The organism is Saccharopolyspora oryzae, assembly GCF_027853915.1.
Lineage (GTDB): Bacteria > Actinomycetota > Actinomycetes > Mycobacteriales > Pseudonocardiaceae > Saccharopolyspora > Saccharopolyspora oryzae.
Map to the genome: position 1 here is coordinate 1 of NZ_JAQGLA010000038.1, position 55,951 is coordinate 55,951.

At 70.3% G+C, this 55,951-nt stretch carries 60 protein-coding genes (1 of these 60 cut by a window edge); 49 read left to right on the forward strand and 11 right to left on the reverse strand.

The features are described from left to right. Positions 1 to 358 (reverse strand): MerR family transcriptional regulator (locus tag OU415_RS21585; protein ID WP_270950744.1); only part of this gene is annotated, 358 nt, incomplete at its 3' end. Between the two features lie 61 nt (positions 359 to 419). On the opposite strand from OU415_RS21585, the gene OU415_RS21590 reads away from it, so the two are divergent. Further along, on the forward strand, positions 420 to 1,463 hold the full coding sequence (locus tag OU415_RS21590; protein ID WP_270950745.1) for an alkene reductase: 1,044 nt from the start codon (positions 420 to 422) through the stop codon (positions 1,461 to 1,463). A gap of 45 nt (positions 1,464 to 1,508) precedes the next feature. Here OU415_RS21590 and purU read toward each other — a convergent pair whose 3' ends face one another. The 4 genes from purU to OU415_RS21610 all read right to left on the reverse strand — a co-directional run bounded on the left by purU (position 1,509) and on the right by OU415_RS21610 (position 4,723). Then, positions 1,509 to 2,381 (reverse strand): formyltetrahydrofolate deformylase, encoded by an 873-nt coding sequence (gene purU, locus OU415_RS21595; protein WP_270950747.1) that lies wholly within the window; start codon positions 2,379 to 2,381, stop codon positions 1,509 to 1,511. A 121-nt stretch (positions 2,382 to 2,502) separates the two neighbouring features. Further along, a complete protein-coding gene (locus OU415_RS21600; protein WP_270950749.1) occupies positions 2,503 to 3,243 on the reverse strand; it encodes a maleylpyruvate isomerase family mycothiol-dependent enzyme in 741 nt (246 codons plus the stop codon). 113 nt (positions 3,244 to 3,356) lie between these two features. Further along, positions 3,357 to 4,232, reverse strand: a complete 876-nt coding sequence (locus OU415_RS21605) for a methyltransferase domain-containing protein (RefSeq protein WP_270950751.1) — start codon at positions 4,230 to 4,232, stop codon at positions 3,357 to 3,359. Then, on the reverse strand, positions 4,211 to 4,723 hold the full coding sequence (locus OU415_RS21610) for a DUF2505 domain-containing protein (RefSeq protein WP_270950753.1): 513 nt from the start codon (positions 4,721 to 4,723) through the stop codon (positions 4,211 to 4,213). The genes OU415_RS21605 and OU415_RS21610 overlap by 22 nt, the downstream gene beginning before the upstream one ends. On the opposite strand from OU415_RS21610, the gene OU415_RS21615 reads away from it, so the two are divergent. Continuing rightward, positions 4,710 to 5,879, forward strand: coding sequence for a UDP-N-acetylmuramate dehydrogenase (locus OU415_RS21615; RefSeq protein ID WP_408641886.1), 1,170 nt, complete (start codon positions 4,710 to 4,712; stop codon positions 5,877 to 5,879). The genes OU415_RS21610 and OU415_RS21615 overlap by 14 nt on opposite strands. Positions 5,880 to 6,025: 146 nt before the next feature. Beyond that, on the forward strand, positions 6,026 to 6,976 hold the full coding sequence (locus OU415_RS21620; protein ID WP_270950756.1) for a hypothetical protein: 951 nt from the start codon (positions 6,026 to 6,028) through the stop codon (positions 6,974 to 6,976). Positions 6,977 to 7,085: 109 nt separating this feature from the next. Here the strand turns inward: OU415_RS21620 and OU415_RS21625 are convergent, their stop codons facing one another. Beyond that, positions 7,086 to 7,832, reverse strand: a complete 747-nt coding sequence (locus OU415_RS21625; protein WP_270950758.1) for an SDR family NAD(P)-dependent oxidoreductase — start codon at positions 7,830 to 7,832, stop codon at positions 7,086 to 7,088. 220 nt (positions 7,833 to 8,052) lie between these two features. Here OU415_RS21625 and OU415_RS21630 point away from each other — a divergent pair, with 220 nt between their 5' ends. The 12 genes from OU415_RS21630 (at position 8,053) to OU415_RS21685 (ending at position 20,365) form a co-directional block, all read left to right on the forward strand. Then, positions 8,053 to 9,207, forward strand: a complete 1,155-nt coding sequence (locus OU415_RS21630) for a L,D-transpeptidase (RefSeq protein WP_270950759.1) — start codon at positions 8,053 to 8,055, stop codon at positions 9,205 to 9,207. 237 nt (positions 9,208 to 9,444) lie between these two features. After that, complete coding sequence (gene mshA / locus OU415_RS21635) at positions 9,445 to 10,740, forward strand: D-inositol-3-phosphate glycosyltransferase (RefSeq protein WP_270950760.1); 1,296 nt, start codon at positions 9,445 to 9,447, stop codon at positions 10,738 to 10,740. After that, positions 10,737 to 11,249: a type III secretion system chaperone family protein gene (locus tag OU415_RS21640; protein WP_270950761.1), complete on the forward strand. Its 513-nt coding sequence runs from the start codon at positions 10,737 to 10,739 to the stop codon at positions 11,247 to 11,249. Before mshA ends, OU415_RS21640 begins: the two co-directional genes overlap by 4 nt. 70 nt (positions 11,250 to 11,319) lie before the next feature. Next, on the forward strand, positions 11,320 to 12,144 hold the full coding sequence (locus OU415_RS21645) for a DUF4349 domain-containing protein (protein ID WP_270950762.1): 825 nt from the start codon (positions 11,320 to 11,322) through the stop codon (positions 12,142 to 12,144). A gap of 468 nt (positions 12,145 to 12,612) precedes the next feature. Beyond that, positions 12,613 to 13,044 (forward strand): OsmC family protein, encoded by a 432-nt coding sequence (locus tag OU415_RS21650; protein ID WP_270950763.1) that lies wholly within the window; start codon positions 12,613 to 12,615, stop codon positions 13,042 to 13,044. 66 nt (positions 13,045 to 13,110) lie between these two features. Further along, positions 13,111 to 13,854, forward strand: a complete 744-nt coding sequence (locus OU415_RS21655) for a phosphoglyceromutase (protein WP_270950764.1) — start codon at positions 13,111 to 13,113, stop codon at positions 13,852 to 13,854. A gap of 372 nt (positions 13,855 to 14,226) precedes the next feature. Next, positions 14,227 to 15,462, forward strand: a complete 1,236-nt coding sequence (locus OU415_RS21660) for a sensor histidine kinase (RefSeq protein ID WP_408641887.1) — start codon at positions 14,227 to 14,229, stop codon at positions 15,460 to 15,462. Further along, positions 15,459 to 16,139: a response regulator transcription factor gene (locus OU415_RS21665; protein WP_270950765.1), complete on the forward strand. Its 681-nt coding sequence runs from the start codon at positions 15,459 to 15,461 to the stop codon at positions 16,137 to 16,139. The genes OU415_RS21660 and OU415_RS21665 overlap by 4 nt, the downstream gene beginning before the upstream one ends. A gap of 131 nt (positions 16,140 to 16,270) precedes the next feature. Next, a complete protein-coding gene (locus OU415_RS21670; RefSeq protein WP_270950766.1) occupies positions 16,271 to 17,299 on the forward strand; it encodes a Ppx/GppA phosphatase family protein in 1,029 nt (342 codons plus the stop codon). Then, positions 17,296 to 18,486 (forward strand): hypothetical protein, encoded by a 1,191-nt coding sequence (locus tag OU415_RS21675; protein ID WP_270950767.1) that lies wholly within the window; start codon positions 17,296 to 17,298, stop codon positions 18,484 to 18,486. Before OU415_RS21670 ends, OU415_RS21675 begins: the two co-directional genes overlap by 4 nt. 136 nt (positions 18,487 to 18,622) lie before the next feature. Next, positions 18,623 to 19,480, forward strand: a complete 858-nt coding sequence (locus OU415_RS21680; RefSeq protein WP_270950768.1) for a sugar phosphate isomerase/epimerase family protein — start codon at positions 18,623 to 18,625, stop codon at positions 19,478 to 19,480. Positions 19,481 to 19,576: 96 nt separating this feature from the next. After that, positions 19,577 to 20,365, forward strand: coding sequence for a thioesterase family protein (locus OU415_RS21685; RefSeq protein WP_270950769.1), 789 nt, complete (start codon positions 19,577 to 19,579; stop codon positions 20,363 to 20,365). Between the two features lie 175 nt (positions 20,366 to 20,540). Here the strand turns inward: OU415_RS21685 and OU415_RS21690 are convergent, their stop codons facing one another. Then, positions 20,541 to 22,169 (reverse strand): long-chain fatty acid--CoA ligase, encoded by a 1,629-nt coding sequence (locus OU415_RS21690; protein WP_270950770.1) that lies wholly within the window; start codon positions 22,167 to 22,169, stop codon positions 20,541 to 20,543. A 154-nt stretch (positions 22,170 to 22,323) separates the two neighbouring features. Between OU415_RS21690 and proC the strand changes: the two genes are divergently transcribed. The 8 genes from proC to OU415_RS21730 all read left to right on the forward strand — a co-directional run bounded on the left by proC (position 22,324) and on the right by OU415_RS21730 (position 30,310). Next, entirely contained in the window at positions 22,324 to 23,139 is an 816-nt protein-coding gene (gene proC / locus OU415_RS21695; protein ID WP_270950771.1) for a pyrroline-5-carboxylate reductase, read from the forward strand. 137 nt (positions 23,140 to 23,276) lie between these two features. Beyond that, on the forward strand, positions 23,277 to 23,501 hold the full coding sequence (locus tag OU415_RS21700; RefSeq protein WP_150067011.1) for a helix-turn-helix domain-containing protein: 225 nt from the start codon (positions 23,277 to 23,279) through the stop codon (positions 23,499 to 23,501). A 201-nt stretch (positions 23,502 to 23,702) separates the two neighbouring features. Beyond that, positions 23,703 to 23,804, forward strand: coding sequence for a 30S ribosomal protein bS22 (locus tag OU415_RS21705; RefSeq protein ID WP_010241351.1), 102 nt, complete (start codon positions 23,703 to 23,705; stop codon positions 23,802 to 23,804). Between the two features lie 422 nt (positions 23,805 to 24,226). Further along, the gene (locus OU415_RS21710) at positions 24,227 to 25,276 is read left to right on the forward strand and encodes an NAD-dependent epimerase/dehydratase family protein (protein WP_270950772.1); all 1,050 of its coding nucleotides are present in this window, start codon (positions 24,227 to 24,229) and stop codon (positions 25,274 to 25,276) included. Beyond that, positions 25,276 to 26,184 (forward strand): lysophospholipid acyltransferase family protein, encoded by a 909-nt coding sequence (locus OU415_RS21715; protein WP_270950773.1) that lies wholly within the window; start codon positions 25,276 to 25,278, stop codon positions 26,182 to 26,184. Before OU415_RS21710 ends, OU415_RS21715 begins: the two co-directional genes overlap by 1 nt. Positions 26,185 to 26,476: 292 nt before the next feature. Further along, entirely contained in the window at positions 26,477 to 28,999 is a 2,523-nt protein-coding gene (locus OU415_RS21720) for an ATP-dependent Clp protease ATP-binding subunit (RefSeq protein WP_270950774.1), read from the forward strand. Between the two features lie 160 nt (positions 29,000 to 29,159). Beyond that, complete coding sequence (locus OU415_RS21725) at positions 29,160 to 29,741, forward strand: HdeD family acid-resistance protein (RefSeq protein ID WP_270950775.1); 582 nt, start codon at positions 29,160 to 29,162, stop codon at positions 29,739 to 29,741. Between the two features lie 161 nt (positions 29,742 to 29,902). Next, positions 29,903 to 30,310, forward strand: a complete 408-nt coding sequence (locus OU415_RS21730; RefSeq protein ID WP_270950776.1) for a VOC family protein — start codon at positions 29,903 to 29,905, stop codon at positions 30,308 to 30,310. A gap of 324 nt (positions 30,311 to 30,634) precedes the next feature. On the opposite strand, the gene OU415_RS21735 is transcribed toward OU415_RS21730, so the two are convergent. Both OU415_RS21735 and OU415_RS21740 read right to left on the reverse strand, forming a co-directional pair. Beyond that, positions 30,635 to 31,516, reverse strand: a complete 882-nt coding sequence (locus OU415_RS21735; protein WP_270950829.1) for an HAD family hydrolase — start codon at positions 31,514 to 31,516, stop codon at positions 30,635 to 30,637. Between the two features lie 188 nt (positions 31,517 to 31,704). Further along, positions 31,705 to 32,331 carry a sigma-70 family RNA polymerase sigma factor gene (locus OU415_RS21740; RefSeq protein ID WP_270950777.1) on the reverse strand — a complete coding sequence of 209 codons (627 nt, stop codon included), beginning with the start codon at positions 32,329 to 32,331 and terminating at the stop codon, positions 31,705 to 31,707. Positions 32,332 to 32,737: 406 nt separating this feature from the next. Here OU415_RS21740 and OU415_RS21745 point away from each other — a divergent pair, with 406 nt between their 5' ends. The 20 genes from OU415_RS21745 to OU415_RS21840 all read left to right on the forward strand — a co-directional run bounded on the left by OU415_RS21745 (position 32,738) and on the right by OU415_RS21840 (position 51,037). Further along, positions 32,738 to 32,974: a glutaredoxin family protein gene (locus OU415_RS21745; RefSeq protein WP_270950778.1), complete on the forward strand. Its 237-nt coding sequence runs from the start codon at positions 32,738 to 32,740 to the stop codon at positions 32,972 to 32,974. A 358-nt stretch (positions 32,975 to 33,332) separates the two neighbouring features. Continuing rightward, positions 33,333 to 34,175 carry a redox-sensing transcriptional repressor Rex gene (locus OU415_RS21750; protein ID WP_270950779.1) on the forward strand — a complete coding sequence of 281 codons (843 nt, stop codon included), beginning with the start codon at positions 33,333 to 33,335 and terminating at the stop codon, positions 34,173 to 34,175. After that, positions 34,172 to 35,554, forward strand: a complete 1,383-nt coding sequence (locus OU415_RS21755; RefSeq protein ID WP_270950780.1) for a glutamyl-tRNA reductase — start codon at positions 34,172 to 34,174, stop codon at positions 35,552 to 35,554. The genes OU415_RS21750 and OU415_RS21755 overlap by 4 nt, the downstream gene beginning before the upstream one ends. Then, positions 35,551 to 36,489, forward strand: a complete 939-nt coding sequence (hemC, locus tag OU415_RS21760) for a hydroxymethylbilane synthase (RefSeq protein ID WP_270950781.1) — start codon at positions 35,551 to 35,553, stop codon at positions 36,487 to 36,489. Before OU415_RS21755 ends, hemC begins: the two co-directional genes overlap by 4 nt. Positions 36,490 to 36,503: 14 nt before the next feature. Beyond that, on the forward strand, positions 36,504 to 38,036 hold the full coding sequence (locus OU415_RS21765; protein ID WP_270950782.1) for a bifunctional uroporphyrinogen-III C-methyltransferase/uroporphyrinogen-III synthase: 1,533 nt from the start codon (positions 36,504 to 36,506) through the stop codon (positions 38,034 to 38,036). A 237-nt stretch (positions 38,037 to 38,273) separates the two neighbouring features. After that, on the forward strand, positions 38,274 to 39,257 hold the full coding sequence (hemB, locus tag OU415_RS21770) for a porphobilinogen synthase (RefSeq protein WP_270950783.1): 984 nt from the start codon (positions 38,274 to 38,276) through the stop codon (positions 39,255 to 39,257). After that, positions 39,254 to 39,826 (forward strand): hypothetical protein, encoded by a 573-nt coding sequence (locus OU415_RS21775; RefSeq protein WP_270950784.1) that lies wholly within the window; start codon positions 39,254 to 39,256, stop codon positions 39,824 to 39,826. Before hemB ends, OU415_RS21775 begins: the two co-directional genes overlap by 4 nt. A gap of 39 nt (positions 39,827 to 39,865) precedes the next feature. Then, positions 39,866 to 40,348 carry a hypothetical protein gene (locus tag OU415_RS21780; protein WP_270950785.1) on the forward strand — a complete coding sequence of 161 codons (483 nt, stop codon included), beginning with the start codon at positions 39,866 to 39,868 and terminating at the stop codon, positions 40,346 to 40,348. A gap of 194 nt (positions 40,349 to 40,542) precedes the next feature. After that, the gene (locus OU415_RS21785; RefSeq protein ID WP_270950787.1) at positions 40,543 to 40,704 is read left to right on the forward strand and encodes a hypothetical protein; all 162 of its coding nucleotides are present in this window, start codon (positions 40,543 to 40,545) and stop codon (positions 40,702 to 40,704) included. A gap of 51 nt (positions 40,705 to 40,755) precedes the next feature. Then, positions 40,756 to 41,457, forward strand: a complete 702-nt coding sequence (locus OU415_RS21790) for a hypothetical protein (protein ID WP_270950789.1) — start codon at positions 40,756 to 40,758, stop codon at positions 41,455 to 41,457. A gap of 47 nt (positions 41,458 to 41,504) precedes the next feature. Next, entirely contained in the window at positions 41,505 to 41,873 is a 369-nt protein-coding gene (locus OU415_RS21795) for a hypothetical protein (protein WP_270950790.1), read from the forward strand. Continuing rightward, positions 41,870 to 42,304, forward strand: coding sequence for a hypothetical protein (locus tag OU415_RS21800; protein WP_270950791.1), 435 nt, complete (start codon positions 41,870 to 41,872; stop codon positions 42,302 to 42,304). Before OU415_RS21795 ends, OU415_RS21800 begins: the two co-directional genes overlap by 4 nt. Before the next feature lie 154 nt (positions 42,305 to 42,458). Next, on the forward strand, positions 42,459 to 42,797 hold the full coding sequence (locus tag OU415_RS21805) for a hypothetical protein (RefSeq protein ID WP_270950793.1): 339 nt from the start codon (positions 42,459 to 42,461) through the stop codon (positions 42,795 to 42,797). Positions 42,798 to 42,905: 108 nt separating this feature from the next. Next, a complete protein-coding gene (gene hemL / locus OU415_RS21810) occupies positions 42,906 to 44,192 on the forward strand; it encodes a glutamate-1-semialdehyde 2,1-aminomutase (RefSeq protein WP_408641888.1) in 1,287 nt (428 codons plus the stop codon). 152 nt (positions 44,193 to 44,344) lie between these two features. Then, positions 44,345 to 44,950, forward strand: a complete 606-nt coding sequence (locus tag OU415_RS21815; protein ID WP_270950797.1) for a histidine phosphatase family protein — start codon at positions 44,345 to 44,347, stop codon at positions 44,948 to 44,950. After that, complete coding sequence (locus OU415_RS21820) at positions 44,947 to 45,537, forward strand: TlpA family protein disulfide reductase (protein ID WP_270950799.1); 591 nt, start codon at positions 44,947 to 44,949, stop codon at positions 45,535 to 45,537. The genes OU415_RS21815 and OU415_RS21820 overlap by 4 nt, the downstream gene beginning before the upstream one ends. A 316-nt stretch (positions 45,538 to 45,853) precedes the next feature. Further along, positions 45,854 to 46,636 carry a cytochrome c biogenesis CcdA family protein gene (locus OU415_RS21825; protein WP_270950801.1) on the forward strand — a complete coding sequence of 261 codons (783 nt, stop codon included), beginning with the start codon at positions 45,854 to 45,856 and terminating at the stop codon, positions 46,634 to 46,636. Further along, positions 46,636 to 48,258, forward strand: coding sequence for a cytochrome c biogenesis protein ResB (gene resB, locus OU415_RS21830; RefSeq protein WP_270950803.1), 1,623 nt, complete (start codon positions 46,636 to 46,638; stop codon positions 48,256 to 48,258). Before OU415_RS21825 ends, resB begins: the two co-directional genes overlap by 1 nt. Next, positions 48,258 to 49,259 (forward strand): c-type cytochrome biogenesis protein CcsB, encoded by a 1,002-nt coding sequence (gene ccsB / locus OU415_RS21835; protein ID WP_270950805.1) that lies wholly within the window; start codon positions 48,258 to 48,260, stop codon positions 49,257 to 49,259. Before resB ends, ccsB begins: the two co-directional genes overlap by 1 nt. 236 nt (positions 49,260 to 49,495) lie before the next feature. After that, complete coding sequence (locus tag OU415_RS21840) at positions 49,496 to 51,037, forward strand: AAA family ATPase (protein ID WP_270950806.1); 1,542 nt, start codon at positions 49,496 to 49,498, stop codon at positions 51,035 to 51,037. 86 nt (positions 51,038 to 51,123) lie between these two features. On the opposite strand, the gene OU415_RS21845 is transcribed toward OU415_RS21840, so the two are convergent. Then, complete coding sequence (locus tag OU415_RS21845; protein ID WP_270950807.1) at positions 51,124 to 51,315, reverse strand: hypothetical protein; 192 nt, start codon at positions 51,313 to 51,315, stop codon at positions 51,124 to 51,126. Positions 51,316 to 51,618: 303 nt separating this feature from the next. Beyond that, positions 51,619 to 51,840 (reverse strand): BldC family transcriptional regulator, encoded by a 222-nt coding sequence (locus tag OU415_RS21850; protein WP_270950809.1) that lies wholly within the window; start codon positions 51,838 to 51,840, stop codon positions 51,619 to 51,621. A 196-nt stretch (positions 51,841 to 52,036) separates the two neighbouring features. On the opposite strand from OU415_RS21850, the gene OU415_RS21855 reads away from it, so the two are divergent. From OU415_RS21855 to OU415_RS21880, 6 genes are all read left to right on the forward strand, one after another. Continuing rightward, positions 52,037 to 52,351: a DUF4229 domain-containing protein gene (locus OU415_RS21855; protein WP_270950811.1), complete on the forward strand. Its 315-nt coding sequence runs from the start codon at positions 52,037 to 52,039 to the stop codon at positions 52,349 to 52,351. An 8-nt stretch (positions 52,352 to 52,359) separates the two neighbouring features. After that, positions 52,360 to 53,457, forward strand: a complete 1,098-nt coding sequence (gene cds1, locus OU415_RS21860) for an L-cysteine desulfhydrase Cds1 (protein ID WP_270950831.1) — start codon at positions 52,360 to 52,362, stop codon at positions 53,455 to 53,457. Between the two features lie 25 nt (positions 53,458 to 53,482). Then, positions 53,483 to 54,040: a DUF3558 family protein gene (locus tag OU415_RS21865; protein WP_270950812.1), complete on the forward strand. Its 558-nt coding sequence runs from the start codon at positions 53,483 to 53,485 to the stop codon at positions 54,038 to 54,040. Positions 54,041 to 54,258: 218 nt separating this feature from the next. Beyond that, the gene (locus tag OU415_RS21870; RefSeq protein WP_270950814.1) at positions 54,259 to 54,588 is read left to right on the forward strand and encodes a hypothetical protein; all 330 of its coding nucleotides are present in this window, start codon (positions 54,259 to 54,261) and stop codon (positions 54,586 to 54,588) included. An 11-nt stretch (positions 54,589 to 54,599) separates the two neighbouring features. Then, positions 54,600 to 55,559: a WXG100 family type VII secretion target gene (locus tag OU415_RS21875; protein ID WP_270950815.1), complete on the forward strand. Its 960-nt coding sequence runs from the start codon at positions 54,600 to 54,602 to the stop codon at positions 55,557 to 55,559. Between the two features lie 22 nt (positions 55,560 to 55,581). After that, positions 55,582 to 55,951 carry the 5' portion of a hypothetical protein gene (locus OU415_RS21880; protein WP_270950816.1) on the forward strand. It continues 59 nt past the right edge of the window, so the window shows 370 of its 429 coding nt (coding positions 1-370); the start codon lies at positions 55,582 to 55,584; the stop codon falls past the right edge of the window.

Genomic DNA, 55,951 nt, shown 5'->3' on the forward strand with positions numbered 1-55,951 from the left:
CACACCCCCCGGCCGCGACCTCGGCTTCGGCGATCATGCCCTCCAGGATCGAGCGGGAGGCGACGAGGTCGTCGATCATCCCGTTGATGCGTTCGCGTTCCTGGCGGAGGTCGGCGATGACCTCGACGGTGGGTTTGGAGTGGCCGCCGAACACGCACGGGAAGATCTCCGCCATCTTCGCGCTCGGCACGCCCGCGCCGATCAGCCGCTGCACCAGCGCCACCTTGTCCACATCGGACTCCGCGTACTCCCGGTGCCCGCCCGCGGTTCTGCCGGCGGTCAGCAGGCCCTGCTTCTCGTAGTAGCGCAGCGCTCGTTCGCTGGCCCCGGTGCGCCTGGACAGCTCGCCGATCCGCATTCGTGTGCTCCGTCACGATCGGTGGAATCTGACATGGAGGTCAGATTTTAGCGTGATCGGCATGACGAACCCGTTGCTCAAGCCGTACGAATCGCTGTCCCTGCCGAACCGGATCGTGATGGCGCCGATGACCCGGTTCCGCGGTGACGCCCAGGGCGTCCCGCAGCCGTTCGTGGCGGAGTACTACGCGCAGCGCGCCAGCGCTGGGCTGATCGTCACCGAGGGCATCTGGCCCAGCGTGCAAGGCCAGGGCGCGCTGCGCGGACCGGGGCTGGTCTCGCCGGAGCAGGTCGCGGGTTGGCGCGCGGTGACCGGCGCCGTCCACGACGCGGGCGGGCGGATCTTCGCGCAGCTCATGCACGCCGGACGGTTGACGGTTCCGGAGAACAACCTCGGTGCGCTGCACCCGATCGCGCCCTCACCGGTGGCCGCGGACATCGAGCTGCACACCGCCAGCGGCAAGGTCCCGGCGATGGTTCCGCGCGAGATGACCACCGCGGACATCGCGCAGGCGATCGACGAGCACGTGGCTTCGGCGCGGCGAGCCGTCGACGCCGGGTTCGACGGTGTCGAGCTGCACGGCGCGAACGGCTACCTGCTGCACCAGTTCCTCGCCGACAACACCAACGTCCGCGGTGACCGGTACGGCGGCAGCGAGCGCATCCGGTTCCCCGTCGAGGTGGCCGAGGCGGTGGCGGATGCGATCGGCGCGGGCCGCGTGGGAATCCGCCTGTCGCCGGGGAATCCGCTGACCGGGCTCGTCGAAGCCGATCCCGCGCCGGTCTACCGGGCGCTCGTCGACGCCCTGCGGCCGCTGGACCTCGCCTACCTGCACCTGACCGACAACAGCCGCTACCCGGCGCTGCGCGATCTCCGCCCGCGCTGGACCGGAACGCTGATCGGCAACACCGGCTTCGGGCACCCGACCACGGCGGAGTCCGGCGCGGCGTTGATCGAGCGGGACGGCGTGGACCTGGTGTCCTTCGGTCGCCTGTTCATCTCGAACCCGGACCTCCCGGACCGGTTCGCCACCGGAGCCCCGCTCGCCGGGATCGACGAGACCACCCTCTACACCCACGGCCCCGAGGGCTACGTCGACTACTGATCAAGTCTTCCGGGCGAAGGGCGCCTTCGCCCGGAAGACCTCGGATCAGAAGACGACGGTGCGGCGGTTGTGGACGAGGACCCGGTCCTCGAGGTGGGCCCGGAGGCCCCGGGCGAGGACGAGCTTCTCGATGTCGCGGCCCTTGCGGACCATGTCCGCGACGTCGTCGGTGTGGTCCACGCGGATCACGTCCTGCTCGATGATCGGGCCCGCGTCCAGCTCCGCCGTCACGTAGTGGCAGGTCGCGCCGATCAGCTTCACGCCCCGGTCGTACGCCTGGTGGTACGGGCGGGCGCCGGCGAACGACGGCAGGAAGCTGTGGTGGATGTTCAGCGCGCGGCCGGCCCAGGCCTCGCACAGCTCGGGCGGCAGGACCTGCATGAAGCGGGCCAGCACGATCGCGTTCGGGTCGTGCTCGTCGACCAGCGACCGGACCTGCTCGAACGCCTCGGCCTTCGCCGCCGGGTCCTTGCCGAAGGGCACGTGGTGGAACGGGATGCCGTGCGCCTCGGTGATCGGGCCGAGGTCCGGGTGGTTGCCGATCACCGCGCGCAGGTCCACGTCCAGCTCGCCGGAGCCGATCCGGCCGAGCAGGTCGTGCAGGCAGTGCCCGTCCTTCGACACCAGGATGACCACCCGGCGCCGCTCACCGGTGTCCGAGACGCGCCAGCTGCTCTCGCTGCCGAGCTCCTCGGCGACGGCGGCGAAGCGCTCGCGGAGCTCCTCGATGCCGAACGGCAGCGAGTCGGCGAGGACCTCCTGGCGGGTGAAGAACCAGCCGGTCTCGATGTCGGTGTGGTAGCCGGCCTCGACGATCCAACCGCCGAACTCGGCGATGAAGCTCGAGATGCCGGACACGATGCCGGTGCGGTCGGGGCAGCCGAAGCTGATGACGAAACGCCGTTCGGAAGAGCTCACGATCAGTCATTATCGCAGGTAGTGAAGGTCCTTCCGGCACAGGGAGAGCTGTGTCCGCGCCCACGACCCACGGCCGGGTGAACGCTGGATCCGCGCCGGAATCGACCGCTTCCGGGGTGGCTCAGCGGCCGTTGATGAGGGCGGTGAGGGCGGCGTTGCCGGTGAGCGCGGCGGTGCTCGGACGACCCCAGACCTTGCGGTAGACCGCGTCGGCCGTGCCGGCGATCGTCGCGTCGACCTCGAGGGCTGCGCCGGTGGCCGCTCCGGCCCGCGGTGGTTCGCCCGGGTGGAATTCGACGAGCCAGGCCCGGCCCGCGTCCGCGGCGTGGACGAGGACCTGCCCCTGCGCGGTGCTGCCGCTCCAGTCGCCGAGGGGGAGGATCACGGTCAGGAACTCGTCGATGCCGTCGGCGGCCAGTTCCGGGTCGAAGATCAGGTCGTGCACGTGATCGGGGCCCAGCCCGGCGAGGGCGTGCTCGGCGTCCAACCGGTGGATCGCGGACTCGTGCGCCATCCGGCGCGTCCAAGTGGCCGGCGTGCCGCCGGGGTGCAACGCCCGCACCGGACGAGACGGGTCCATTGTGGACAGGGTGTGGCGGAGGTCGGCCAGCCGCTCGTCCCACCAGGTCAGCACGTCGTCGAACTCGGCAGGTGGGCGCGGCACTTCGGGTCGAGGAGCGCCGGGCTCCAGGTGCAGGGAGAGCTCGGCCCTGGCGTAGGCCTGCCCCAAGTGCTGGACCAAGCGGCGGACGTCCCAGCCCGGACAGGTCGACACCTGGGCGTTCGGCCCGGCCTGCAACGCGGCGCTGCGGAAGGCCGCGGCCTGCTCCGGGAAAGCGCAGTTCAGCATCTCGCTATCCATGCCCCCACGGTAGGCCTCGTGAGCGCCGATGGGGGCTCTTACCAGCATTGCCGCTCACGACCCGGCGTCACCGCCTCGTGAGTGGCGATGGTGGTTCTAACGACCATCCGCGCTCACGCGTCGGGAGCGACGGCAGTCCACGGGACGGTCAGCTCGCCGAGGCGCCAGCGCCGGCGGCGGTCGAGGACCGGCCAGCCGCGGTCGGCGAAGAGCTGCACCGCGTGCGCCCAGCGGGCTCGCGGGCCGAACGGGGCCATCGGTGCCGCCGTCGCCCAGCAGGCGTCGAGCTCCGCGAGCATCGCGTGCACCTTCTCGCCCGGCACGTTGCGGTGGATGAGCGTCTTGGGCAGCCGCTCGGCCAGGTCGGAGGGCTTCTCCAGGTCCGAGGGGAGGCAGGCCAGGGTGAAGGTCAGCGGGCCGCTGCGGTCCAGCGCCACCCAGCAGCAGCGGCGCCCGATCTCATCGCAGGTGCCCTCCACCAGCAGCCCGTCCGGGGCCAGCCGGGCGCACAGCTCGTCCCAGTACTTCCACGCCTCCGGCTCGGAGTACTGCCGGAGCACGTTGAACGCCCGCACCAGCGTCGGACCGGCGAAACCGCGCACCCCGGCGGCCAGCCCGGCCAGCTCGAACCCGCCCCGGCGGAACTCCAGCGCGGGCGGTTCGGCGACCTCCTTGCCCGCCGCGACCCGGTCCGGGTCGATCTCCAGGCCGACCACCCGCAGCCCCGGGTGCAGCGGCCGCAGCCGACCGGCCAGTTCCACGGTGGTCACCGGCGTCGCGCCGTAGCCGAGGTCGATCACCACCGGCTCCGCGGCGTCGCGCACCGCGCCCGCGACCCACGGGGTGCCGAGGATCCAGCGGTCGATGCGGCGCAGCCGGTTCGGGTTCGTCGTGCCCCGGGTGGGCATGCCCAGCGCGCGGGCGCGACCGGCCGCGAGCCGCGGTGCCCGCTTCTTCGGGACCGAGGTCATCCGCGGCGGGCCAGCCATTCGGTGGTGAAGCGCTCTTCGGCGCTGAGGAACTTCTGCACCTGGTCGGCCACCAGGTCCTCGATCTTGCCGCCCACGAACGGCACGTTGACCCGCACGCTGCCGGACACCACGAACTCGCTGGTCGAAGCCTCGCCCGCCACGTCGCGCAGCCACATCGAGCCGGTGATGGTGCACGGCGCCCCGGCGATCTCGGCCGCGATCTCGCCCGTGTAGTGCCCGTCCTCCTCGCGCCGCCACGACTCGCTGCGGTCGATCGTCAGATCGCCGCCGACCACGGTGCGGGCCACCGAGGGGAGCGAGTCCGCGGACACGGAGTGGCGGATCTGGAACTGCGCGCCGCCGTCGCTCGCCAGGTGCTTCACCAGCTCGGCGTTGGCGCCGCCGAGCTCCTCGAGGCGGTCGTTGAGGTAGTCGATGTCGATCAGCGCCTCGTACAACCGGACCGCGGGCCACTCTGAGGTGCTTCGGTGCTCGATGCGGCGTGCCATGGAGCGGAGGTTACCTTTGGCAACCGTGAACCCCTCCACGTCCGGTGCCGAAGAAGTGCGCGGTGACACAGCGCACGTGGCCGAGCTGCCCGGCGAAACCGCTGGTGTCCCCCTGGCCGAACACACCACCCTGAGGCTGGGTGGACCGGCGACCGGCCTGGTGGTCGCGACCCGCTCCGACGAGATCACCGAAGCGGTGCGCGCGGCCGACGCGGGCGGGCACCGCCTGCTCGTCCTGGGCGGCGGCTCGAACGTGGTGGTGGCCGATGAGGGATTCGACGGCCACGTCGTGCGCATCGCCACCAAGGGGCGCCAGTACGACAGCGTCGGCGACGGATTGGTGCAGCTCACCGCGGAAGCCGGCGAGGACTGGGACGAGGTCGTCGCGGACACCGCGCGGCAGGGCCTCGGCGGGCTGGAGTGCCTGTCCGGCATCCCCGGCCTGACCGGTGCGACCCCGGTGCAGAACGTCGGCGCGTACGGCGTGGAGGTCTCGGAGCTGCTGGTCTCGGTCGACCTGCTCGACCGCGCGACCGGCACCGTGCGCACCGTCCCGGCCACCGAGCTGGGACTGACCTACCGCAACAGCGTGCTCAAGCACAGCGACGCGGCGGTGGTGCTGCGCGCCCGGTTCCTGCTACGCGACGACGACCTGTCCGCCCCGATCCGCTACGGCGAGCTGGCCCGCGCGCTCGACGTCGAGCCCGGCGGGCAGGTGGACGTGGCGAGCGCGCGCGAGGCGGTGCTGTCGCTGCGGCGCGGCAAGGGCATGGTGCTCGACGCGGGCGACCACGACACCTGGAGCGCCGGCTCGTTCTTCACGAACCCGATCGTCGACGAAGCCGAGCTGCCCGCGGTGCTCGAACGCATCACCGAGCGGGTCGGCGCCGACCAGCGGATCCCGCAGTACCCGGCCGACGGCGGGGTCAAGCTGTCCGCGGCGTGGCTCATCGAGCGCGCCGGGTTCGGCAAGGGCCACCAGGGGCCGGGCGGACGGGTGGGCCTGTCCACCAAGCACACGCTCGCGCTGACCAACCGCGGCGGCGCGACCACCCGCGACCTGCTCATTCTTGCGCGTGAAGTTCGGGATGGAGTACGCCTGGCCTTCGGCGTTTCGCTGGCACCGGAGCCCGTCTTGGTGGACTGTTCGCTGTAGCAGCCGAAGAGCCGAACGGCCGTAAGAGTGACTCTTCGTGACTGATGCGTAACCCTGAGTGTTAAATGGTGTAGGTGGAGGGGGCCACCATGCTGAGCATCAGGGAGCTGAGAGATCGGGCGGTGATACGCCCGATAAAGCGGGCAGTGGAGGACCAGTTACTCGACCTGCCCGGGGTGACCGCTGTCGACATCGGTGCCAAGCGCCGGGCCGGTCGCAGCACCGGGGAGCAGGTCATCGTGGTCTCGGTCGCGCGCAAGAGGTCGCGCGAGCAGCTGAAACCCGACGCCTGCGTGCCGCTGGACGTCTTCGGCATCCCGACCGACGTGGTCGAGGAGCAGCCGGTCCTGCAGCACATCCACTGCGCCGAGGACGAGCCGCTGACGCCGAGACCGCGCCGCGCCGAGCGGCCCGGGGTGATCAGCGGCGGCAGCGGGATCGCGCCGTGCCGGGCGGTCCACCTCGCGCCGCCGGAGGTGACGTCGGCCGGTCCGCACCGGCGGATCGGCACGCTGGGCGCGCTGGTGACCGGTGTCGCGCCGATGGCGGTCGCGATGGGTCTGACCACCTTCGACGTGGGCTGCCTGGACGACGGTTGGTCGGTGGGCGACCGGATGGCCGATCCGGAGGGCGGGCGGGTGCACGCCGAGCTCGCGCGGGCCGCGCTGTCCGGCCGGGTGGACGCGGCGGCGGTCGCGTTGGCGCCGGGCTCCGCGACGACCTGCGTGGTCGAGGGCATCGGGCCGATCACCGGGCCCGCGACGGCCTACCCGGGTGAGCGGGTGAGCAAGAACGGCTTCGGCACCGGAGTCACCGTCGGCGTCGTGACCTCGGTCGATGCGACGATCCGGCTCGACCACGGGGACGCCCTCGGGGTCCGGGTGCTGCGCGAGCAGGTCCGGATCGTGGGTTCGCCGTCGCGCTTCTGCGGGCCGGGCGACGCCGGGTCGGCGGTGCTCGGACCGGGCGGTCGCGTGATCGGCCTGCACGTCGCGGGCAGCTGCGACGGAACCGTCGGCTTCGCCAGCCCGATCGCGGACGTCCTGGCCGAGCTCGACGTGGAGCTGTGCACCGAACCGCAGCGGATCCACGCCTAGCCCGCCGGTAGTTCCGCAGCTCATGGCCCGTGAGTCTTTTGTGGTGTTATGGCGACGCAAAAGACTCACGGGCATCTACCAGGCAAAACCATCGCCTGGCTGGGGGAGCTCACTCGTGGCGGTGCATTCGGGTCGCCGAGTGCTGGTCGCGGGGCTTGATCTCCAGGAAGTCGATGTTGACGTGCGGCGGGCGGGTCACCGCGAAGGTGATGACCTCGGCGATGTCGTCGCCGGTCAGCGGGGTGATGCCGCGGTACACGGCCGCCGCGCGGTCCTTGTCGCCGCCGAAGCGCACCTCGGAGAACTCCGTCTCCACCGCGCCCGGCGCGATCTCGGTGAACCGCACCGGCTCGCCCAGGTGCTCACCGCGCAGCGTGCGGTGCAGCGCGCCCTGCGCGTGCTTGGCCGAGGTGTAGCCGCCGCCGTTGTCGTAGACCGCGGAGGCCGCCACCGAGGTCACGGTGACCACGTGGCCGTTGCCGGAGGCGACCAGCTTGGGCAGCAGGGCCCGGGTGACGCGCAGCGTGCCGAGCACGTTGGTCTCCCACATCCAGCGCCAGTCGTCCTCGTCCGCGTCGGCGATCTTGGCCAGCCCCTTCGCGCCACCGGCGTTGTTGATCAGCACGTGGCACTCGGGGACCTGCGCGACGAACGCGTCCACCGATTCCTGATCGGTGACGTCCAGCGGCAGCGCGGTGCCGCCGATCTCCTCGGCCAGCTCGGTCAGCCGGTCGAGCCGCCGCGCGCCCAGCACCACGTTGAAGCCGGCAGCGGAGAGCTGCCGCGCGGTGGCGGCGCCGATGCCGGAGCTCGCTCCGGTGACCACTGCCCAGCGACCTGCAGAACTCGTACTCACGTCCACGTCCTCCTGCCGGTGTCGGATTGCCCGCACCATCCGATCACGTCACCGGGAGGGGCTGATTGTCACCCGATCGATGTGACACGACACACTGGTAGGGGAAGACATCTTTTCGGGCTCCCGGACGTCTTATGAATGTGGGTCATTTTTCGGCGGCTGTTCGGCTGAATTTCAGCAAAAGGGACAGCGCGGTCGCAATTTCTCAGAAGGGATCGAAGTGAGTGGTTCCAAGCTGCGTCTCCTGTGGACTGCGCTCGCCGGGACGATCGCGGCGGTGCTGCTGATCTCCGGCTGCGGTTCGTCCGCGCCCGAAGCGCAGAAACCCGCCGAACCGGTCGCCGAGGTGTCCTTCGAACCCGGTGCCGATGCCGGTGACGTGAATCCGACCGCGCCGGTCAAGGCCACCGTCGAGAAGGGCAAGTTCGACTCCGTCCAGCTGACCAACGACGACGGCAAGGCGGTCGAGGGGCAGCTGGCGCCGGACGGCAAGAGCTGGCAGGCCAGCGTCGCCCTCGGCTACGGCAAGACCTACACCTGGTCCGGCCAGGCGACCGGCCAGGACGGCAAGCAGGTCCCGGTGGAGGGCAAGTTCACCACCCTCCAGCCGAAGGCGACCGTCCGCGCCACGGTCAACCCGACCGATGACGCCGAGGTCGGCATCGCGATGCCGATCAGCGTCAAGTTCGACAAGCCGGTCCAGGACAAGGCCGCCGTCCAGAAGGCGCTGAACGTGCAGACCTCGGTCCCGGTCGAGGGCGCCTGGGCGTGGCTGTCCGACCAGCAGGTCGACTGGCGGCCGAAGGACTACTGGCCCGCGCACACCCACGTCAGCGTCAGCGCGAAGCTCTACGGCGTGTCCTACGGCGACGGCGACTACGGGATGGCCGACCTGACCAGCGAGTTCAACATCGGTCGCGCGCAGATCGTCAAGGGTGCGGTGGGCACCCACCAGCTGGTCGTGGAGCGCGACGGCAAGCAGGTGGCCAGCTACGCCGCCAGCTACGGCGAGGAGTACGACCCGGGCCGGAACACGCCCAACGGGACGTACATCATCATGGAGAAGAACCCGGTGGAGATCATGGACAACCCCCGGTACGGCTACCACGACGTGCGCAAGACGTGGGCGGCCCGCTTCTCCAACCACGGCGAGTTCATCCACGAGAACCAGGAGAACGCCGCGGCCCTGGGCAAGGTCAACAACTCGCACGGCTGCATCAACCTCAGCGCGGCGGACGCCAAGTCGTACTACGACACGGCCCTGATCGGCGACCCGGTCGAGATCACCGGATCGGCCAGCAGCATGCCCCCGCAGTTCGACGTCTACGACTGGCTCTTGAGCTGGGACCAGTGGACGGCCAAGTCGGCGGTTTGACGAAATTTCACGCGAACGGCGGTGGTCTCCCCGGCCACCGCCGTTCCGCTGTTCGGGGGCGTGTGAGCAGTGCCACCAGTTGCCGGTCGAGCTGGGGGTTTCGCGGCTCGGGGGCGGTAGCGTCCACGGTTGGCCTGGTGTTGCGGGATCGCGGCGGGAATGTTTCCGCCGACCGGGATGTCGGGTTCTACGTGCGCCTCGAAACCCTCGGGGTGACCCGCTCGCGATGGACAGCAGATGACCTCCAGAACGTTACGCATGCGCCCGCGCCGCGCGGCAGTCTTCTCGTTGCACACCTCACCGCTGGAGCAGCCCGGCACCGGTGACGCCGGGGGCATGAACGTCTACATCGCGCAGACCGCGCGGCAGCTCGCCGAGTTCGGCACCGAGGTCGAGATCTTCACCCGCGCGACGTCCTCGGACGTCCCGCCGATCGCCGAGCTCGCCCCGGGCGTCCTGGTCCGCAACGTCGTCGCGGGCCCCTTCGAAGGCCTGGACAAGAACGAGCTGCCGTCGCAGCTGTGCGCCTTCGCCGCCGGAGCGCTGCGGGTGGAGGCCCACCACGAGCCCGGCTACTACGACATCGCGCACTCGCACTACTGGCTGTCCGGGCAGGTCGGCTGGCTGGCGCGGGAGCGCTGGGGCGTGCCGCTGGTGCACACCGCGCACACCCTGGCCAAGGTCAAGAACGCCAACCTGGCCGCCGGCGACACCCCGGAGCCGCGGGTGCGCGTGGTCGGCGAGGAGCAGGTCGTCGAGGCGGCGGACGTGCTGGTGGCGAACACCGAGTTCGAGGCCGCCGACCTGGTCGAGCGCTACGGCGCCGACCCGGCCTCGGTCGCGACCATCCCGCCCGGCGTCGACCTGGACGTCTTCACCCCGGGCGACCGCGCTGCCGCGCGCGCCGAGCTGGACGTGCCCGCGGACGCCAACGCGCTGGCCTTCGTCGGCCGCATCCAGCCGTTGAAGGCCCCGGACGTGCTGCTCCGCGCCACCGCGGAGCTCCTGGCGCGACGCCCCGAGCTGCGCGAACGCCTGGTCGTCCTGGTGGTCGGCGGGCCGTCCGGCAGCGGTCTGGAACGGCCGCGCGCGCTGCAGGAGCTCGCCGCGCAGCTGGAGATCACCGACGTCGTCCGGTTCTTGCCGCCGCGCGCCGGTGCGTCGCTGGCCGACGTCTACCGGGCTGCGGACGTCGTCGCGGTGCCGAGCTACAACGAGTCGTTCGGGCTGGTCGCGCTCGAGGCGCAGGCCTGCGGGACACCTGTGGTGGCCGCCGCGGTCGGCGGGCTGCCGGTGGCGGTGGACGACGGCGTGTCCGGGCTGCTCGTGGACGGGCACCGCACCGGGCAGTGGGCCGATGCGCTGGGGTCGGTCGTGCTCGATCCGCAGCTGCGGGCGCGTTTGGCCGCGGGCGCGACGGGTCATGCGGCGCAGTTCTCGTGGCGGCACACCACCGAAGCGCTACTGGATGCCTACGCGCAGGCGAAAATGGCCTTCCACGCGCAACTGCGCATCCAGGAGGTGACGGCGTGAGCCTCGACGAGGTCATCAAGTCCACATTGGACGAGAACGGGCTGGAGTTCCGGGAGGAGGGCCCGGGCCGGTTCTTCGTCACGCTGCCCGGCACGAAGAAGCTGCAGACCAACTGCTGGCTGATCGTGGCCGAGCACGCCCTGGTCGTCGAGGCCTTCGTGTGCCGGCAGCCGGACGAGGCGCACGAAGAGGTCTACCGATTCCTGTTGCGCCGCAACGCGAAGCTCTACGGCGTGCACTACACCCTCGACTCCAGCGGCGACATCTACCTGATCGGCCGGATCGGCCTGCACGCGGTGACCGGCGAGGAGCTGGACCGGGTGCTCGGCCAGGTGCTGGAAGCCGCCGACGGGGACTTCAACGCGCTGCTGGAGATCGGGTTCGCCACCGCGATCCGCCGCGAGTGGGGCTGGCGCGAGTCGCGCGGCGAGTCCCTGGCGAACCTGCAGCCGTTCCGCCAGCTCGTGGAGCGCGACGGCCCGCTGGAGCCCCTGCACGACCAGCCGTGACCCCGGGTGCAACCGGAAGATCGCACCGCTCCGTCCTCGCTGTGTCCGAAACGACGCGGAGGAGTGGATGGTGCGATTACGTTGGATCCCGGTCGTGCTGGCGGCCGGGTTGCTCGCGGGATGTTCCTCGACGTCGACCTCGGCGGTCGACAGCGGTGTCGCTTCGGTGGCCCCGGAATCCCAGCGGAGTTCGCAGTTCGCGAAGACCCCGGGACGCAGCGCTGACCCCGCCGCCGGTCAGCAGCGCGAGGTGGTCCGAACGGCGGACCTGGACCTCGAGGTGGACGACGTCGCGGCCGCGAGCGCGGAGGTCCGCCGCCGGGCCGAGGCGGTCCACGGCTACCTGGAGCAGGAGGACGGCTACCGCTCCAGCACGACGCTGACCGTCCGGATCCCGGCCGCGGAGCTGGACCGGGCCCTGGACGACCTGTCCGGCCTGGGGCGCGTGACCGCCCGCAGCCTGCGGGCCCAGGACGTCACCGACCAGCTGGTCGACACCCGGAGCCGGATCGAATCCCAGCAGGCCAGCGTCCAGCGCCTGCGCGACCTGATGGCCCGAGCGACGACGGTCGAGGACGTCGTCTCGATCGAATCGGAGCTGACGACCCGCGAAACCGACCTGGAAGCCCTGCAGCGCCAAGAGGCGTCCACGGCGAACCAGGTCCAGCTGGCCACCCTCCGGGTCGGCCTGGCGACCACCTCAACGGCGACGACCGAGGAAACGGGCTTCCTGGCAGGCCTGGCGGCGGGCTGGCGAGCTCTGACCGAAGCCGGAGCGGCGTTCCTGACCGCAGCGGGAGCGGTCCTCCCCTTCGCCGCGGTCCTCGCGGTCCCAGCCGCGGCCCTCTACGTCCTGCACCGCCGCAAGAAGGCGCTGAAGGCTTCATCGCTGTAGGTCCCGGCGGACCGCGGGGGCGGCTCGGTAGAGAGGGGGAGTCACGAGTCGAGCCGCCCCGCGCGGGGGTCCCGCCTGACGGGCCGGTGGGCGGGGGGCACCCTGGGCCCGGCGGGCGCGGTCCGATGGGGGAGATGGACCGCGTGTGCTGCTCTCGCGTGATCGGGGAGTGCGTGGGATCCGATCAAGGAGAGCGTTGTCAACTTCGCAGAGTCATGCAGCTGCCACAAGGCCGCCACATTACTCCATTAGTGTGATGTTTAGTGCAAAAAGTAACGCACAGGAGTCGAAACGTCGTCGTTTTCCCAACGGTGGTGACTGGCGCCACTTTCGTGTCACGTTGGCGAGTGGATCACATAACTGTCGAGTGAACGGCACAACCAAATGTGCGGGTCACGGCGCGTTGCGGGAGGGTTGACCGAGCGGTGCCCGGCCGCCTTCGCGAACCCCCCCACTAGGAGCGGCGAGATGATCCAGCGCAATGCCACCACGCAGTGGACCGGTGACCTCAAGTCCGGTGCCGGATCCGTCACCCTCGACTCGTCCAACGCCGGCCAGTTCCCGCTCACCTGGGCGTCGCGCTCCGAGTCCCCCGACGGTCGCACGAGCCCCGAGGAGCTGATCGCCGCAGCCCACTCCGCGTGCTTCTCGATGCAGCTGTCCGGGCTGCTGTCCGCGGCGGGCACGCCGCCGGAATCGATCGACACCAGCGCCGAGGTCTCCTTCGGGCCGCGCGGCGACGGCTTCGCCATCACCCTCATCGCGCTCACCGTGCGGGCCAAGGTGCCGGGCATCGACCCGGCGGCCTTCAACGAGACGGCGCTGAAGGCGAAGGAGATCTGCCCGGTCTCCGCCGCGCTCACCGGGACCGAGATCACGCTCGACGCGGCGCTGGACTGATCGGTTCAGCTCCGCGCGCCCGACCTCCGGGACGAGGTCCCCGGATCGGCTCTATAGCCTGGGGATATGACTTCGACCCTGGTGCTGCTGCGGCACGGTGAGAGCACGTGGAACGCCGAGAACCTGTTCACCGGCTGGGTGGACGTCCCGCTGTCGGAGAAGGGCGTGGCGGAAGCCGGGCGCGGCGGTGAGCTGCTGCGCGACGCCGGTGTGCTGCCGGACGTGCTGCACACCTCGCTGCTGCGGCGGGCGATCTCCACGGCGAACATCGCCCTGGACGCGGCCGACCGGCACTGGATCCCGGTCCGCCGCGACTGGCGCCTCAACGAGCGCCACTACGGCGCGCTGCAGGGCAAGAACAAGAAGCAGACCCTGGACGCCTACGGCGAGGAGCAGTTCATGCTCTGGCGCCGCTCCTACGACACCCCGCCGCCGGAGATCGAGCTCGGCAGCGAGTTCAGCCAGGACACCGACCCGCGCTACGCGGACCTCGGCGCCGAACTGCCGCGCACCGAGTGCCTGAAGGACGTCGTGGCGCGGCTGCTGCCGTACTGGGAGTCGGCGATCGTGCCGGACCTGGCGGCCGGTCGCACCGTGCTGGTCGCCGCGCACGGCAACTCGCTGCGCGCGATGGTCAAGCACCTCGACGGGATCTCCGACGAGGACATCGCCGGCCTGAACATCCCCACCGGCATCCCGCTGCGCTACGACCTGGACGAGAACTTCAAGCCGGTCAACCCGGGTGGCACCTACCTCGACCCGGAAGCCGCCGCCAAGGCCGCCGCCGCAGTCGCCAACCAGGGCCGCTAACCCGATCAGTCACACCCGAAGGGGGCATCCGGGCTCGGCCCGGGTGCCCCTCTTCGCGTTCCGAGGACCGCAGTTTCAATTGAAACTGCAAATCCCAGGCACGGCGGATCACAGTTTCAATGGAAACTGCGGTGGGGCCGAGGTGGTGCCGGGAGGGCGAAGGTGCCCAGCGTTCATCACTCGCATGGGTGACTGGTGGCGAGAAGTCGCCGTGGTGGCGAACGGAGCGCTACCGGCGGGCCGGTGGTAGGTGAACTGGCTGCCAGCGCGGGGTGAAGGGGAGGTGAAGAAGCCCCCGATTCGTGTCGCGGGAATCACGGAACGCCCTCGTAGACTGGCCTTTCCCCACCCCGCCGCGCTTACGATGCTGGCGTGACCGCTTTGGGCTACACCGCCCTGATCGCCGCTGTGCTCCTGGTGGGCGCTGCCGGCGGCTACGTCATCGCGCGACTCAGGTTCTACGGCCGCGGAAAACCCGAGGGCCCCACCGTCGCCGAGCTGCTGCAGCGGCTGGTGCACACCAGCGCCGGCGGCGTCGCCATCCTCAACAAGTTCGGCGACGTGGTGCTGCACAACCCCCGGGCCGACGAACTCGGCGTCATCCGCGACCACCGGGCCGACGAGCGCGCGCGCAAAGCCGCCGAGCAGGCCCTGGAGACCGGCGAAGCCGTACCCGTCGACCTCTCCCCGCTGACCGACCGCCCCGCCCTGCGCGGTCGCGGTCCCGCCGCGGTGCTCGGCGAGGTCCGCCCGCTGGGCGACGGCTTCGTCGTCGTCGACACCGCCGACGAGTCCGACTCGGTCCGCCTGGAGGCCACCCGCCGCGACTTCGTCGCCAACGTCAGCCACGAGCTCAAGACCCCGGTCGGGGCGCTCGCGCTGCTCGCGGAGGCGGTCCTGGACGCCGCCGACGATGCTGAAGAGGTGCGGCGCTTCTCCACCAAGATCCTGCACGAGTCGACCAGGCTGGGGACCCTGGTCTCCGAGCTGATCGCGCTGTCCCGGTTGCAGGGCGCCGAGCGGATGCCCGACCTGACCACCGTCGACGTGGACGCCGTGATCGAGGAGGCGCTGGGCCGCTGCCGGCTCGGCGCGGAGTCCGCCGGGATCGAGATCACCGTCGACGAGCCCACCGGCCACCTGCTGGACGGGGACCGGACGCTGCTGGTCACCGCGCTGACCAACCTGATCGACAACGCCGTGTCGTACTCGCCGCCGGACAGCCCGGTGTCGATCAGCCGCCGGCTGTCCGGGGACTTCGTGGAGATCGCGGTCACCGACCGCGGCATCGGCATCGAACCCGAGTACCACGAGCGCGTCTTCGAGCGGTTCTTCCGGGTCGATCCGGCCCGCTCCCGCGCCACCGGTGGCACCGGCCTCGGCCTGGCCATCGTCAAGCACGTCGCCGCCAACCACGGCGGCGAGGTCAAGCTCTGGAGCCGCACCGGTACCGGCTCCACCTTCACGCTCCGGGTGCCCAGGCACGGCGCTCGCACGACCGACGGCCAGCCGGCCGTCGAGCAGCCGGAACGGGCAGCGCTGCCCGCCCGGTCGACCAAGGACAGTGCCGACGGGGTCACAGCCGTCGAAACGGGAGGAGTCCGGTGACCAGGGTTCTGATCGTGGAGGACGAGGAGTCCTTCGCCGACCCGCTCGCTTTCCTGCTGCGCAAGGAGGGCTTCACGGCGGCAGTCGCGATGAACGGCGCGGAAGCGTTGGACGAGTTCGACCGCAACGGCGCGGACATCGTGCTGCTCGACCTGATGCTGCCCGGCATGAGCGGCACCGACGTGTGCAAGCAGCTGCGCCAGCGCTCCTCGGTGCCGGTGATCATGGTGACGGCGCGCGACAGCGAGATCGACAAGGTCGTGGGCCTGGAGCTGGGCGCCGACGACTACGTCACCAAGCCGTACTCGGCGCGCGAGCTGATCGCCCGGGTGCGCGCGGTGCTGCGCCGCCGCGGCGAGGCCGAGGAGCTGCAGCCGCAGGTGCTGGCCGCCGGGCCGGTGCGGATGGACGTGGAGCGGCACGTGGTGACCGTCGACGGCGCGGACGTCAACCTGCCGTTGAAGGAGTTCGACCTCCTGGAGTACCTGCTGCGCAACGTCGGCCGGGTGCTCACCCGCGCCCAGCTGATCGACCGGGTGTGGGGCGCGGACTACGTCGGCGACACGAAGACGCTGGACGTGCACGTCAAGCGGCTGCGCTCGAAGGTCGAACCGAACCCGGCCGATCCGCGCTACTTGATCACGGTGCGTGGCTTGGGCTACAAGTTCGAGGCGTGACCTCGATCGCGTGATCGGGAGCACGAGATGCGCCGGTCGAGCAGGTCCGAGGGCTGTTCGGGGTGCGCGGGTGGGCCGTTTGCGGGCCCACCCGGCCCCCGGTCGCGTGCGCAGCCGGTAATTTGTCGGTCATGCGCCTAGGGGTGCTCGACGTCGGATCCAACACCGTCCACCTGCTCGTGGTGGACGCACATCGTGGTGCCCATCCGACCCCGATGACATCGGACAAGTCCGTGCTGCGGCTGGCCGAGCGGATCGGCGCGCACGGCGGCCGCCTCAGCGAGGACGACGCCGCCGAGCTGGTCCGCACCGTCGCCGACGCCCAGGAGTCGGCGATCGCGGCCGGTTGCGAGGAGCTGATGGCCTTCGCGACCTCGGCGATACGCGACGCGGAGAACGCCGCCGAGGTGATCGACCAGGTGGCGGCCGAAACCGGCATCAAGCTGGAGGTGCTGCCGGGCGAGGACGAGGCCCGGTTCACCTTCCTCGCCGCACGCCGCTGGTTCGGCTGGTCCGCGGGCAACCTGCTGATGCTCGACATCGGCGGCGGCTCGCTGGAGCTGGCGATGGGCATCGACGAGCAACCCGACCTGGCGGTGTCGCTGCCGCTCGGCGCGGGGCGGATGGCCCGCACCATGCTGGGCGATCCGCCGCGGCAGAGCGAGGTCAAGAAGCTCCGCGAATGGCTGCAGGGCCAGCTCGCGCCCACCGCCAAGCAGTTCCGCAAGCTCAGCCGACCGGACCGGGCGGTGGCCAGCTCCAAGACCTTCCGGTCGCTGGCCAGGCTGACCGGCGCGGCCCCGGCCTCGGCCGGTCCGCGGGTGCCGCGCAGCCTCACCGACACCGGCCTGCGCCAGCTGATCTCGTTCATCACCCGCATGTCGTCGCAGGACCTGGCCGCCCTCGACGGGGTCAGCGCCGCACGGGCCCACCAGCTCGTCGGCGGTGCGCTGGTGGCGGAGGCCACCATGAAGGCCCTGGGGGTGAAGGAACTCGACATCTGCCCCTGGGCGTTGCGTGAAGGGGTGATCCTGCGGCGACTGGACCACACCAACGGAGACAGTCACACTGCCATCCAGGCCCGAGCGGCGTTGCGGCTCGCCGGGACCGAGGACGGAACTGGACGCCGGACGGAGCACGGGGCACGGTGGGAGCGATGAATCGGGACAGCGGGGCCGATCAGCCCACCCAGCGGACAGTGGCGGAGCTGCTGGCCGAGTACGGCAACAGCGGTGGCCAGAAGGGCAGCGGCAGCAGCAACCGCCGTCGGCGCAGGCGAGCCGAGGACCCGAGCGAGACCGCGCCGCAGGCGATCATCGAGCGGGTGCTGTCGGACAGCGGCCAGATGCGGGCCATCCAGCCCGACGCCGAGCCGCCGCAGCACCGCAGCCACCGGGTCACCGGTCGTCGACCGGCCACCCCGCCTCCCGCGGCCCAACCTCCGGCCGCTCAGCCCCCCGCTGCTCAACCGCCGGCCGCCCAGCCACCGGCCGGTCCGCCGCCGGCTGCCCAGCCGCCCGCGGCTCAACAGCCGCCGGCTCCGCCCGCGCCGCCTGCTCCGGAACCCGAGCAAGCCGCTCCCGGGGAAGCCGACGGCAACCAGGCCGGTGGCGCGAGCTACTGGGCCCAGCGGTTCGCCAGCGCCGCCGGCGGCAAGAAGCCCGCGCCCGCCCCGGTCGAGAAGCCCGCTCCGGCACCGGCAGCGGGCGATGCCGAGGCGACCATCCAGCAGCCCGCGTTGCGCGCTGACGCGCCGCCGGTGCCGCCCACGGTGACCAAGAAGCCCACACCGCCGCCTGAAGGCGTCACCGAGCAGCTGCCGCGCGTCGCAGCGCCCGCCGCCGCGCCGCGGCCGGACGCCGAGGGCACCGAGGTGCTGGCCGTTCCGCCGGCCCCGGTCGCCAAGCCGAAGCCGGAGCCGGTCGAGGAAGAGCCGAAGCGCGAGGACGAGGACCCGTACGACTTCGACTCCTTCGAGGAGCCGGAGGCGGAGTACGACGAGGACGACTACGACCCCGAGCTGCCCGCCGGGATGGACGCGGACGACTACCGCGACGAGGACGAGGAGGACGCCGAACCCCCGTCGCCCGCCAAGGAGTGGGGCACGCTGGCGCTGCAGGGCGTCGCCGGGCTCGTCGCCGGTGGTGCGGTCTGGTTCGGCTTCCGCTGGCTGTGGGGCTTCCACGCGCTGGCCGCGCTGGGTGCTGCGCTGCTGTTCACCGGTCTGCTGGTGCTGGTCGCGTGGAAGTTCCTGCGCAACAACGACCTGCAGACGATCCTGCTCGCGGTGCTCGTCGGCTTGTTCTGCACGGTGTCGCCGGCCGCGTTGCTGCTGATCAGCCACTAGCTCGCCCGGTCCTGGCGGACCGGGCCAGGACCGGATTTGGCAGACTCGCACCGGAAGCACCGCGGTGTGAGCTGCACGGCGTTTGCGGGCACCGCAGCGTGACCACCCAGCGATCGTCGGTCATTCTTGGCAGGACATGACAGTGCAACCGCCACCGCGCGAGGACGCCCCGGGACGCATCCCGGTCGGGTTGTCCAGCGCTTCGGTGTGGCCGCAGCCAGCCCGCGCTGCTTTCGAGATGGCCGCCGACCTCGGCTTCGACGGGGTCGAGGTGATGGTGTGGGCGGACGCGGTCAGCCAGGACGTCGACGCGCTGCACCGGCTGTCCGAGCAGCACGGGGTGCCGATCCTCGCGGTCCACTCGCCCTGCCTGCTGATCACCCAGCGGGTCTGGTCGCCGGAACCCGAAGAGCGGCTGCGCCGCGCAGTGGTGGCGGCCAGCGAGCTGGGTGCGTCCACAGTGGTCGTGCACCCGCCGTTCCGCTGGCAGCGCCGCTACGCCGACGGGTTCAACGAGCTCGTCGCGGAGCTGGAGGAGACCAGCGGCATCGCGGTCGCGGTGGAGAACATGTTCCCGCTGCGCCCGCCGAGCACGCTGAACCGGCTGCGCGGCGGGAAGGCGAGCGGGCTCTCGGCGTTCAAGCCGTCGCCGGACCCGACCGAGGTGGGCTTCCGCAACTACACGCTCGACGTGTCGCACGCCGCCGCCTCGCACGTGGACCCCATCGACCTGCTCAAGCGCATGAAGGGCGGTCTCGCGCACGTGCACCTGGCCGACGGGACGGGAGCACCTCGTGACGAGCACTTGGTGCCAGGGCAGGGGAATCAGCCCTGCGCCGAGATCTGCGAGGCCCTCGCGGCCGACGGCTACCAGGGGTCGGTGGTGCTCGAGATCAATACCCGCAAGGCCCGCAATCCCCAGCAACGAGCGGCATTGCTGTCCGAAGCCCTGCTCTTCGCCCGCCTCCACCTGCAGCCGCTGTCCTCGACCTGACCGGAATGATCAACTTCCGTCGAGTTCACTAGAATCAGTGAACATGAACACGTTGCGCGCATCGGTCGTCGAGCGCGGTCGACCACTGGACCGCATGTGACCGAGGCCCTGGACCCCTTCGCGGCGGCCACCTCGGTGCGCCCGCTCGGCGACGGCAGCTTCGTCGCCAACCTGCATCCGGAATGGGCCGTGGGCAGCCGACCGCACGGCGGTTACCTGCTCGCGCTGCTGACCAAGTCGCTCGGCGACCTGACCGGGCTCGATCCGCTGGCGGTCAGCGCGCAGTACCTGCGGCCGCCCAAGGTGGGACCGGTGCTGATCCGCACCGAGGTCCTCAAGGCTGGCAAGACGGTGACCGCGGCCCGGGCGGTGCTCGAGCAGAGCGGGAAGACCTGCGTCGACGCCACGATCACCCTCGGCAAGTCCCCGGAGGGCGAGCCGGCGTGGTCGCAGGTGCCCGAGATGCCGGTGAACCCGCCGTCGAACGCGATCGACCTCGGTACCGGCGAAGCCCGGAAGTTCTTCTCGCTGGCCGAGGTCTGCGACATGCGGCTGGACGCCGACACCGCGGAGTTCCTCGACGGCCGCACCGGACCGCCCCGGCTGCGGATGTGGGTCAAACCCCGGGAAGCCCAGCCGGACCTGCTGTTCGGCCTGGTCGCCGGAGACCTGGCGGTGCCGGTCACGCTGAACATGGCCCGCACCGGCTGGGCCCCGACGGTCCAGCTGACGGCCCTGCTCCGCACGCCCCCGGCCAACGGCTGGCTCCGCCTCGCGGTGGACTGCCGAGCGGTCCAGGGCAAGTGGTTCGACGAGGACGTCACGGTCGTGGACTCGGTGGGCCGCCTCGTCTGCCAAGCCCGCCAACTCGCCCTCTCCCCCTGACGAGTGACGCTCCGCCTGCCGTTCAGAACGGGGCACCGCGCCGGGTCGGTCCGCAGTTTCAATTGAAACTGTAAAACCCAGCCACGAGGAACCACAGTTTCCATTGAAACTGTGGTTCCTCCGCAGCCGAGACCGGATCCGGTGCGGGACACCGGAGATCCCTCGACCGGGTGGGTCAGGTGAGGTGGGTGATGTCGAGCTGGCCCTCGGAGTGCTGCTGGCGGAGGCGCTTCTTGTCGAACTTGCCGACGCTGGTCTTCGGGGCCTCCGCGATGAACGTCCAGTACTCCGGGACCTGCCACTTCGCCAGCGAGCCCGCCAGGAAGTCGCGCAGCTCCTCGGCGTCGGCCTGCTGGCCGTCGCGCAGCACCACCGCGACCAGCGGGCGCTCCGACCACTTCTCGTCCGGCACCCCGATCACCATCGCCTCGGCGACCGCCGGGTGGCCCATCACCTTGTTCTCCAGGTCCACCGACGAGATCCACTCGCCACCGGACTTGATCACGTCCTTGGCGCGGTCGGTGAGCTGCAGGAAGCCGTCCGGGGTGATGTACCCGACGTCGCCGGTGCGCAGCCAGCCGTCGTGGAACTTCTCCGGATCGTCGTCGCCGTAGTAGGAAGCGGTGATCCACGGCCCGCGGACCTCCAGCTCACCGACGCTCTCGCCGTCCCACGGCAGCACCTGCTCGTCGTCGCCGACCAGCCGCGCCCGCACGCCGGCGGGCAGCCGTCCCTGGCTGGACCGGTACTTCCACAGCTCGTCCCCGGTGACCCCGACCGGCGGCCGGGCCACGCTGCCCAGCGGCGAGGTCTCCGTCATGCCCCACGCGTGCAGCACCGGGATGTCGTACTGCTCCTCGAAGGTCTTCATCAGCGACGGCGGGCAGGCCGCCCCGCCCACCACGACCTCGTTCAGCGAGGACACGTCGTGCGGGTTCGCCGACAGGTACTGCAGCACGCCCTGCCAGATCGTCGGGACCGCCGCGGCCATCGTCGGACGCTCCGCCGCGGTCATCTTCACCAGCGGCTCGGGCTGCAGGAACCGGTCCGGCATGACGATCGAGGCGCCGACCATGAACGCCGCGTAGGGCAGCCCCCAGGACATCGCGTGGAACATCGGCACCACCGCCAGCGCGCGATCCGCCTGCGACAACGCCATCCCGTCGGTCATGCACACCTGCATCGAGTGCAGGTAGATCGAGCGGTGCGAGTAGACGACGCCCTTCGGGTTGGCCGTGGTGCCGGAGGTGTAGCACATCGCCGCCGCCGACCGCTCGTCCAGCTCCGGCCAGTCGAACTGCACCGGATGCCCGGCCAGCAGCTCCTCGTAGCCGTGCACCTCGACACCCCGCGGGGCCTCCAGCGCGGCCTTGTCGCCGCCCACGACGACCACGTGCCGCACCGTCTTGAGCTCGGGCAGCAGCTTGCCGAACAGCGGCAGCAGCGTGTGATCGACCAGCACCACCTCGTCCTCGGCGTGGTTGGCGACGTAGACCAGCTGCTCCGGGAACAACCGGATGTTCAACGTGTGCAGCACGGCGCCCATCGACGGCACCGCGAGGTAGGCCTCCAGGTGCTCGGCGTTGTTCCACATGAACGTGGCGACCCGCTGGTCACCGGTGATGCCCAGGCCGCGCAGCGCGTGCGCGAGCTGCGCCGCCCTGCGGCCGACGTCGGCGTAGCTGCGACGCCGCGCTCCCTCGCCGGTCCACGTGATGACCTGGCCAGATGCGCCGTGCGGGCCGGTGCCCTGTTCGAGGATCCGGGCGATCGAAAGGGGGCCGTCCTGCATCGTGCTGAACATGGTCAGAGCTCCTTCGGTCTGCATCGCATGGCCGTGGCGGGCGCTGTGGTGGCAGACACAGTAGCTGCTGTGATCGGGATTCGGGAGATCTCCGCACGTCGGGCAGCGGGCGGCTGATGTCGTTCGCGGAGCGTGTTCTGGCACCCTGAGCGGCATGACGACGATCGCCGTACTCGGAGCCGGAAAGATCGGGGAATCCCTGCTGACGGGCCTGCTCAAGGCCGGACGGGCCCCGGCGGAGCTGCTGTTCACCGAGCGGTTCGCGACCCGCGCGGCCGAGCTCACCAAGACCTACGGCATCACGCACGTGGACGTGGCCGCCGCTGTGCAGCGCGCGGACGTCATCGTCGTCGCCGTCAAGCCCCAGGACATCGAACCGCTGCTGGACGAGATGGCCCCGAACCTGCCGTCCGGCAAGCTCGTGGTGTCGCTGTGCGCGGGCCTGCCCACCAAGCTGTTCGAGCGGCGGCTGCCCGAGGGCACCGCGGTGGTCCGGGTCATGCCGAACACGCCGATGCTGGTCGGCGAGGCCATGAGCGCCATCTCCGGCGGCGCCCACGCCTCGGACGCGGACCTGGAGCTGGTCGAGGAGCTGCTCGGCAGCGTCGGCAAGGTGGCCCGGGTCCCGGAGAGCCAGCAGGACGCGGTCACCGCGCTGTCCGGCTCCGGCCCGGCGTACTTCTTCTACCTGGTCGAGGCGATGATCGACGCGGGCATCCTGCTGGGCATCCCGCGCGCCACCGCCGCCGACCTCATCGTCCAGTCCGCGGTCGGCGCCGCCGCGATGCTCCGCGAGGGCGGCGGACACCCGGTGATGCTGCGCGAGGCGGTCACCTCCCCGGCGGGCACCACCATCGCGGGCATCCGCGAGCTGGAGAAGCACGGTGTCCGGGCGGCCCTGATCGACGCCATCGAGGCAGCTCGCGACCGGTCCGTAGAGCTCGGCGCAGCCCACGACGACCACGACTGATCGACGGGCCAATACTCAGGTAATTCGGCCATCGCAGGTTCCCCAGCCGTCCCGCTACTCTCGATAGAGCACGTGCGTGAGGTTTCCGTCGGAGGGGAAGCCGACGGCGCGACACGTGCCGAAGGGCACGGTGAAGCATGTCTGCGAACTCCGAACCCAGCCAACAGGCACCTCCGAACATGGGCCAGGTGCGGTTCCTCACCGTCGCCGAGGTCGCCAAGCTGATGCGGGTGTCGAAGATGACGGTCTACCGGCTCGTCCACGCCGGCGAGCTGCCCGCAGCACGGGTGGGCCGGTCGTTTCGGGTGGCGGAAAAGGACGTCCACGCCTACTTGGAGAGCGCCTACTACAACGCGGGTTGACACAGGTCGACGGGCACCGCAGTCGATCGTCGCGCACCCTGCGCGGCGGTCGTCGAGCGGTGCCCGGCGGCGTTTCGAGGACCACGGCCGCAGGGCGCCGGACCTGGGCAGGTAAAGTTTTGGGTTGGTCGTGCCTGGTGCGCTCGTAGCGGCTGCACCGGCGCGGGAGACGTCCGAACCGTCAAGAGCGAAGGAGTCCGCATGGGCTCGGTCATCAAGAAGCGCCGCAAGCGCATGTCCAAGAAGAAGCACCGCAAGCTGCTCCGCAAGACGCGGGTCCAGCGACGCAAGTTGGGCAAGTGATCTAGCGCCCGCCGCCGACACGAGCTGTCGGCGGCGGTTTTTTGTCTGCAGAAGGGGTGTGGTCCCTTTGCGTGGCGGTGCGGGTGGCGGAACCTCAGACGCCGCCTGGACTGCGGGTGCCCTGACTTATGTATGACCAATACACGGCGTCAGGGCCGTCCTCGCCAGGCGACGTCTGAGAACCCGCGGCGGTGCCGGTTGCGAGGGTGGGCTATGCGCCTGGCGGCGCATGCGACCCTCGCCGCGCGGTGCCGGTCGTGCGTCGCAGTGCGGTTTACCGCTTGCTTGGCGACAGGTGATCGCGAGCCCCGTCTCGCTGCGTCGTCGTTCGGGTTCCCGTTGGTTACTTCGTTGTAGCTGTGCGTGGTGCCGTTGGCGGTAGCATCGGTCGCGCTGGGGTTGGTTCCGGTGCAGGGAGTCGAATGGGCCCGAACGTCGTGTTGGTGACCGGGGTCAGCCGCTTCCTGGGCGGGCACCTCGCCGCGCGGCTCGCCGCGAACCCCGCGATCGACCGGGTGCTGGGCGTGGACACCGTGCAGCCCGGGCGCGATCTGCTGCGGCGGATGGGGCGCACCGAGTTCGTCCGGGCCGACATCCGGAATCCCCTGATCGGCAAGGTCATCGCCGGCGCAGGCGTCGACACCGTGGTGCACGCGGCGGTCAACACCCACTCCGGACCCGCTGGGCGGGCCGTGGTGAAGGAGATGAACGTCATCGGCACCATGCAGCTGCTGGCCGCGTGCCAGCAGTCGCCGCAGGTGCGCAAGGTCGTCGTCCGCTCCACCTGCGCCGTGTACGGGTCGAGTTCGCGGGATCCCGCGGTGTTCACCGAGGAGATGGAGCCCAAAGACCTGCCGTCGTCCGGCTATGCCAAGGATGCGGTGGAGATCGAGGGCTACGTGCGTGGCTTCGGGCGGCGGCGCCCCGACGTGGACATCACCACGCTGCGGTTCAGCAACCTGATCGGTCCCCGCATCGACGCGATGCTCACCCGCTACTTCGCCCTGCCGGTGGTGCCGACCGTGCTCGGCTTCGACGCGCGGCTGCAGCTGCTGCACTCCGAGGACGCGCTGGCCGTGCTGGAGCGCGCAACGCTGGGCGAGCACCCGGGGGTGTTCAACGTGGCCGGGGACGGCGTGCTGATGCTGTCGCAGGCGATCCGGCGGGCCGGTCGCATCGCGCTGCCGCTGCCGAGCCCCGCGGTGCTGCCGGTGACGCAGTTCTTCCGCAGCGCGCGGGTGGTCGACTTCTCGTCGGAGCAGCTGCGCTACCTCAACTTCGGTCGGGTGCTGGACACGACCAGGCTCCGGGAGCAGTTCGGGTTCACCCCGCGCTGGACCACGCGGCAGGCGTTCGACGACTTCGTCAGCGGTCGCGGGCTGCGGCCGGTGGTGGACCCCGAAACCGTCCTGGCGGCCGAGCGCGGTGCCGGGGACCTGGTGATGAAGCTCGCGCGGGATGTGGAGTCGTGATGGCGGATGCGCAGGTGATCCCGCTGCGGGCAGCGGACCGGGAGCAGATCCCGGAGCCGACCGAGCCCGGGTGGGAGGACGCCGTCACCGAGGTGCTCGCCTTCGCCCGCCGCCGGCTGCTCGGCGACTACGAGGTCGACGAGTTCGGCTTCGACGCGGAGCTCACCGACGAGGTCTTCCTGCGGTTGCTGCGGCCGTTCTACGACAAGTGGTTCCGGGTGGAGGCCATCGGCGCCCACAACGTGCCAGGGGACAGCGGTGCGCTGGTGGTGGCCAACCACTCCGGCACGCTGCCGTGGGACGCGCTGATGACGACCGTCGCGCTGCACGACCACCACCCGGACTCGCGGCACCTGCGGATGCTCGGCGCTGACCTGGTGTTCCAGCTGCCGGTGCTCGGCGCGCTGGCCCGCAAGGCCGGGCACACGCTGGCCTGCAACCCGGACGCCGAGCGGCTGCTGACCAACGGCGAGCTGGTCGGCGTCTGGCCGGAGGGATTCAAGGGCATCGGCAAGCCGTTCAAGGACCGCTACAAGCTGCAGCGGTTCGGGCGCGGCGGATTCGTCTCGGCGGCGCTGCGCACGGGAGCGCCGATCGTGCCCTGCGCCATCGTGGGCGCGGAGGAGATCTACCCGAAGCTGGCCGACATCAAGCCGCTGGCCCGGTTGCTCGGGGTGCCGTACTTCCCGGTCACGCCGCTGTTCCCGCACTTCGGGCTGCTGGGCGCGGTGCCGCTGCCGTCGAAGTGGTACATCGAGTTCGGCGAGCCGATCGAGACGGCGTCCTACCCGGAGGGCGCGGCGGACGACCCGATGCTGGTGTTCAGCCTCAGCGACCAGGTCCGCGAGAACATCCAGCAGGCCCTCTACCGCCTGCTCTCCCAACGCACCAACGTCTTCCTCGGCTGATCGTCCGATTTCGGCCCGTCCCGACACGCCGACACCTGTGGACAAGTCCCGGGTCCTGTGGAGAACTTCCGCAATTTCAATGGAAATCAGACATCCGATTTCCATTGAAATTGCGGATCCCGGAGCCGGACGGCTGGTCGGGGCGGGGATTGTACGGCTGGGGCGGGCTTGGCGCCGCGTTGCGGCGAGAGCCGAGGGTTGGTCTATTTGGGCTGGTAGACGCGCTTTGCGTTGGTGGTCGAGCGCGGCTTTCGCCCAGGTTTCCCGACCTACAGCCCCCTGGCGGTGGATGATGAGCTTCCCTTCCGGCTTCGGCGCGCAAGATCCCTTCGCCGATCTGCTCAACCGGTTCTTCGGCATGTCGCCGCGCACCTCGCCGCCGGCCGTGCAGCGGGTGCCGATCGGGCGGCTGCTCACCGAGTCCGCCACCGACCTGATCCGCCGCGCCTCCGCCCGCGCCGAGCAGGACGGCAGCGATGACCTGGACACCGAGCACCTGCTCTGGGCCGCCACCCAGGTCGACGCGACGCGCAAGCTGCTGGAGCAGGCCGGAGCGGAACCGGACCACCTGGCCGAGCGGATCGCCGAGATCCTGCCCGGCGAGAGCACCCAGCCGTCGGCGAACCCCGGCCTGACCCCGGCGGCCAAGCGGGTGCTGATCGGTGCGCACGCCCGGTCGCAGGCCGTCGGCGCCTCCTACATCGGCCCGGAGCACATCCTCGCCGCGCTGCTCGACGACCCGGACGCGGCTTCGGTGCGGCTGCTGGACACGCAGGAGATCAACACCGACCGGCTCCGCGACCGCGTCGAGCGCTCCGCCGCGGCGGAAGGCACCCCGGCCGCGCCGAGCAGCGAAACCCCGACGCTGGACGAATACGGCCGCGACCTCACCGCCGAGGCCCGCGCGGGCAAGGTCGACGTCGTGGTCGGCCGCGGCGACGAGATCGAGCAGACCGTCGAGATCCTGTCCCGGCGCAGCAAGAACAACCCGGTGCTGATCGGAGAACCCGGCGTCGGCAAGACCGCGATCGTGGAGGGCATCGCGCAGCGCATCGTGTCCGGCGACGTCCCGGAAACGTTGCAGGACAAGCGGGTCGTCGCGCTCGACATGACCGGTCTGGTGGCCGGTGCGCAGTACCGCGGCGAGTTCGAGCAGCGGCTGAAGAAGGTCATCGACGAGGTCCGCGAGGCGGAGGGCTCGGTGATCCTGTTCATCGACGAGATGCACACCGTGGTCGGCGCGGGCGCGGCCGAGGGCAGCATGGACGCGGGCAACATCCTCAAACCCGCCCTGGCGCGCGGAGAACTGCACGTCGTCGGCGCCACCACCATCGACGAGTACCGCAGGCACGTGGAGAAGGACGCCGCGCTGGAGCGCCGCTTCCAGCCGGTGATGATCCCGGAGCCGACGGTCGAGGAGACCATCCAGATCCTGGAAGGCCTGCGCGACTCCTACGAAGCGCACCACGGCGTGCGGTTCACCGACGAGGCGCTGGCCGCCGCCGCGACGCTGTCCGACCGCTACATCAGCGACCGGTTCCTGCCGGACAAGGCCATCGACCTGATCGACCAGACCGGCGCGCGGGTGCGGCTGCGGATGCTGCACCGCAGCACCGGGACCCGCGAGCGCGAGGACGAGATCGCCAAGCTGCGCCGGGAGAAGGACCAGGCCGTCGCCGCCGAGGAGTTCGACCGGGCTGCCGAGCTCAAGCACCGGATCGAGGTCGCCGAAGGCGAGCTGGCCGGGATCGCCGAGCGGCGGGAGGGCATCACCGACGTCACGGTCCAGGACATCGCCGAGGTGCTGTCCAAGCGCACCGGCATCCCCGTCTCGCAGCTGACCGAGAGCGAGAAGGAACGGCTGCTCAAGCTCGAGGAGGCGATGCACGACCGCGTCGTCGGCCAGGACGAGGCGGTCACCGCGGTGGCCGAGGCGGTGCGGCGCAGCCGGGCCGGGATGGGCGATCCGAACCGGCCGATCGGCTCGTTCCTGTTCCTCGGCCCCACCGGCGTCGGCAAGACCGAGCTGGCCAAGACGCTCGCCGAGATGCTCTTCGGCGACGAGCACCGGCTGATCCGGTTCGACATGAGCGAGTTCCAGGAGCGGCACACGGTGTCCCGGCTGCTCGGCGCGCCGCCCGGCTACGTCGGCTACGAGGAGGCCGGGCAGCTGACCGAGAAGGTCCGCAGGCAGCCCTACAGCGTGCTGCTGTTCGACGAGATCGAGAAGGCGCACCGGGACGTGTTCAACGCGCTGCTGCAGGTGCTCGACGACGGCCGGCTCACCGACGCGCAGGGCCGCACCGTGGACTTCCGCAACACCGTGGTGATCATGACCAGCAACATCGGTGCCCAGCGGATCCTCGCGCACGAGGGGCCGGTGGAGGACATCCGCGATCAGCTGATGGACGACCTGCACGGCGGCTTCGCGCCGGAGTTCCTCAACCGCATCGACGACATCATCATCTTCCACCGGCTCGCCCAGGACGACCTGTCGCACATCGTCGACCTGCTGCTGGACCGCAGCAAACGGCTCCTGCACGCGCAGGAGGTCGACCTGGAGGTCACCGACGAAGCCAAGCGCTGGCTCACCAAACGCGGCTACCAGCCGGAGTTCGGCGCCCGGCCGCTGCGCCGCACCATCCAGTCCGAACTGGACAACCGGATCTCCAAGCTGCTCCTCGGCGGCGAGGTCCAGCCGGGCGACACCATCCTGGCCTCCATCGAGGACGACGACCTCATCTGCACCCTCGCCCGCCCCTCGGTCCCCGAACAACAAGCCGGGAACCGGGAACAGGAATCCACGGCCGTGTGATGCCCGGTGACCGCAGTTTCAATTGAAACTGCGGATCCCAGGCACGGCGGATCACAGTTTCACTTGAAACTGTGGTTCCCGAACCGGGCACGACCACCCGGATTGATGACGCGCGGGGTTCGGGAGTGCGGGGGTCGGGACCTCGTGCGGAGGATGGTTCATGAGCGTCTTTCCGGAGGAACCCGCGCAGCTCGGGCTGCGGCTGGCGAAGATGGCGTGGCAGTCGATCCTGGTGGTCGGGCTCTGCTCGCTCGTGGTGGGCGTGCTGGCCCTGGTGTGGCCCGCCGCGACGTTGCTCGTGGTGGGCGCCCTGTTCGGCATCTACCTGCTGGTCAGCGGGGTCCTGCAGATCATCGCCGCGTTCGGCACGCACACCGCGGTGGCCCTCCGCGTGCTGGCGTTCGTCAGCGGTGCGCTGTCGATCCTGCTCGGGTTGCTGTGCTTCCGCGGCGAGATGCAGTCGATCCTGCTGCTGGGCCTGTGGATCGGGATCGGCTGGCTGTTCCGCGGCGTCACGGAGATCACCGCGTCGGCGGTCGACCGCGACATGCCCGCGCGCGGCTGGCGGATCTTCCTCGGCGTCCTCACCGCGCTGGGCGGGGTGGTGCTGATCGTGTCGCCGCTGGCGTCGGTCGCGCTGCTGGTGCTGTTCGGCGGGATCTGGCTGGTGGTGGTCGGCGTCGTGGAGATCATCACCGCGTTCCGCATCCGCAGCGCCGCCAAGCGGGTCGCGTCGACCTGAGCTCGGCTCGTCCGGGCGCGTCGGGTGGGGTGCGCCCGGCCGGACGGGTCGGTGCGGCGGGCGGGGATGACGCCGCACCGGCCCGGGTTCTCCACCGCGCCGGTGTCGGTCCGCGCGCCTAGCCTGCAAGGGGCCAGAGTTCGAGCGAAGGGGGATCCCCGGTGTCTTCTCGTCTCAACCCGTACATCAGCTTCGACGGAACCGCCCAGCAGGCGATGGAGTTCTACCAGGGCGTTTTCGGCGGGAACCTGCGGACCAGCACCTACGGCGACGCCGGTGTCGGCGAAGCGGGCGAAGCCGACAAGATCATGCACGCGATGCTGGAGAACGACCGCGGCTTCACGCTGATGGCCGCGGACGTCCCGGCCGGCATGGAGCACAAGCCCGGCAACAACATCTCGGTGAGCCTCACCGGCAACGACGACGCGGAACTGCGCGGCTACTGGGAGAAGCTCTCAGCGGACGGCGTCATCGCGGTCCCGCTCGAGAAGCAGATGTGGGGCGACGTCTTCGGCATGTGCACCGACCGCTTCGGCATCACGTGGATGGTCGACATCAGCCCCAGCTGACCCCGGTCCCCGCAAATTCAATGGAAATCAGGTCCACGATTTTAATGGAAATTGGACGTCTGATTCCCATTGAACTTGCATCCGGTACGGCCTTTGACCGCGAGGCATGACCGGCGCCGTGCGGTGAGAGTCGCATGCGCCGCAGGCGCATAGCCCACCCTCGCAGCTTGCGCCGCCGCGGGTTCTCAGCGTTCGCCTGGCGAGGACGGCCCGGCTGCCGTGTATTGGCATACATAAAGTCGGGCACCCGCAGTCCAGGCGGGCGCTGAGGTTCCGCTACCCGCACCGCCACGCAGGACGAGGATGGAAAAACCTCAATGCGGGTCAGGAGCGGTCGCGGCGGCGGTAGGCGAGGCCTGCTGCGATCGCTCCGGCGATGGCGCTGGCGCCGAGCATCGAGTTCAGGCCGATGCGCGCCGCCTTGCGGCCGGTGCGGAAGTCGCGGACCTCCCAGGCGCGGGCGCGGGCGATGTCGCGGAGCCGCTGGTCCGGGTTCACCGCCACCGCAGTGCCGACCACCGACAGCATCGGGATGTCGTTGGCCGAGTCCGAGTACGCCGTGCAGCGGCGCAGGTCCAGGCCCTCGCTGGCCGCCAGCGCGCGCACCGCGTGCGCCTTCGCCCGCCCGTGCAGCATCTCGCCGACCAGACGTCCGGTGTAGACGCCGTTCTCGCTCTCCGCGACCGTGCCCAGCGCGCCGGTCAGGCCGAGGCGGCGCGCGATGATCTGCGCCAGCTCGACCGGCGTCGCGGTCACCAGCCAGACCCGCTGCCCGGCGTCCAGGTGCATCTGCGCCAGCGCCCGGGTGCCCGCCCAGATCCGGTCGGCCATCAGCTCGTCGTAGATCTCCTCGCTGAGCTCCACCAGCTCGGAGACCTTGCGGCCGGCCACGAACGACAGCGCCTGCTCGCGGCTGGCCTGCATGTCCTGGTGGTTCTCCGTGCCGCCGACCCGGAACTTCAGCTGCTGCCAGGCGAACCCGGCGAGGTCGGTGGCGGTGAGGAACTTGCGGGCGGCAAGTCCGCGGGCGAAGTGGAACAGCGAGGCGCCCATCATCATCGTGTTGTCGACGTCGAAGAACGCCGCCGCGGTGAGATCGGGCGGAGTGGCCAGCGAGCCGTCCGGGCCGGGGGCCGCGGCGACGGCGGCTTCCGCTGAAGCGCGACCGGCCACCTTCGCGCTGTCGACCTGCCCGGTCGTGCGCAGGCCGCGCTGCTCCGCGTCATCGGCCGAGCCCTGACGTGTCGGCACCGCCGCGCCTCCCTGGGGTCCTCCGGAGTGTTCGTGCGAAAGTTCCTGGTCTTGCCGACCCTGGGCCGTTCGGCTCAGCAGGCTTCTAGCTTAGAGCCTGTCGGCAACCACCTTTGCGCACCTCCGGCAGGCGCGGCAACGACTCAGCGGAGATCGTCCGGCAGCAGCTGCGCCAAGCGGCGGATCGCCCGGTGCTGCAGCGCCTTCACCGCCCCCTCGTTGCGCTGCATCGCGGCCGCGGTCTCGGTGACCGACAGGCCCTGCAGGAACCGCAGCCGGATGCACTCCCGCTGGTCGGGGTTGAGCTGGCGGACGCAGCGCAGCAGCTCGTGGTGGGTGGCCTCGGTGAGCACGTGCTGCTCGGGTCCGAAGTGCGCGCGGTGGGTCGGGAGGTTGTCGGTCCAGTCCGAGGTGGGGATCTCCAGCCGGTACCGGCTGGACTTGATGTGGTCGAGGATCAGGTTCTTCGCGATGGTGATGAACCAGGCGGCCACGTCGCGGCCCTGGTAGCTGATCGAGGCGATCCGGCGCAGCGCGCGCAGGAAGGTCTCGCTGGTGATGTCCTCGGCCAGGCAGTGGTCGCTGACCCGGAAGAGCACGTAGCGGTAGACGGTCTGGGCGTACTCGTCGTAGAGGTGCCCGAAGGCGTCGTTGTCGCCCTGCTGGGCTGCGCTGACGTAGGCCCAGTTGCCCGTGATCGGGGCGAGCGGGGTCTCGACGCGGCGGGCGACTTCCGGGGCGGGGGGTGCGAGCGCGTTGGGGCTGCTCATCTCTTGCGACCTCCTGCCTTCGTTGGCGGGCCGGTTCCCGGTGCTCGGGGGAGACGCACCAGGTCCGGCGTCATGTCGCGGTGTCCTGGCGGACACCCTCCTCCGGTGGCCGAGCGAGCAGTCGTTCGTGGCGGTGTCGGGGTCGCTCGTTCGGGCCCCAGGTGCATCTGGTTTGCGCCCGGGGCGTGGGCGTTGGAGCAGCAGCATACGTGTTGTTACTCAGAAGTAGGTAGTGCAACGCGGTGATCGTGTCGTCACGCAGCGTGTCGACGAGCGTCCGCCGGGCTCGCTCCAAGAGGTGATTTTGGACACTTGACCAGCGGTGTTCGGTGCACGGTCCGAGGTGCCCGGCTGGGTACCGTGAAGCCCTGGAAAACGGCTCGAATCTTTCCCCTGGAGCGGCGGTATGCACCAAGTGACCGTGATGACCCGCGACGGCTGCCACGCGTGCGACGACGCGATCGCCGACGTGCGCCGGATCTGCGCTGAGCTCGGCACCACGTGGTCCGCGCAGGACGTCGACGCCGATCCGGAACTGCGCGCTGAGTACGGTGACCGGGTCCCGGTGATCTTGATCGACGGCGACGAGCACGGCTTCTGGCGGGTCGAGGAGGAGCGCTTCCGGCGCGCCCTGGCCGACTGAGGACGAGCTCGCCCGCCGCGACGCCCGTCACGTGCCCTGGACCACGCGTTTTGGCACGTCGGGGGGCTATCGGCAATGATGGCGGGGAAGGTTTGCGCCTCCGGGCCGATACGACCGCGACGACTTTGTGCATGCGTTCACAAGTGGTTACGGTGTAGGGGTCCGGCCGCCGGAACTCCGGTGCGGATCAGCGGACCAGGTGCCGTCCGCGGCCCCGGGCCGAAGCCGCCGAGGAGCAAACCCGGTCGGTGTCGGTGCTCCCCGCCTGCGGATGAGTCGGGAAGTCGACGACCACGACAGCCACCCGCGGCGGAGCGGCGGGTGGACAGGTGAGCGAGCAGGGCGAGGGAGATCCAGCGTGACGGCCCACGGAGCGGACGTGCAGGACGGAGACGGGCAGGCCGAGGCCGATTCCCGGATCGAGTCCAAGCAGTCGGTCGAGGTGCCCGCGGCTCGGGAGCGAGCCCGCGCGATCCCGGAAGCCGCCGTCGCTCGCCTCGCGGTCTACCTGCGCGCCCTCTCCGGCCTGTCCGAGCAGGACATCACCACGGTCTCCAGCGATGAGCTGGCCGCGGCCGCAGGCGTCAACTCGGCGAAGCTCCGCAAGGACCTCTCCTACATCGGCTCCTACGGCACTCGCGGTGTCGGCTACGAGGTCGCTGTGCTCATCGGGCAGATAGAGCGCACCCTCGGCCTGACCCGCAAGCACAGCGTCGCGGTGGTCGGCATCGGAAACCTCGGCCACGCGCTGGCCAACTACGGCGGCTTCCCGGGGCGCGGCTTCCCGGTGTCGGCGCTGTTCGACCTGGACCCCGACCTGGTCGGCGTGCCGGTCGGCGGCATCCCGGTGAGCCACATCGACGACATCGTCGAGGTGTGCTCCGAGCGGGAGGTCACCATCGGCGTGATCGCCACTCCCGTGCAGGGCGCCCAGGAGGTCTGCGACCGTTTGGTCGCCGGTGGCGTCTCGTGCATCCTGAACTTCGCGCCGGTCGTGCTGCAGGTCCCGGAGGACGTCGAAGTCCGCAAGGTCGACCTGGCGGTGGAGATGCAGATCTTGTCGTTCCACGTGGCCCGGCGCCAGCAGGAAGCAGCCGCGCAGTCCGAAGTGGACGGTGCGGACCTGGGGCCGCCGGGCACCACCGGCGAACAGGTGTCAGGCGAGGTCGAATCGGCGAACAGGATGGTGGAACGGCTGTGAACCTGCTCACCGTCGGGATTTCCCACCGCAGCGCCCCGGTCCGGGTGTTGGAGCGGGTCTCGATCAGCGGCGACGAAGTCCGCAAGATCCTTGACGAACTGCTGCAGCAGGACCACGTGTGCGAGGCCTTCGTGATCTCGACCTGCAACCGGGTCGAGGTGTACGCGATCGCGGAGACCTTCCACGGTGGCCTGGACGACGTCAGCTCGGTGCTGACCAGGCACGCCGGCGCGGACTTCCGGGAGCTGTCCGACCACCTCTACGTCTACTACGCCGGCGCCGCCGTCGAGCACTTGTTCTCGGTGGCCGCCGGGCTGGACTCGATGGTCGTCGGCGAGGCGCAGATCCTCGGCCAGCTGCGGCAGGCTTACGGCACCGCGGACGAGAACGGCACCGTCGGCAAGGCGCTGCACGAGCTGTCCCAGCAGGCGCTGCGCGTCGGCAAGCGGGTGCACAGCGAGACCGGAATCGATGCCGAAGGCGCGTCGGTGGTCTCCGAGGCCCTCGCCGACGCCGAGGTGGCGCTGGACGGCCTGGCCGGACGCAGCGCGCTGATCGTCGGCGCGGGCTCGATGGGCGGTCTGGCCGCCGCGCAGCTCAAGCGCGCCGGCATCGGCGAGGTCGTGATCGCCAACCGCACGCCCGCCAACGGCGAGCGGCTGGCCGAGTCGCTGCGCTCCGACGGCATCGACGCGCGCACCGCGGACCTCAGCGACCTCTCCGGCGCGATCGCCGCGACCGACCTGCTGGTGGCCTGCACCGGTGCGATCGGTGCAGTGGTGACCTCCGACGTGGTCTCGGCCGCGCTGGCGCAGCGCGACGAGCGGCCGCTGCTGTGCTGCGACCTCGGACTGCCCCGCGACATCGACGCCGACGTGGCCGAGCTGCCCGGCGTCACCGTCGTCGACCTGGCGAGCCTGCAGCAGCGGCTCGCCGACCGGCAGGGCGGCAACGAATCCGAGCGCGCCGCCCAGATCGTCGCCGAGGAACTGCGCGGCTACCTCGCCGCGCAGCGCTCGGCAGAAGTGACCCCGACCGTGACCGCGCTGCGCAAGCGCGCCGCCGAGGTGGTGGACAGCGAGCTGCTGCGGCTGGACTCGCGCCTGCCCGAGCTCGACGGCGGCGTGCGCGACGAACTGGCGCGCACCGTCCGCCGCGTGGTGGACAAGCTGCTGCACGCCCCCACGGTGCGGGTCAAGGAACTGGCGTCGGTGCCGGGCGGAGCCGGTTACGCCGACGCGCTCCGAGAACTCTTCGAACTCGATCCGCAGACCACCGCGGTGCTCGGTGCCCCGCAGGCCGACGAAGGCCTGCCCGGGACCACCGTCGCGCAGGCGCTGATGCGCGATCGAGCGCGACAAGACGGGGAGGACCGTTGAACAAGACCCTCCGCATCGGCACCCGCGGCAGCGCTCTCGCGATGGCGCAGAGCTCGCAGGTCGCCGAGCAGCTGGAGAAGGCGGGTTACCCGACCCAGCTGGTTTCCGTGAAAACGCCCGGCGACCTGTCGATGGCGCCGATCGCCGAGATCGGCGTGGGCGTGTTCACCTCGGCCCTGCGCGAAGCGCTGGCCAACAACGAGGTGGACGTCGCGGTGCACTCCTTCAAAGACCTGCCGACCGAACCGGACCCCCGGTTGTCGCTGGCTGCTGTCCCGCTCCGGGAGGACCCGCGGGACGCGCTGGTGGCACGGGACGGTCTGACGCTCGGCGAACTGCCCCCGGGCTCCGTTGTGGGCACCGGTTCGCCGCGACGCGCCACCCAGCTCCGGGCCCTCGGCCTGGGCCTGGAGGTGCGCAGCATCCGCGGCAATGTGGACACCCGCCTGCGCAAGGTGACCGACGGCGAGCTGGACGCCGTCGTCCTCGCCCGCGCCGGCCTGGCCCGAGTGGGCCGGCTCGAGGTGATCACGGAAACGCTCGATCCACTGCAGATGCTGCCCGCGCCCGCTCAAGGCGCGCTCGCAGTGGAATGCCGCGTCGACGACGTGGACACCGAGCACCTGCTGCAGTCCGTTTTGGACGATCAGGCCAGCCGCGCCGCGGCGGCCGCCGAGCGCGGCATGTTGAACGCGCTCGAAGCGGGCTGTAGCGCGCCGGTCGGCGCGCTGGCCGAAGTGGTGGAGGACCTCGACGAGGACGGGCGCGTGGCGCTGCGGCTGTCCCTCCGCGGGGTGGTGGCGGCCGACGACGCTCGGTTGGTCCGCGCCTCCGCCACTGGTGAGACGACCGCCGCTGACCAGCTGGGCCGTGAATTGGCCGCCCAGCTGATCGAAGCTCGAGCCGCACTGCTCAGCGGCCCGAGCAGTAGTTGATGGGGAGTGCCCTGATGACCCGAGCACGCAAGAACCCCGGACGGATTGCATTCGTGGGCTCCGGACCCGGTGACGCCGGGCTGCTCACCGTTCGGGCCCGGGATGCGATCACCCGCGCCGCCCTGCTGGTGACCGACCCGGACGTTCCCGCTGACATCGTCGGCCTGGCCGCGGACGGCGCCGAAGTGCGCCCCGCCGTGGGTGACCCGGCCGACGTGGCCAAGGACCTGGCCAACGAGGCGTCCACCGGACGCAGCGTGGTGCGCCTGGTCGCCGGGGACCCGCTGACCGCCGACGCGGTGGTCCGCGAGGTCCAGGAGGTCGCCAAGACCGGTGCCGCGTTCGACGTGGTCCCGGGTGTCGCCGGTGGCAGCGCGGTTCCGGCTTACGCCGGTGTCGCGCTCGGCGCCGCGCACACCGAGGTGGACGTCCGCGGCGACGTGGACTGGGCGGCCCTGGCCGCCTCGCCCGGCGCGCTGGTGCTGCACACCACCGGCAGCCACCTGGCCGAGGCCGCGTCCCGACTGGTCGAGCACGGCAAGGCCGCGACCACGCCGGTCGCGGTGACCGCCTCCGGCACCACGGTGCAGCAGCGCACGATCGACACGACGCTGGCCTCGCTGGCCGCCGACGCCGGTGAGCTGCAGGGCCACCTGGTGGTGACCATCGGCGAGGTCGTGTCCGACCGCAGCAAGCTCTCCTGGTGGGAGTCGCGCGCCCTGTACGGCTGGAAGATCCTGGTGCCGCGCACCAAGGAGCAGGCCGGCGTGATGAGCGAGCGCCTGTGGTCGCACGGCGCCGTCTCGCACGAGGTGCCGACGATCTCCGTGGAGCCGCCGCGCAGCCCCGCGCAGATGGAGCGCGCGGTCAAGGGCCTGGTCGACGGCCGCTACCAGTGGGTGGTGTTCACCTCGGCGAACGCCGTCAAGGCGGTGTGGGAGAAGTTCGGCGAGTTCGGCCTGGACGCCCGCGCGTTCTCCGGCGTGAAGATCGCCTGCGTCGGCGAGGCCACCGCGGAGCGGGTGCGCGAGTTCGGGATCATCCCGGAGCTGCTGCCCTCCGGTGACCAGTCCAGCGAAGGCCTGCTGCAGGACTTCCCGCCGCACGACGACGTGCTGGACCCGGTGGACCGGGTGCTGCTGCCGCGCGCGGACATCGCCACCGAGACGCTGTCGGCAGGCCTGCGCGAGCGCGGCTGGGAGGTCGACGACGTGACGGCCTACCGCACCGTCCGCGCCGCGCCGCCGCCCGCCGAGACCCGCGAGATGATCAAGACGGGCGGGTTCGACGCGGTGTGCTTCACCTCGTCGTCCACGGTCCGCAACCTGGTCGGCATCGCGGGCAAGCCGCACGCCCGGACGCTGGTCGCCTGCATCGGCCCGAACACGGCGGAGACGGCCAAGGAGTTCGGCCTGCGGGTCGACGTCCAGCCGGAGGTCCCGCGCGTCGAGGACCTGGTGGACGCCCTGGCCGAGCACGCGGCCCGGCTCCGCGCCGAAGGCGCCCTGCCGCCCCCGCGCAAGGCCAAGCGAGCCCGCCGCAGCTGACGAGCTGACCCGAAGGGCGCCGTCGACCCCGGTCGAAGGCGCCCTTCGGCGTTCTCCCAGCTCGTGGCGGTGGAGAGTAGTGCGGGTATTCGACACTGCTGATCGTCGTTGACTCTCCGCTGAATCCCGACTGATCCGGTCGCCGGACGACTCGGGCTGAGCCCTTGGGAGTCCGGTTCGTCGGGGTGGCTACGCTCGGGGTGTCACCCCGTCGAGCCTGTTTGGGGAGCCGTTTTCATGTATCCCTCGCACCGTCCGCGTCGGCTTCGCCGCAACCCGGCACTGCGCCGACTCGTTTCCGAGACCTCCGTGGAGCCGCGGCACCTGGTGCTGCCGATGTTCGTGCGCGAGGGCGTCGACCAGCCCGTGCCGATCTCGTCTATGCCGGGCGTCGTGCAGCACACCCGCGAATCGCTGCGCAAGGCCGCTGTCGACGCGGTCAGCGCCGGAGTCGGTGGGCTGATGCTCTTCGGCGTGCCCGCCGAGCGGGACGCGATGGGCTCCGGGGCGGTCGACCCGGACGGCATCCTCAACGTCGCGCTGCGCGACCTGCGCGCCGAGCTCGGCGACGACACCGTGTTGATGGCCGACCTGTGCCTGGACGAGTTCACCGACCACGGCCACTGCGGTGTGCTGGACGAGGACGGCACCGTCGACAACGACCGCACGCTGCAGATCTACGGCGAGATGGCCGTGGTGCAGGCCCAGTCCGGGGCGCACGTGGTGGGCCCCAGCGGCATGATGGACGGCCAGATCGGTGTCATCCGGGACTCGCTGGATGCGACCGGTTTCGTCGACACCTCGATCCTGGCCTACTCGGCGAAGTACGCCTCGGCGTTCTTCGGGCCGTTCCGGGACGCCGTCGACTCGCAGCTGCAGGGCGACCGCAACACCTACCAGCAGGACCCGGCCAACGGCCGCGAAGCGCTGCGCGAGGTCGACCTGGACCTGGCCGAGGGCGCCGACATGGTGATGGTCAAGCCGGCCATGTCCTACCTGGACGTGCTGCGCGACGTCGCGGGCGTGGCCGACGTGCCGGTGGCCGCCTACCAGGTGTCCGGCGAGTACTCGATGATCGAGGCCGCGGTGGCCAACGGCTGGCTGGACCGGAAGCGGACCGTGCTGGAGTCGCTGACCTCGATCCGGCGCGCGGGCGCGGACATCGTCCTCACCTACTGGGCGGCCGAGGCCGCGCAGTGGCTGCGGGACGCTCGAGCATGACGGACCTGGGGCAGCGAGTGGACGCGTTCGGCCGTCCGGTGCCGGAACCGGGACCGCCGCAGGCACCGCAGTCGCTTCTGGTGGCGCGGTGGCTGTGGATCGGTTCGGTGCTGATCGGCGGCGTGCAGTCGTTCATCCAGCTCCTCGACCGGTCGCGGCTGATCGAGGAGCTGCGCGCGTTGGACCCGAACATGGGGCAGATGGAGCTCGACGCCGCGGCCAACAGCATGATCATGTTCGCGTTCCTGCTCAAGGCGCTGGTCCTGATGGTGTACCTGATGCTCACCCGGCGGATGCTGGAAGGCCGGAACTGGTCGCGGGTCGTGCTCACCGTCTTCGGCGGGTTCGGGGTGTTCAACGCGCTGATCACGCTGCTGGGCGTCGCGGTGTTCGGCATCGCGCTGATCAACGAGATCACCCCGGTCACCATCACCCGGGTCGACGTGGTGTTCACAGCGCTGGTGGCGGTCGTCGAAGCGGCCGCGATCGTGTTCATGTACCGGCCGGACGGCAACCGGTTCATCCGCGCGATGGGGCCGCGCCTGCGGCAGGGCCGCGTCGCGCGCTGACGAATTGTCGCTTCCGCCGCGGGTTCTTAACCTGGGCTGATGACGTCGCAGGGGACGAACCCGCGGCCGAGCACGGTCGACGGCGCGTTCTGGGCCGGCATAGCCAGCGTGGTGGTGGGCTTCGCCATCCTCGCCACGTCGTTCCTGCTCGTCTCGGACGCCGACCTGAAGCTGGTGGTGGAGGCGGCCGCAGCGCAGGGGCAGCAGCTCAGCCCGGACCAGGCCCGCTCCGTCTACGCCGGGATGCTGGTGCTGGCGACCGCGATCGTCGCGGTGATCGCGGCGCTGTGGATCGTGTTCCTGTTCCTCATGCGCAAGGGCCGGAACTGGGCGCGAGTGGTGATCACGGCGGTCGGCGCGGGCTGGATCGTGCTGACCGCGCCGTCGCTGACCGGCGGATCGGTCGGTGGCGCCGCGACGGCTCTGCTGGCGCTGCTGCAGGTGCTGGCCGTGGGTGCGACGCTCGTGTTCGCCTACGTGCCGCTGTCGAACCAGTACTTCCAGCTCGCCCGCCGCGGTTGACGTCCTCGACTACTCGCAGCAGATCCTCGAGCACCTGACCAACCCGGTGATCCCGGTCCTGATCGATGATCGGTTCCGCATCCTGCGCGGTGCTGCGGTCGTGTTCTCGGCGAAAATGCGGAAGGGTCGCAATTCCGCGCGGATCGCCATGGTGGTGCTCGCCGTTCTACGGCCTCTGCGCGATCGTGGTTTTCGTGCTGAGCTTCGGCGGTGACTTCGGCAGCGCGTTCCGCGATCCGCTCCTGATCCCCGGGTACCTGGAAATGCTGTTGTCCCTGGTCACACCGATCGTTTTCCTGATTCTGGCGCTGGGTGCCCCGGCCAACGCCTATTTCAAAGCGATGACGGGTCGGTGATTTGGCCGAACCAAGTGGACAGCGCACGAGCCGGGTTTCTACTGTTTGCCGGTGACCTCACCGCAGAATCCATGGCAGCAGGGCGGCTACCCGCAGGGCGGGACGCCTTCCGGTGGTTTCCCGCAGCAGCCGTACCCCCAGGGCGGGTACCAGCAGCAGTACCCGCAGGCCGGGTACCAGCAGGCCCCCTACTCGGCGCCGCCCGTGCCGCAGCAGGAGATGAGCCAGGTCCCGCGCCCGATCACCGTGGAGATCGCGTTCTGGATCTCCGTCGTGGTGCCGCTGCTGGCGACGGTGCTGTCCGTGGTGAGCTACATGCTGCTGCAGGGCTACCTGAACGACGTGGTGGCCGGCGCGACCGATCCCGACATGCCGAGCGAGTTCAACGAGGGGATGTCCTCGCTCGTCAACGGGATCATGCTGTTCACGTTCATCTTCATCACGGTGATCTTCCTGATCCTTACCGCCCTGTGGATCCTGTTCGGCTTCAAGATGCGGGCCGGCCGGAACTGGGCGCGGATCACGCTCACCGTCTTCGCCTCGCTCTGGCTGGTCAACGCCATCGTCAGCCTGATCGGCGGCGGCAACGTGACCTTCTCCGGTGAGATGCCGGACGTCCCGCTGCCCACGTCGTACTTCGTGATGAGCTACAGCCAGGCCGGACTCGGCCTGCTGAGCATGGCCGCGTTCATCACGCTGGTCTTCCTGAAGCCGTCGAACTGGTTCTTCAGCGCCAACAGCCGCACGTACTGATGGAGTCACCGCGACCGCTTCGCTACGCCATCGTCCTCTGGTGGACGGTGGCGTTTCTCCTGCTGCTGCAGGCCGGGCTGATGTGGTCGGGGCGTTCCGAGCTCGTGCAGCAGCTCGGCGAGCAGCAGCAGCTGGTGCCGGCGGACGCGACGGCCCGCGCGCAGCAGATGATCGTGGCGAACACCGGGATCGCCGTCGTGCTCGCGGCGGCGTACTTCGGGTTCGGCGCGGCGGTGCTCAAGCGGCATTCCTGGGCGCGAGTGGCGTTGACCGCGTTCGCGCTGGTGCACTTGGTGCTCGTGCTGGGATCCGGTGCGGTGTTCAGCGTGCACACGATCCTGCTCGTCCTGGGAGGAACGGCGGCGGTGCTGATGTGGCGGCAGCCGAGCACGGAATGGTTGACGGGTGAGCGATGAGCGAGCCAGTGCTGTACTCGGAACGCGGTAGCAGCTGGTGGCCGGTGCTCTGGGGCCCGGCCTTCGCGCTGCTGGGGTTCGGCGTCGAGGCGTTGACCCCGGGACCGCTGAACGCGTGGATGTGGGGCCTGTTCGGCGGGCTGTTCGCGGTCGCGGCGGCGGTGTGGGTGCACGGCCGCCGTCGCCTGGTCTCGGTGCGGCTGACGCCTGCGGAACTCGTGCTGGGCCGCGAGGAGATCGAGGTCAGCCGCATCGCGGCGGTGACCGACGTGGGTGCGCCGGTGGGTGCGCGGGTGCTCGGCGGGAGCTGGACGGTCCCGAAGGGGACGGGCGAGGTGCCGCTGCGCATCGACGACGACAAAGTCGTCCTGGCCTGGGCGAAGGACCCCAGCGCCCTGACCGCCGCCCTGACCAGGCTCGTCGAGAAGTAGTCCCGGTCGTCCCTCGATTTCAATGGAAATCGGACGTCTGATTTCAATGGAATTTTGAGTCCGGTCGGTTCCGCCACCGGTACCGATGCGCAGGAAGATCGCGGATCCACCGGGTGGGCGCGGGTGTGCGGTGGGTCATGAGACGCTTCTGTGCGTGACCACTCCGGAACCGTGGCCTGCGGACGGGCCGAAGTTCAGCGCCGAGAGCCTCGAGAACGACCAGCCGCGGGGCGGGTTGAACCAGCCCTGGCGGGCGGCCGTGGCCGGGATCGAGCTGGTCGTGGCCGTGGCGCTGGTGGTGGCCGGTTGGTGGGCGTGGCAGCACGGCACAGTGACGATCTACCTGCCCGGCCCGGACGGGGCGACCGACGTGGTCACCCGGTCGCTCGGGAGCTGGCTGGCGGCGGCGGTCGCCGCGGTGACCCTGGCCGGTTTGCTGCTGCTCGACGCGATCCGGCAGGTGGCGCTGGCCGTGCGCGCGCGTGCGCGCTAGTCGGGGTGTGACCGGTCACGGAGCTGCGCCTGTCAGACTGGGTGCGTGACAGCTTCTGCGAACCCCGCATCGAATCCGAACCACGATCCGGCTCCGCGGTCGCGGCAGCTGTTCGACCGCGCGCAGGCGGTGACGCCGGGCGGCGTCAACTCGCCCGTCCGCGCCTTCCACTCGGTCGGCGGCACGCCCCGGTTCATGGTTCGCGGCGAAGGCGCCTACCTCTGGGACGCCGACGACAACCGCTACGTCGACCTGGTGTCCTCCTGGGGCCCGATGATCAACGGGCACGCGCACCCCGACGTGGTCCGCGCCGTGCAGGAGACCGCGTCGCACGGCCTCTCCTTCGGCACCCCCGGCGCCGGTGAGATCGACCTCGCGCAGGAGATCATCGACCGCGTCGAACCGGTCGAGCAGGTCCGGCTGGTCAACTCGGGCACCGAGGCGACGATGAGCGCCGTCCGGCTGGCCCGCGGGTTCACCGGCCGCCAGAAGATCGTCAAGTTCGCCGGCTGCTACCACGGCCACGTCGACGCGCTGCTGGCCAGCGCCGGGTCCGGGGTGGCGACGCTGGGGCTGCCGACCTCGCCGGGCGTCACCGGCGCGCAGGCCGCCGACACGATCGTCCTGCCCTACAACGACCTCGAGGCGCTGCGGCAGGTCTTCGCCGAGCAGGGCGACGAGATCGCCTGCGTGATCACCGAGGCCGCGGCGGGCAACATGGGCACCGTCGCGCCGCTGCCGGGCTTCAACGAGGGGCTGCGGGAGATCACCCGCGCCGCCGGTGCGCTGCTGATCATGGACGAGGTCATGACCGGCTTCCGGGTTTCCCGCGCGGGCTGGTTCGGCATCGACGGCGTGGCCGGTGACCTCTACACCTTCGGCAAGGTGATGTCCGGTGGGCTGCCCGCTGCCGCCTTCGGCGGCCGCTCCGACGTGATGGCGCGCCTCGCCCCGTCCGGGCCGGTCTACCAGGCGGGCACGCTGTCCGGGAACCCCGTCGCGGTGGCCTCCGGCCTGGCGAACCTGCGGGCCGCCGACGCCGACACCTACGCGGCGCTGGACCGCAACAGCAAGCGGCTGGGCGACCTGCTCGGCTCGGCGCTGACCGCGGAGGGCGTGCCGCACCAGATCGCTTACGCGGCCAACATGGTCAGCGTCTTCTTCAGCGAGAACCCGGTGCACAACTACGAGCAGGCGCAGGCCCAGCAGACCTGGCGGTTCCCGCCGTTCTTCCACGAGCTGCTCGACCGCGGCGTCTACGCCCCGCCGAGCGCTTTCGAGTCGTGGTTCGTGAACGCGGCGATGGACGACGCGGCGTTCGAGACGATCGCCGACGCGCTGCCGCACGCCGCCCGCGCTGCCGCAGCCGCCACCGCGCCGGAGGCGACCGAATGAGCAACCCCATGTCAAACCCGGTCCCGCGCAACCGCACCTCAGGGGAACGTGACGCAAGCCAGCCACAAGAAACCGCGAAACGCGAGATCGAGCTGGACGCGACCACCTCTGTGAATCGCGGAGAGGCGGAACAGCGGACTGTCGTGCACTTCATGCGCCATGGCGAGGTGCACAACCCGGAGGGGATCCTCTACGGCCGGCTGCCCGGCTACCGCCTGTCGGACCGCGGTGAGCAGCAGGCGAAGCTGGTCGCCGAGTTCCTGGCCGGGCGCGACGTCGTCCACGTGGTCGCCTCGCCCCTGCAGCGGGCGCAGCAGACCGCCGAGCCGATCGGTGCGACCTTCCAGACCGACGTGGCCACCGACGAGCGGCTCATCGAATCGGAGAACCGCTTCGAGGGCCTGAAGGTGTCGGTCGGCGACGGTGCGCTGAGCTCGCCGAAGCACTGGCCGAAGCTCTGGAACCCGCTGCGCCCGTCGTGGGGCGAGCCCTACCTGCAGATCGCGCACCGCATGCTCGGCGCCGCGCACCGCGCTCGTGCGGCCGCGGCCGGGCACGAAGCGGTGTGCGTGTCGCACCAGCTGCCGATCTGGACGCTGCGCCGGTTCCTGGAGGGCAAGCCGATGTGGCACGACCCGCGGCGGCGCCAGTGCTCGCTGGCCTCGCTGACCAGCCTGGTCTTCCGCGGCGAGGAGCTCGTGCGCATCGCTTACGTGGAGCCCGCCGGGGCTACTGATCCGAAGGTGACAGGGGCATGAAGAAGCTGTTGGTACGCCTGGGCTTGGCCGCTGCGACGGTGGCGCTGGTCGCCGGGTGCGCGACCCAGGGCGAAGACGCGGTGGCCAGCGGTGGCGAGTTCACCTTCGTCTCACCGGGCGGGCAGACCCGCATCTTCTACGCGCCGGACGAGCGCGGCCGGGTTTCCGGGCTGTCCGGGGACAGCCTGCTGGAACCGGGCAAGCAGCTGGGCATCGACGACTTCAAAGGCCAGGTCGTGGTGCTCAACATCTGGGGTTCGTGGTGCGGGCCGTGCCGGTCGGAGGCCGACGACCTGCAGGCCGTGCAGGACAAGGCCGGCCCCCAGGGCGTGCAGGTGCTCGGCATCAACGTGCGCGACAGCCAGTCGGCGGCGGCGGACTTCCACCGCGACCGCGGGCTGACCTACCCGTCGATCTTCGACCCGTCGGGCCGCTCGCTGCTCGCGCTGCGCCAGTTCCCGCGCAGCACCGTTCCGGCGACGATCGTCCTCGACCGGCAGCACCGCGTCGCGGCGGTCTTCCTGACGGAGATGCTGGAGAGCGAACTGCTCCCCGAGGTCCAGAAGGTCGCAGCCGAGAAGCCCTGACCCGGCATTGCGGTTTTCCACCCTTGTACCGCGTTGCGGTGCGGGTGGCGGGACCTCAGTGCTCGCCTGGACTCCGGGTGCCCGACTCCATGCATGCCCAAATCGCCGTGCGGTTTTGCAGTTTCAATTGAAACTGCGGGCGGTGTGAGCCTTGTCTCCCGGATTGCTCGGGTGGGGTGGAGGGTCCTGAAAAAGCGGGACCAATGGCCCTGGTGGTGCGATTTCGCCCCTGCTCGGGCCTGTCACCAGGGATGATGTGGTCCGGTTCACCGAGCCCGGTGCATCGTGGTGGTCTTGACTTTCCTACCCTCGAGGTGTGAACCCCACTGACCTCGCCGCGTCCGGACCGCTGCTGTTCGCGGCGGCTCTCGCGGTGCTGGCCGGGACGATCAGCTTCGCTTCGCCCTGCGTGGTGCCCCTGGTGCCGGGGTACCTGGCCTATCTGGCGGGCGTCGTCGGAGCTGAAACCCCGCCCGTGGAGGCGGCCGAGGTCGACGGGTCGCGGCGCGGCCGTTGGCGGGTCGCCGGGGCGGCGCTGCTGTTCGTCGCCGGGTTCACCGTCGTCTTCGCCTCCGGAACGCTGCTGCTGCTCGGCCTGTCCGATGCGCTCCTGGCCAACGAGCTCTTGCTGCAGCGCATCGGTGGTGTGGTCACCGTCGCGATGGGCCTGGTGTTCATCGGGCTGGTGCCCGCGCTGCAGCGCGATGTGCGCATCCACCGGGTACCGCGCGCCGGTATCTGGGGAGCCCCGCTGCTCGGCGCGGTGTTCGGCCTCGGTTGGACCCCGTGCCTCGGGCCGACCCTGACCGGGGTGACCTCCATTGCCATCGCCACCGACGGTTCGACCGGCACGGTGGTCCGCGGCGTCCTGCTGATCGCCGCGTACTGCCTGGGCCTGGGACTGCCGTTCGTGCTGCTGGCCCTCGGCGCCCGGTGGGCGCTGCGCAGCGCGGACTGGCTGCGCCGGAACGGACGTGTCATCCAGATCGCAGGTGGGGTGCTGCTGGTCGTCGTCGGCCTGCTGCTCGTCACCGGTTTGTGGGGAGATTTGATCGCCTTGCTCCGTGGCCCGATCGCCGGATACGAGACGATCCTCTGATGCGCGGACCTCTGAAGACGGCGCTGGCGTTCCTGCGCAACACCTGGCGCGGGCTGACGTCCATGCGCACCGCGCTGGTGCTGCTGTTCCTGCTCGCCCTGGCCGCGCTGCCGGGCGCGCTGATCCCGCAGCGCTCGCTGAACCAGGCCGAAGTGGACAAGTACTTCGCCGAATACCCGAAGCTCGCGCCGCTCCTGGACAAGGTCGGTGCCTTCGAGGTCTTCAGCTCCGTCTGGTTCGCCTCCATCTACGTGCTGCTGTTCATCTCCCTGATCGGCTGCCTGCTGCCGCGCTGCTACGAGTACTACAAGCAGTGGCGCAGCAAGCCGGTGCGCACGCCGCGCAACCTCTCCCGGATGCCGCACCACGAGCAGGGCACCCTCGACGCCTCGGTCGACGAGGTCATGGCCTCGGCCCGCACCCGGCTGCGCGGGTGGCGGATGGTCGAGCGGGACGAGGACGACGGCGCGAAGTCGATCAGCGCGGAACGCGGTTTCCTGCGCGAGATCGGCAACCTCGTCTTCCACTTCGCCTTGGTGGGCCTGCTGATCGGCGTCGCGGGCGGCAAGCTCTACGGCTACGAGGGCCAGGTCATCGTGGTGGCCGACGGCTCCGAGTTCTGCAACTCCGGTACCTACAACTACGACTCCTTCCGCGCCGGTCTCAACGTCGACGGCACCCAGCTCAGCCCGTTCTGCGTGCGCGTCAAGGACTTCGACATCGACTACCAGCCCAACGGGCAGGTCGGCGACTACCGGGTCGACATGGAGTACCAGGCCGACGACGACCTGGCCGCCAACAAGTGGCAGCCGTACTTGCTGCAGGTCAACCACCCGCTGCGCATCGTGGGCGACCGCATCTACCTGACCGGCAACGGCTACGCGCCGCGCTTCACCGTCACCTTCCCGGACGGGCAGAAGCGCACCGGCGTCATCCAGTGGCAGCCGGCCGTTCCGCAGACGATGCTCTCCCAGGGTGCGACCAAGTTCGACCCGCCCGGCGTGGTCGACGACGCGCAGCGGCGCCAGAAGCAGCTCGCCGTGACCGGCCTGTTCGCGCCCACCGCGTCCTTCGACGGCGCCATCCTCAGCTCCAGCTTCCCGGACCTGAAGGACCCGGCCGTGGCCGTCGACGTGCTGCGCGGCGACCTCGGACTCGACGCCGGCCGCGGTCAGTCGATCTTCGGCGTGGACCAGTCCATGGTGGACCAGGGCAGGCTCCAGCGGGTGGCCCGCCAGAACCTGCACGTCGGCGAGGAGGTCCGCCTCGACGACGGCACCTCGGTCCGCTTCGACGGCGTCGAGCGCTGGGCCAACCTGCAGGTGTCGCACGACCCGTTCCAGTCGTGGGTGCTGCTGTTCTCCGTTCTGATCATCTTCGGCATCAGCACCTCGCTGATGATCAAGCGGCGCCGGGTGTGGGTCCGCGCCGTGCCGCACCCAGACCCGGACGGATCCGGTTCCGGACGTACCGTTGTCGAAGTCGGTGGACTCGCCCGCACCGATCAAGCCGGGTACGGCGAGGAGTTCACCAGGCTCGCCGCTGACCTCCTCGGCACGGATGTCGACCACTCGCCGAAATCCCGCGCGGTCGCTGGCCCCGCGCGCGAAAGGAAGAGCTGATGCCGGTCAACGAGACGCTGTCGACCTACAGCGACATGGCCTACGCCACCTCGGTGGTGGTCTACATCCTCGCGATGCTGCTGTACTTCGCGGAGTTCTCCCGGGGACGGGTCGGGGCGGTCGAGCGCAAGCGCGAATCGGCCCTGGTCGGTGCCGGCAGCGGGGATTCCGGCTCGACACCGGTGGTCGGGCACGTGCCGGCCCCGGAGAAGCGGCCGTTCTCCGAGCGGCTCGGCGGCATGGCCGTCGCCATGACGTCGCTCGGCGCGGTGGTGCACTTCTCCTCCTTGCTGCTGCGCGGTCTGGCCACGGGCCGGGTGCCGTGGGGCAACATGTACGAGTTCGGCTCGGCGATCTGCCTCGCTTCCGTGCTGGCCTGGTTGGTCGTGCTGTTCCGGCAGACGCGCACCGCTCGTCGCGACACGACCTCGTCGCAGCTGCGCGGGCTCGGCGGATTCCTGATGCTGCCGGTGGTGCTGCTGCTCTTCCTGTCCGGCACGGTGCTTTACGCGCAGGCGGCACCGTTGATCCCGGCGCTGCAGTCCTACTGGATCGTGATCCACGTCGCGGCGGCGATCGTCTCCAGCGGTGTCTTCGTGTTCGGCGGTGTGGCCAGCGTGCTCTACCTGCTGCGCTGCCGGTACGAGAACAACCCGCTGAAGATGACGAAGATCGGCTCCCGGCTGCCCACCAGCCAGGCGCTGGACCGCGTCGCCTACCGGGCCACCGTGATCATCTTCCCGGTGTGGACGTTCGCCATCGTCGCGGGCGCGATCTGGGCGGAAGCGGCCTGGGGCCGGTTCTGGGGCTGGGACCCCAAGGAGACCTGCTCCTTCGTCGCCTGGGTCGTCTACGCCGCGTACCTGCACGCCCGCGCCACCGCGGGCTGGCGCGGGGTGCGCGCCGCGTGGATCAACATCCTGGGGCTCGCGGTCATGATCTTCAACCTGTTCTTCATCAACATCGTTGTCGCCGGTCTTCACTCTTACGCTGGACTGTGAGCGGATGATCGGCGCCCACCGGGGCGTCGAGGGAAGTCCGCCGCGCGCAGTGGACTCCGGCGTGAACAGCCCGCCACCTGCGCAGTTCACGCCCTGCTGGGGCCGAGAACCGGGGGAAGCGAGCGCCGACCCCCGGTGACTTGCGGGTAGCTCTGCGACTACCGTGCCTTGCGGAGACGGGGAGTTCTCGATTCGGTCCGGCAGGGCCCGGCTCGATCGTGGGAGGGACGGCAACGGTGACCGGACAGTACGAAGAGCCCGAAGCGCAGCGGAACGCGGGGACCACCGCGGCGCAGCCCGACGGCGCGGACGTCGAGTCCGGCAGCTCGGGGGCGGCACCGGCCGCGCCCGACGGCCAGTACGTCGAGCCGGCAACCCGGCCGGCGCACCCGACTCCGTCGTACGTCGACCCGTCCCAGGTCGACCAGTCCGGCAACCCGGCCGGTGAAGCACCGCAGCCGTACTACCCGGGTGGCGCGCCGGCCGGTGCATACGGCGACCCCTCTCAGTCCGGCCCGCACCAGTCCCAGTTCGTCGATCCGACGGCTTCCGGTCCGCACCAGCAGGTGCCCGGGGTCCAGTCGGGTCCGTACTCGGTCTCCGGTGGACAGTCCGGTCCCTTCCCGCCGGTTTCCGGTGGGCAGTCGGGTCCGTACCCGCCGGTGTCCGGTGGGCCCTCCGGCCCGTACGCGCCAGCCGCGGGAGGGCCGTCCGGGCCGTACCCGGTCGGCCAGCAGTACCCGCCGCAGAATCCCCAGGGCGGGCCGCAACCTGGCCCGCAGCAGTCGTTTTCGCCATACCCCCAGGCTGCCCCGAACGCGGGCCAGGGGGATCGGCCATTCGGCCAGGACCTCTCGTCCGCTCAGCTGCTCCGGCAGACCAAAAGGTCTCCCCAATCCGGGTGGCGCAAGGCCGTCTACCTGGCCAGCGGGAAGACGGTCAACTTCGGCGAGGGGCCGGCCGATCGGCGCCGCCGCGAGCTGATCTCGCGGGTCAACCAGCCGCTGCAGGGCTGCTACAAGATCGCGATGCTGAGCCTGAAGGGCGGCGTGGGCAAGACGACCACGACCGCCACCCTCGGCTCCACGTTCTCCTCGTTGCGGGGCGACCGGGTGATCGCGGTCGACGCGAACCCGGACCGCGGCACCCTGGCGCAGAAGATCCCGCTGGAGACCACCGCGACGGTGCGGCACCTGCTGCGCGACGCGCACCGGATCCGCAAGTACAGCGATGTCCGCGCCTACACCTCGCAGGGCCCGTCCCGGCTGGAAGTGCTGGCCAGCGAACAGGATCCGGCCGTCTCGGAGGCGTTCAGCGAGGACGACTACCGGCGCACCGTCACGCTGCTGGAGCACTTCTACAACGTCGTGCTCACCGACTGCGGCACCGGTCTGATGCACTCCGCGATGAAGGGCGTGCTGGACCTCGCCGACTCGCTGGTGATCGTCTCGTCCAGCTCGATCGACGGCGCGCGCAGCGCATCGGCCACATTGGACTGGTTGGACGCGCACGGCTACGGCGACCTGGTGGCCAGGTCCGTGGCGGTGATCAACTCGGTGCGCCCGGGCTCCGGCAAGGTCGACGTGGACAAGCTGACCGCGCACTTCAGCTCGCGCTGCCGCGCGGTGTCGAAGATCCCGTTCGACCCGCACCTGGAGGAGGGCGCCGAGGTGGAGCTGGACCAGTTGGGCGCGCCGACGCAGTTGGCGCTGCTGGAGCTGGCGGCGATCGTGGCGGACGACTTCCCGCACGCGCCGGGGCGCAACCGGCAGAGCTGAGCAGGGGTTTCACCAGCCGGGGATGGCGAACCTCAGACGTGGTCTGAGGTTCCGCTACCCGTGGATCCGAGTTCGGAGAACGGTCCTCAGTCGTCTTCCGAGGGCCGTGATTTGCGCTGCTGCTCGTCCAAGCGGCGCAGGAACTCGGGGTCGTCGTCGGGCGCGATCGGCGCCTGCCGTGGGCCGGGCCGCTCCGGACCGGCCGAGACGGGGCCGAACGCCTTCCACATCAGCACCGCGATCGTGAGCGCACCGATCGCTGCCAGGACGTAGATCATCGGGCCACCTCCAACTCTGCCGCTTCCGAGATTAGCCAATTCCGGCCTCGGTTGTCCGCGTCGGAGGTAGCCGCGCCGGGGCGGATCCAGGTGATGCCTCGCGTGGGAACGAGGCACCACCTGGACCGGCGGTCGTCGCCGGACCGCGGGCGATGTTCAGATCTGCGTCTGGAGCGCTCGCCGGTGAGGGGCGCTGGCGAGCAGCCGATGTCTCAGCGCTCGTCCGGGAACTGGTCTTGCGCGTGCCGGGAACCCGATGCACTACCTCGGGCCGCACGCAGGACTAGTTCGGCCGACGGACGCTCAGATGGAGCGGTTGACGTCGTTGGTGAGCTCGGCGAGCAGCGCGCGGACCTCGGACTCGCGGAAGCGGCGGTGGCCGCCGGGCGTCCGGATCGAGCCGATGCGGCCGGCGGTGGCCCACCGGGTCACGGTCTTGGGGTCCACGCGGAAGAGGGTCGCGACCTCACCCGGGGTGAGGAGCTGCTCCTGGCCGTTCTGGCGCGGCTGGGTAGTTGCGGTCACAGGGGACCTCCACGAGTTGCGAGAGATTTATTCGGGCAATCCGGTCGCATCCTGGCACCTCGAGGGCCAGGTACTCGAACATTTGGGTTTAGGTAAAGGGAAGGTAAGGGACGAAAACGGCGCTTCGGGCGGCTCGCGAGCCCGCCGCCGACGGCCGCCCGGCCGGTTCGGCGGTCGTTTGCTCTACCCTGGTGACGTGCAGGAACAGCAGGAGTCCGAAACCACGGCCCGGGGGGCGAAGTCGACTCTCGCCCGCGACATCGCGCTGTACACCGTCGCCAGGTTCGCCATGGTGATCCTGGTTGCCGCGCTGCTGATGCTGGCCCAGGTGCCCGCGCTGGTCGCGCTCGCGGTGTCCGTCGTGGTGGTGATGCCGCTGTCGCTGCTGGTCTTCGGCAAGCTGCGCCGCCGGGTCGCGACCGGGATGGCCGAGCGCGCCGAGGTTCGTAAAGCCCACCGTGAAGAACTCCTGGCGCAGCTGCGCGGCGACCGGGCCGCGGACGCCGGGTGAGCGCGGGGATGGTCAGCAGCATCGACCGCTCCTGCGCGCGGACCAGGGCCTGGACCAGCGAGGCGGTCCGGATCATCGAGGCCGATGCGAACCGCAGCGCGGACACGCACCTCCTGCGGTATCCGCTGCCCGCGGAGTGGGGGATCGACCTCTACCTCAAGGACGAGTCAACACATCCGACTGGTTCGCTCAAGCACCGCTTGGCCCGATCCCTGTTCCTCTACGCGATTTGCAACGGTTGGGTGACCGAGAACACACCCGTGATCGAGGCCTCTTCCGGTTCCACCGCGGTGTCCGAGGCCTATTTCGCCCGGCTGCTGGGGCTGCCGTTCATCGCGGTGATGCCCCGCTCCACCAGCCGCGAGAAGGTGTCGCTGATCGAGTGGCACGGCGGTCGCTGCCACTTCGTGGACGAGCCGGGCGCCATCTACACCGAGTCGCGCCGGTTGGCCGCTGAGCTCGGCGGTCACTTCATGGACCAGTTCACCCACGCCGAGCGGGCCACCGACTGGCGCGGCAACAACAACATCGCCGAATCGATCTTCGAGCAGCTGGCGCTGGAACCGCACGCCGAGCCGACCTGGGTCGTGGTCGGTGCCGGCACCGGCGGTACGAGCGCCACCATCGGCCGATACCTGCGGTACCGGTGCCACCGCACCGAGCTCGCCGTGGTCGACCCGGAGTGCTCGGTGTTCTTCGACGCCTGGCGGGACGGCGACCCCGAGCGCACCAGCGATCGCGGCTCGCTGATCGAGGGCATCGGCCGCCCGCGCGTCGAGCCGTCCTTCGTCGGGCAGGCCATCGACCGGATGATCAAGGTTCCGGACGCCGCCTCGATCGCCACCATCCGCTACGTCGAGCAGGTGCTGGGCCGGCGGGTCGGCGGATCCACCGGGACCAACCTGTGGGGCGTGTTCGCCCTCGCCTCGGAGATGCTCGCGCAGGGGCGGCGCGGAAGCATCGTGACGCTGCTCTGCGACGGCGGCGAGCGGTACGCGAACACCTACTACGACGACGAGTGGGTCGCCGCCCGCGGCATGGACCTGGACGCGCCGCGCGCGGTTCTGGAGCGCTTCCACGCGACCGGCGAGTTCCGGGCGGAATGAGCGCGGAGCAGGAAGGTTGGTGCCGGTGAGGCGTTGGGGTTGGGTTGCCGGGGCGGCGTTGCTCGCCGCGGTGGCCGGATGCGGTTCCGAGCAGTCGCCGCAGCCCGCGGAGTCGTCGGCGCCGACGACCTCGGCGGAGGAATCGGCAACGGAGTCCGCGGTGCCCTCGATCACCCGGAACATCCCGCCGGAGCAGCGCCAGCACCTCGCGCAGCTGTCCGCCGACCAGATCTGCGGACTGGTCGACCCGGCGGAACTCGGGTCGTTGACCTTCGCCGTCGGCAGCGGACGGCCGCGCGAACTCGGTCAGCAGGTGCGCGGTTGCCGCTTCGACTCCGATTCCGGCACGCGCTCGGTGCTGATCGGGGCGCAGCGGGAGGGCTTCGGCGACCTCGGCCGGGACGAGGTGGAGCTCGGCGACATCCGCGGCACCCGGGCTCTGCGCGCGAGCGACTGCACCATCTACGCGGGTGTCGCCGGCGGAACCCTGCAGGTCTCGGTGTCCGAGGCGGAAGCGGATTCGGACGACTGCCGCACGGCGGAGTCCGTCACCGAATACGTGCTGCCCGCGCTGGTCCGCTAGTCGCGCCTTTCCGGCGAGCGAATTCGGACTTCCGGCGCTGCACCGGGCGATCGGTCGAATCGGCAATTCGGTCCGGTTCGCCCGCATTTTTCGGCTGAAACCGGCAATTGCGGCACGGCTTGTCACGACTGGAGAACAAGTCCTGAATTCCGGGAACGCGCGAGTGCGACGTGCCGTCATATGGCCCTGACGGATTGTGGCGCGAGTCGGGGGGTCGGATGGCCGAGAACCTCAAGGCGATTCCAGAGGAGATGAAGGGCTTCGAAGGCCTTCTGGAGCGGAACGCCGGGCATTTCAAGAAGATCGATGAGTGGGCGGAGAACACCGCCTCCGACACCAGCGGTTTCACCGGGTTGATGATGGTGCTCATCCCCGTCGTCGAGATGGTGACCGCGATGTACGGCGAAACCCTGGAATGGGCCAACAGCGCTCTGCTGAAGGTCAAGGACGACCTGGCCGATGCCTCCGCGGAGTACGAGGAGATCGAGCAGAAGGTCTCGTCGATGTTCCAGAAGATCCAGGCCGAGCTCGACGACATCAAGATCTGAGGGGATGGGGAATGGCTTCGTTCGCGGACGCTGAAGACCCGATAGCGGTCCTGAAAGCGGATCCCAGCGAGAGCAACAAGGAATCGCAGCAGCAGGCGATCGAGGACGCCGGCTGGCAGGTCCAGGCGGTCAACTGGGTCTACGAGAAGGTCACCGGCGAGAACCTGATCGAAACCCTCATCTCGCCGATCACCGGCGACTTCTCGAAGATCGAGACCAACGCCGAGGCCTGGGGGCAGGTCGGCGATGCGCTGCGGGCTATTCGGAAGAACCTGAACCAGGGCATCAGCGACCTGCGCGAAAGCTGGGACGGTGCGGGTGCGGTGGCGTTCGAGACGCTGCTGGTCTCGACCTGGACCGTCGCGCTCGAGGGCGACGCCATGCTGGCGAAGCTGATCGGCAAGGGCTTCACCAAGGCCGCGGAGATGTCGCGGAAGATGACCGACAAGGCCTTGGAGCTGATCAAGAAGCTGGTCGACCGGCTGATCGAGACCGCGGCCACCGGGTGGATCCCGGTCGCGGGCTGGGCCAACGTGGTGCGCAACGTCGAGAAGTGCGTCGAGATCGTCATGTCGATCCTCGAGCTCTTCGAGGCGCTGAAGAACATGTACGACTCGGTCGTGTCGCTGGTCGAGTCGATCAAGAACGCCGGCACCAACCTGGCCAAGATCAAGGACGCGAACAGCCTCGGCGACGTGGTCAACGTCGGCGTGCAGGCGAAGGACGACATCACCGACGTCAAGGAGAAGGCCACCGGGGTCAAGGACTCCGCGACCGGTGTCAAGGATGCCGCGACCGGGGTGAAGACCGCCGCGACCGGCGGTTCCGGCGGTGGCTCGGGCGGCGGGTCCGGCGGGAACGGTTCTGGCGGTGGGAACGGATCCGGCGGTGGGACCGGCGGAACCGGCACCGGAGGAACGGGTTCTGGCGGAAATTCGGGGTATCAGACGCTGGCGTCCGGCAGCCTGTGATGGTCGAGGAGGATGACGCGACGTGAGTGAGGACTGGAAGACGCCGGAGATCCGCGATGCGGAGGCGATGTTCGAGGAGCGCCTGCTCCAGGCGGAGCAGGCGCTGGAGCGCGCCACCGCGTACGAGGCTGCGCTGCCCGAGATCAAGCTGAACGACGAGCAGATCGAGGACATCGAGCAGCGCATCCGATCCGGCCAGGCGCCACCGGAGATCGCGGCTCTGCAGGCGCGGATCGACGCGGGCGAGTTCAGCTGGCAGGACATCGCCAGCGGCGAGGCGCTGCGCGACGAGTCGGTGCAGTCCGCGTTCTCGAAGAGCGTGGAGAACATGCAGCAGGCCAAGGAGCTGCTCGACGCCGGGTACGACACGGCGACGGTCATCAACAACGACC

Coding starts and splice junctions, on each gene's coding strand:
- OU415_RS21590 (WP_270950745.1), top strand. CDS start 420: ATGACGAACCCGTTGCTCAAGCCGTACGAATCGCTGTCCCTGCCGAAC.
- OU415_RS21600 (WP_270950749.1), bottom strand. CDS start 3,243: ATGGATAGCGAGATGCTGAACTGCGCTTTCCCGGAGCAGGCCGCGGCC.
- OU415_RS21605 (WP_270950751.1), bottom strand. CDS start 4,232: ATGGCTGGCCCGCCGCGGATGACCTCGGTCCCGAAGAAGCGGGCACCG.
- OU415_RS21615 (WP_408641886.1), top strand. CDS start 4,710: ATGCGGCGTGCCATGGAGCGGAGGTTACCTTTGGCAACCGTGAACCCC.
- OU415_RS21610 (WP_270950753.1), bottom strand. CDS start 4,723: ATGGCACGCCGCATCGAGCACCGAAGCACCTCAGAGTGGCCCGCGGTC.
- mshA (WP_270950760.1), top strand. CDS start 9,445: ATGACCTCCAGAACGTTACGCATGCGCCCGCGCCGCGCGGCAGTCTTC.
- OU415_RS21650 (WP_270950763.1), top strand. CDS start 12,613: ATGATCCAGCGCAATGCCACCACGCAGTGGACCGGTGACCTCAAGTCC.
- OU415_RS21655 (WP_270950764.1), top strand. CDS start 13,111: ATGACTTCGACCCTGGTGCTGCTGCGGCACGGTGAGAGCACGTGGAAC.
- OU415_RS21670 (WP_270950766.1), top strand. CDS start 16,271: ATGCGCCTAGGGGTGCTCGACGTCGGATCCAACACCGTCCACCTGCTC.
- OU415_RS21675 (WP_270950767.1), top strand. CDS start 17,296: ATGAATCGGGACAGCGGGGCCGATCAGCCCACCCAGCGGACAGTGGCG.
- OU415_RS21680 (WP_270950768.1), top strand. CDS start 18,623: ATGACAGTGCAACCGCCACCGCGCGAGGACGCCCCGGGACGCATCCCG.
- OU415_RS21690 (WP_270950770.1), bottom strand. CDS start 22,169: ATGTTCAGCACGATGCAGGACGGCCCCCTTTCGATCGCCCGGATCCTC.
- proC (WP_270950771.1), top strand. CDS start 22,324: ATGACGACGATCGCCGTACTCGGAGCCGGAAAGATCGGGGAATCCCTG.
- OU415_RS21700 (WP_150067011.1), top strand. CDS start 23,277: ATGTCTGCGAACTCCGAACCCAGCCAACAGGCACCTCCGAACATGGGC.
- OU415_RS21705 (WP_010241351.1), top strand. CDS start 23,703: ATGGGCTCGGTCATCAAGAAGCGCCGCAAGCGCATGTCCAAGAAGAAG.
- OU415_RS21710 (WP_270950772.1), top strand. CDS start 24,227: ATGGGCCCGAACGTCGTGTTGGTGACCGGGGTCAGCCGCTTCCTGGGC.
- OU415_RS21715 (WP_270950773.1), top strand. CDS start 25,276: ATGGCGGATGCGCAGGTGATCCCGCTGCGGGCAGCGGACCGGGAGCAG.
- OU415_RS21720 (WP_270950774.1), top strand. CDS start 26,477: ATGAGCTTCCCTTCCGGCTTCGGCGCGCAAGATCCCTTCGCCGATCTG.
- OU415_RS21725 (WP_270950775.1), top strand. CDS start 29,160: ATGAGCGTCTTTCCGGAGGAACCCGCGCAGCTCGGGCTGCGGCTGGCG.
- OU415_RS21740 (WP_270950777.1), bottom strand. CDS start 32,331: ATGAGCAGCCCCAACGCGCTCGCACCCCCCGCCCCGGAAGTCGCCCGC.
- OU415_RS21745 (WP_270950778.1), top strand. CDS start 32,738: ATGCACCAAGTGACCGTGATGACCCGCGACGGCTGCCACGCGTGCGAC.
- OU415_RS21765 (WP_270950782.1), top strand. CDS start 36,504: ATGACCCGAGCACGCAAGAACCCCGGACGGATTGCATTCGTGGGCTCC.
- hemB (WP_270950783.1), top strand. CDS start 38,274: ATGTATCCCTCGCACCGTCCGCGTCGGCTTCGCCGCAACCCGGCACTG.
- OU415_RS21775 (WP_270950784.1), top strand. CDS start 39,254: ATGACGGACCTGGGGCAGCGAGTGGACGCGTTCGGCCGTCCGGTGCCG.
- OU415_RS21780 (WP_270950785.1), top strand. CDS start 39,866: ATGACGTCGCAGGGGACGAACCCGCGGCCGAGCACGGTCGACGGCGCG.
- OU415_RS21800 (WP_270950791.1), top strand. CDS start 41,870: ATGAGCGAGCCAGTGCTGTACTCGGAACGCGGTAGCAGCTGGTGGCCG.
- OU415_RS21815 (WP_270950797.1), top strand. CDS start 44,345: ATGCGCCATGGCGAGGTGCACAACCCGGAGGGGATCCTCTACGGCCGG.
- OU415_RS21820 (WP_270950799.1), top strand. CDS start 44,947: ATGAAGAAGCTGTTGGTACGCCTGGGCTTGGCCGCTGCGACGGTGGCG.
- resB (WP_270950803.1), top strand. CDS start 46,636: ATGCGCGGACCTCTGAAGACGGCGCTGGCGTTCCTGCGCAACACCTGG.
- ccsB (WP_270950805.1), top strand. CDS start 48,258: ATGCCGGTCAACGAGACGCTGTCGACCTACAGCGACATGGCCTACGCC.
- OU415_RS21845 (WP_270950807.1), bottom strand. CDS start 51,315: ATGATCTACGTCCTGGCAGCGATCGGTGCGCTCACGATCGCGGTGCTG.
- cds1 (WP_270950831.1), top strand. CDS start 52,360: ATGGTCAGCAGCATCGACCGCTCCTGCGCGCGGACCAGGGCCTGGACC.
- OU415_RS21870 (WP_270950814.1), top strand. CDS start 54,259: ATGGCCGAGAACCTCAAGGCGATTCCAGAGGAGATGAAGGGCTTCGAA.
- OU415_RS21875 (WP_270950815.1), top strand. CDS start 54,600: ATGGCTTCGTTCGCGGACGCTGAAGACCCGATAGCGGTCCTGAAAGCG.